This window comes from Streptomyces sp. NPDC014656 (genome assembly GCF_043084305.1).
Lineage (GTDB): Bacteria > Actinomycetota > Actinomycetes > Streptomycetales > Streptomycetaceae > Streptomyces.
On the sequence record NZ_JBIBZN010000015.1, the window covers coordinates 169,769 to 222,878 of the forward strand.

Genomic DNA, 53,110 nt, shown 5'->3' on the forward strand with positions numbered 1-53,110 from the left:
TCGGCGTGAAGGCGGCGGACACCATCGCCTTCGGCGACATGCCCAACGACATCCCGATGTTCGGCTGGGCCGCGCGCGGCGTCGCGATGGGCAACGCGCACGCGGAACTGCGGGCGGTCGCGGACGAGGTGACCGCTTCCAACGAGGAGGACGGCATCGCGGTCGTCCTGGAGCGCCTGCTGGCCTCCTGAGAGCCCGCTGACACGCACGGAAGGGCCCGCCTCCCCAGGGAGGCGGGCCCTTCCGCGTACGAGAAAGGGGCGGCCCGCGCGGACCGCGGTCCGCGCGCTCGAAGCGGCCGCCCCTCGGGAGATCCCCCGTGTCCCCCGCACAACTAGTTTGCGCCGGGGCGCCGTTCGGGGGCGAACGGTTTTCCGTGCGGCCCGCCGCCGTCCGGGTTCCGGGTGAGCGGATAGCAGGCGAGACCGATCGCCAGCGAGATCGCGTGCCCGAGGTCGGTGTACGTGCGGTCCGCGAGCAGCGGGACGAGGAAGAATGCGACGGCCCCCGCGAGGTACAGCCCGCGCCGGACTCCGTGCAGCCGGTAGGCGAGGACGCCGACGGAGGCGGCGAGCCCGTAGCTCACGCCGATGTCGACGACGTGCGCCATGCTGCGCGGGACGTCGTGGTGGGCGATCGCGTGGAGGACGACCTGCTGGCTGACGAGGGTGGCGGCGATGTGAGCCGTGGCGACGGTGAAGAGCCACTTCGCCGTGCCCAGCCAGCGCTCCACGGGCGCGTGGAACAGCTCGAAGAGGACCGCGTAGAAGAGCAGCGAGGCCGGGTCCTGGATCCAGAACGCGCTGCCGAGCAGGGCGCGGACCGGGTGGCGGGCGAGCTGGTAGAGGTTGCTGCTGTTGCGGTGCAGCAGATAGGTATCGAAGCCGTCGGGCGAGAGGGCGAGGACCAGACTGGTGATCGCGATGACCGCGAGCCAGAGATGCGTACCGGGTGACGAACGCACCCACGACCTGATCGGTCGGGAGGGTTCGCCACCCGGGAAGGTTTCGCTCGGCACTTCTCAGTGCCTATCACCTGGGACCAGGAGAAACCTATGAGGCCAGGCGGGACTCAGAAGTTGATCATGTGGCCGGCGATGCCGTGGATCGCTTCCTTGACGGCCTCGCCCAGGGTCGGGTGGGCGTGGACGTTCCGCGCGACCTCGTGGACGGTGAGGTCCCACTGCTGCGCCAGGGTCAGCTCGGGCAGCAGCTCGGTGACGTCCGGGCCGATCAGGTGGGCGCCGATGATCTCGCCGTACTTCGCGTCGGCGACGATCTTGACGAAGCCGGTGGAGTCGCCGAGGCCGTGCGCCTTGCCGTTCGCCATGAAGGGGAACTTGGCGACCTTGACGTCGTAGCCCTTCTCGCGGGCCTGCGCCTCGGTGTAGCCGAAGCTGGCGATCTGCGGCTGGCAGTAGGTCGCGCGCGGGATCATGGCGTAGTCGAGCTCCATGGTCTCGGCGTCCGCGATGGTCTCGGCGGCGATGACGCCCATGGCCTCGGCGGTGTGCGCGAGCATCAGCTTCGCGGTGACGTCACCGATGGCGAAGATGTTCGGCACCGAGGTGCGGCAGCGGCCGTCGACGTCGATCGCGCCGCGCTCGGTGAGGGCGACACCGGTGTTCTCCAGGCCGTAGCCGGAGACGTTCGGGGCGAAGCCGATGGCCTGGAGGACCTTGTCGGCCTCCAGGACCTTGCTCGCGCCGTCCTTGCCTGTGACGGTGACGCGGACCTGCGGGCCGGTCTCGTCGATGGCCTCGACGCGGGTCGAGGTGAGGACGTCGATGCCGAGCTTGCGGTACTGCTTCGCCAGCTCCTTCGACACCTCCTCGTCCTCCAGCGGGGCCATCCGGTCGAGGAACTCGACGATGGTGACCTTGGTGCCGTAGTTGTTCAGCACGTACGCGAACTCGATGCCGATGGCGCCGGCGCCGGCGATGACGATCGACTTCGGGGCGTCCTCGGCGAGGATCTGCTGCTCGTAGGAGACGACGCGGTCGCTGAGGGCGGTGCCGGGCAGCAGGCGCGGGGTGGCGCCGGTGGCGATGATGCAGTTGTCGAAGGTGATCGTCTGCGTGCTGCCGTCGGCCTTCGCCACCTGGAGGGTGTTCGCGTCGAGGAAGGTGCCCCGGCCGTCGAACTCCGTGATGCCGTTCTTCTTCATCAGGAAGTGGACGCCCTTGACGCGGCCGTCCGCGACCGTGCGGCTGCGGCGGTAGGCGTCGCCGTAGTCGAAGGTCACCGTGCCGTCGACCTTGATGCCGAAGGTCTTGGCCTCGTGGTTGAAGATGTGCGCCAGTTCGGCGTTGCGGAGCAGCGCCTTGGTGGGGATGCAGCCGACGTTCAGGCAGACACCGCCCCAGTACTTCTCCTCGACGACCGCGACCCGCTTGCCCAGCTGGGCGGCGCGGATGGCGGCGACGTAGCCGCCGGGGCCAGCTCCGAGTACGACGACGTCGAAGCGGTCTGACATGACTGACTCCCGAAGGTGATGAGGGTGTTCGGTGCACGTACGAGCCCACAGTAGTCCGGACACCGGGCACTGCCCCGGTGACTGTGAGCACTCCTGTGGATTACTTGTAGGATGACTGGGCAACCGGGCGAATCGGACGGTATGCGGAACGGCATGGAGGTACGGAACGGATGGCGGCACTGAGAGCGGCGGGGCGGACCTCGCTGGTGGACTCCGCGGTGGAGCAGCTGCGGGCGCAGCTCGCCGGGGGCGAGTGGACCGTCGGCGACCGCATCCCGACCGAGCACGAGCTCGCGCAGCAGCTCGGCGTCGGCCGCAACACCGTCCGCGAGGCGATCCGGGTCCTCGTCCACGCCGGGCTCCTGGAGTCGCGGCAGGGGAACGGCACCTTCGTCCGCTCCACCGCCGACCCGGCCGCCGTCCTGCACGGGGTCCGGCACGCGGGCGCCCGTGACGTCCTGGAGGTGCGGGCCGCCCTGGAGGCGGAGGCGGCCCGGCTCGCGGCGGAGCGCCGGGGCACCCACGACCTGCTGCGGCTGCGGGCCGCCCTGACCACCCTGCGGGAGGAGGGCGACCGGGACGCCGACGCGGACCTGGCCTTCCACCTCGCCGTGGTCGGCGCCACCCACAACGCCGCCTTCATCGAGGTCTACCGCTTCTTCTCGACGCAGGTCCACGAGGTGCTGGTCGAGGCGCTCGGCGACCGCGCGATGCCGCCGGTCGACATCGACGCCCACGAGGCCCTGGTCGCGGCCGTCGAGGCGGGCGACGCGGACGCCGCCGAACGCCAGGCCCGCGAGCTGCTGCGGATACCGGCGGAGACGGTGGCGGCGCTGCTGGACCAGCGGCCCGGCGCGGCCGGCCCGGACGGCGGGGCGCGGTCGTGAGGGGTACGGAGACGGGCCCCGCGCGCGTGCTGGTCGACGCCGAGGCCGACGTACGCCCTTCGGCGGCGGGGGCGGCCGCGCGGCGGGCGCTGCTCGCCCATCCGGTGCTGCTGCTCGTCGGCATCGTCCTCGCCTCGCTCAACATGCGGGTGGCGCTGGCGAGCGTGGCCCCGCTGGTCGGCGAGATCGCCGGGAGCTTCGGCCTCTCCTCGACGGCCGGCTCCCTCATCACCTCGATCCCGGTGCTCTTCCTGGGCCTCGGCGCGCTGGTCGCGCCCTGGCTGGGCCGCCGCTTCGGCGCCGAGCGGACGGTCCTCGCCGCGCTGCTGCTGCTCGCCGTCGGCATCCTGGTGCGCCTGCTGCCGTCGGTCCTGGCGATATACGGCGGCGGGGTCCTCGTGGGCACCGCGATCGCCCTGCTCAACGTGCTGATGCCGGGGCTGATCAAGCGGGACTTCCCGGACCGGGCCGCCACGATGACCTCCGTCTACACGGGGGCCATGGTCGCCGGCGCCACGCTCGCCGCGGCGGCCGCCGTCCCCCTGGAGGACGCGCTCGGCGGGGGCTGGCAGGGTTCGCTCGGCTTCTGGTCGCTGCTCGCCGTCGTGGCGGCGGTGGGGTGGCTGCCGCAGGTGCTGATCGCCCGGGGCCGCACCGGTCACGAGGTGCGGACCGTCCCGGCCGCCGGCGCCGCTCCCACGCGCGTGTGGCGCTCGGCGCTCGCCTGGCAGGTGACCCTCTTCATGGGCCTGCAGTCGCTGTGGTCGTACGTGCTGATCGCCTGGATGCCGACGATCTTCACCGACCACGGGATGAGCCGCTCCGAGGCCGGGGTGGTCTTCGCCTTCAACAACCTGATCCAGATCGCCGGGGCCTTCGTGGTGCCGCTGCTGGCGGGCCGCAGGCGCAGCCAGCGCCCGCTGGTGGTGCTGGTGACGGTGATGGTCGCGGCCGGTTACGCCGGACTGCTCGTCGCCCCGGCCGAGGGCGCCTGGCTCTGGTCGGCGGTCCTCGGCATCGGTCAGGGCGGGGCCCTGGGGCTCGCCCTGACCCTGATCGTGCTGCGGACCGGGGACGCCCCGACGGCCGCCCGGCTCTCCGGGATGGCGCAGACGGTCGGCTATCTGATGGCCGCCGCCGGTCCGCTCGCGGCCGGTGCCCTGCACCAGGCGACCGGGTCCTGGACGCTGCCGATCGCGCTGGTGCTCGGTGTCTGCGCGGCGGCCGCGGGTGTCGGACTGCTCGCCGCCCGCGACCGTACCGTCTGACGGTCCGGCCCGCGGTCCGACCGGCGGGCCGTCAGGCGGACCGCCCGGGTGCCTACTCCTCGCCGGCCAGCGTCAGGGTGCGCAGCTTGTGGCCGGCGAACCAGGTGGCGCCGAGGGTGACGGCGACCAGGAGCACCGTCGCCGTCGGCAGGGCCACGTCCGAACTGATCAGCCCCTCGCCGGTGACCTTCTCGGCCAGGGCGAGGGCCCACTGCTGGACGCTGAGGGTGCGGGCGCCGGCGATCAGGGAGCCGAAGAGCGCCTCCCAGACCAGGGCGTAGACGAGGCCGATCACCACGGCGTGCCGGCTGATCGTGCCCAGCAGCAGGAAGAGCGCGCTGTAGGCGATGGAGGCGACCAGCGCCGCCACCATGTAGGCGACGGCGACCTGCTGTCCGTTGCCGTTCAGGATGAAGCCGGCGATCAGCGTGGGCACGGCCGAGAAGACCATGGTCACGGCGATGGCCACGATCAGCTTGGTGACGATGATCGTCGGCCTCTTCACCGGCTTGGAGAGCAGGTAGACGATGGAGCCGTCGTCGATCTCCGGGCCGATCGCGCCCGTGCCGGCGATGACGCCGATCAGCGGGACCATGGTGGCGAGCGCGAAGCCGCCGAGGAGGTCGGCCGCGACCTGGTCGTCCGCGCCGTTGATGGCCCGGACGGCCGCGGCGATGATCAGGAGCAGACCGGGCAGGAGGAAGAGGATCGCCGCCCGGCGGCGGCCGAGGAGGGCCCGGTAGGTGAGCCGGGCGACCGTGGGGTCGTACATCGGGGTCGTGCTCCTTTCAGGCCGCGACGAGATACGAGAAGACGGATTCGAGGGACTCGTCGGAGGGCGAGACCGTCAGCAGCCGGATGCCCCGCTCCCGCGCGACCTTCGGCAGCAGCTCGGTGAACCGGCCGAAGTCGACGGCCTGGATCCGCAGTCCGCCGTCGACCGCGTCGACCTCGATGCCGGCCGTCGACGGGTCGGCGATCAGCGCGGCGGCGAGCTCCCGGTCGTCGCTGGAGCGGACCAGGTAGCGGTGCGGCCGGTCGGTCATGAGGCGGCGGATCCGGCGGAAGTCCCCGGAGGCGGCGTGCCGGCCGGCGACGATCACCTCGATGTGGGAGGCGAGCTGCTCGACCTCCTCCAGGATGTGCGAGGAGAACAGGACCGTACGGCCCTCGGCGCCCATCCGGCGCAGCAGCTCCATGAGCTGCATCCGCTGGCGCGGGTCCATGCCGTTGAACGGCTCGTCCAGCAGCAACACCGACGGCTCGTGGACGAGGGCCGAGGCCATCTTCACGCGCTGCCGCATGCCCTTGCTGTACGTGGCGATCTTCCGGTCCTGCGCGTACTCCATCTCCACGGTGGCGAGGGCCCGCTGGGCCTCCGCCGCGCCGAGGCCCTGGAGCTCCGCGTTGGCCACCACAAACTCGCGGCCGGTGAGGAAGTCGTACATCGCCTCCCGCTCGGGGACGACGCCGACGGAGCGGTAGACCGACTCGTTGCGCCAGACCGGCTCGCCGTCGAGGGTCACCTTGCCCGTGGAGGGGTCGAGGAAGCCACCCATCATGTTGATGAGGGTGGACTTCCCGGCGCCGTTGGGGCCGAGGAGACCGGTCACGCCGGGGCCGATCGACATGGTGATGTCGTTGACGGCGACGACGTTCCCGAACCAGCGCGAGACGTGGTCGATGTGCAGGGTGCTCACAGTCCGACCTTCCGGTAGCGGGCCATCAGGATGCCGTAGCAGGCGGCGATGAGGCCGAGGACCACCACGAGGTAGACCGCGCCGGTCCCGGCTCCGACCGGCACCTCGCCGGGGAAGGAGGCGGGCGCGCCGAGGAAGGCGTTCTGCAGGCCGATGACGAGGGTGATGGGGGAGAAGAGGCCGAGCCAGGCGATGGCGTCGGTGTTCTCGGTGGCGTAGGAGATGCCCTGGAGGGTGGAGACCGCGCCGTAGGTGATGGTGAGGACGGCGATCACGGCGGCGACGCCGAAGCCCCGGCGCGGGGTGAGCGCGGCCATGACCAGGCCGATGCCGCCGAAGAGCACCGAGAGGACCGCGACGGAGACGAGGCCCTGCCCGAACAGCTTGGCCTGCTCGGCGAAGTCCATCTTGGCCAGCATCGAGCCGATCCACAGGATCAGCAGGGGGGAGGCGGTGAGGACGAAGAGCGCCGAGGCCATCGCCCCGTACTTGGCCAGCACGTAGTCGACCCGCTCGATGGGGCGGGAGAAGTACAGCGGGACCGTCCGGAACCTGAGGTCGCGGGAGACCGACTGGGGCGCCTGGGAGGCCAGGTAGACGGCGATGACGAGCTGGAGGAGGACCGCGTACTGGGTGTACTCGACGAAGAGCTTGTCGGCCTTGGTGTACACCGAGATGGCGACGATGATCAGCGCCGGGGCGCACATGACGCCGAAGAGCAGCATCGGCAGCACCTTCGACTTGGCGCTGCGGCCCAGGCCGTACGCCCCGCGCAGGGACTGCGAGAAGAGCGAGCGGCGGGCGTAGGAGCGGCCGAGCCGGGGGCCGTCGTAGGACCGGTATCCGATGTTGTGGATCCGGGTGGTGTCGGGGGCGGCCTCGGGGGCGGGGTTGCTCATCGGGCCTTGACCTCCTCGTGCTGCTCGGCGGCCTCGGGACGGAAGACCTCGGCGATGTGGTGGCGTCGCTGTTCCATGCGGACCAGGCCGAGGCCGAGGTCGGCGACGGTGTCGCGCACCAGGTCGTACGTCTCCTCGCCAGGGGCCTCCAGGAGCAGGATGTGACCGGCGCCGGGCAGGCCCTCCTCCACGCCCGCGTGGAGGGTGACGCCGGCGGCGGCGAGGGCCGCGCGCAGGGAGCCGGCGCCGTCCGGGTGGACGTCGGAGTCGGTGACCTCGACCGCGAGGGTCGTGGTGGTGCGGGTGAAGTCGCTGGTGGAGCTGGACCGCAGCAGCTTCCCGCCGTCGATGACGACGACGTGGTCGCAGGTCCGCTCCAGCTCGCCGAGGAGGTGGGAGGTGACGAGCACGGAGATGCCGAAGTCGGTCCAGACCCGGCGGATCAGGCCGAGCATCTCGTCCCGGCCGACCGGGTCGAGGCCGTTGGTCGGCTCGTCGAGCAGGACCAGCTTGGGGTCGTGGACCAGGGCCTGGGCCAGCTTCACCCGCTGCTTCATGCCGGTCGAGTAGCCGCCGATGGGGCGGTAGCGCTCCTCGTACAGACCGACGTGGCGCAGGGTGTCGGCCGTCCGCTCGCGGGCGGCGGTCGGCGGCAGGCCGGACATCCGCGCCATGTGGACGACGAACTCGGTGGCCGAGACGTCCGGCGGGAGGCAGTCGTGCTCGGGCATGTACCCGACGCGCTCTCGGATCTCGGGTCCGTGCGTCGAGACGTCGAGGCCCAGGACCTCGGCACGGCCCTCCGTGGCGGGGGAGAGCCCGAGCAGGATCTTGATCATCGTGGACTTGCCGGCTCCGTTGGCACCCACCAGTCCGGTCACACCGGGCCCGATGTCCAGGGAGAGCCGGTCGAGAGCGGTCACCCGGGGGAACCGCTTGCTGAGGCTTTCGGTGGCGATCACAGTCACATTCCGAAGGTAGTGGCGCGTGCCACGGTGGTCGTCAGCCCTACGGCTCGATCCCTCTCCGACTTCGGGAGTACGGATCCCGGGGGAAGGTCGAGACGAAAGTCGTTCGGGTCCCGGCCGGGGGGAGTTTTCCACAGGCGGTCGTGCACACCCCTTGACGTAGCCGCCGAGCATTGTCACATTCATCGGTGTCAAGTTACGGACGCGTAGCGCGATCGGACGCTCACACCGGGACGGCGGGTGGCATGACCTCAGCAGTGGCAAGCGAACTGACCGCGGAACTGCGGGGGTTCAGGGAAGTGCAGCAGCTCTCCTACGCCTGCGCGGAAGCGGTCGCGGCGCAGCTCAGGCCCGGCGTGACCGAGCGCGAGGCGGCGCGGATGCAGCGCGAGTGGCTGTACGAGCGGGGGGTGAAGGACTGGTTCCACCGTCCGTTCGCCTGGTTCGGCGACCGCACCGCCTTCGTCGACTTCAAGATCCCGCTGCAGTTCTTCCCCACCGACAAGCGCCTGGAGGCGGGGATGCCCTTCATCCTCGACATGGCGCCCGTGTACAAGGGGTACACGGCCGACATCGGCTACAGCGGCTGCCTCGGGCTCAACCCGCTGCACGACAAGCTCCTCGCCGATCTGCGCGAGCACCGCGAGCTGATCCTCCGCGAGGTGCGCGAGCGCCGCAGCCTGCGCGAGATATACGAGGACGTGGACCGGCTCATGGTCCGCCAGGGGTACGCCAACCGGCACCGGGCCTATCCGTTCGGCGTGATCGCCCACAAGATCGACCGGGTGAAGGAGCGGCGGTTCGCCCCCACCCTGTTCGGCTTCGGCGCCCAGTCCCTCAAGGGGCTGCTGAGCGATGCCGTGCACGGGCACCGGGACGGCTGGTCGCCGCTCTGGTCTCCGTACAAGTTCTCCGACCACCCGCCCACTCCGGGCCTCTGGGCGGTCGAGCCGCACCTCGGTTTCCGGGGGACGGGCGCGAAGTTCGAGGAGATCCTGGTCGTCACCGACTCCCGGGACCCCGAGCAGAGCGCGTTCTGGCTGGACGACGACCTGCCGCACGTGCGGCGGTGGAACGAAGGAGCGGTGTGATGGCGGGCGCGGGACTCGAGGGGGCGCGGGAGCGCCGGGTCCGGACGGGCGGGATCGAGCTGTGTGTCGCCGAGCTCGGCGACGCCGACCGGCCGACGGTACTGCTCGTGCACGGTTACCCGGACTCGAAGGAGGTGTGGTCCGAGGTCGCGGTGCGGCTCGCCGGGGAGTTCCACGTCGTGCTGTACGACGTGCGGGGCCACGGGCGTTCGACGGCGCCGGCGCCGCTGCGCGGCGGCTTCACCCTGGAGAAGCTGACCGACGACTTCCTGGCCGTCGCCGACGCGGTCAGCCCGGACCGGCCGGTCCACCTCGTCGGGCACGACTGGGGTTCGGTGCAGTCGTGGGAGTTCGTCACGGTGCCGCGCACCGAGGGACGGATCGCCTCCTTCACCTCCATGTCGGGCCCCTCGCTCGACCACTTCGGGCACTGGATCAAGAGCCGGATGGCCCGGCCCACCCCGCGCCGGGTCGGGCAGCTCCTCGGCCAGGGCGCCAAGTCCTGGTACGTGTACATGCTGCACACCCCGGTGCTGCCCGAGCTGGCCTGGCGCGGCCCGCTCGGCAAGCGCTGGCCGAAGCTCCTGGAGCGGATGGAGAAGGTCCCGGCCGGCGACTACCCGACGCCCTCGCTGCCCGGCGACGCGGCCCACGGCGCCTGGCTCTACCGGGACAACGTCCGGGCGCGCCTCTCCCGGCCCCGGCCCGACGCCTTCGCGCACGTGCCCGTGCAGCTGATCACCCCGACCGGGGACGCCTTCCTCTCCGAGCGGCTCTACGACGACCTGGCGTCCTGGGTGCCGGACCTGACCCGGCGCAGTCTGCCGGCGAAGCACTGGGTGCCCCGCACCCGCCCCGACCAGCTGGCCTCGTGGATCACGGACTTCGTCCGCACCCACGAGGAGCCGGAGACGCGGGCTCCCCGGCCGGTGGCGGAGTCGGCGGCGAAGAGCGGGGTGCGGCCCGAGTACGCGGAGCGGTTCGGCGGCCAGCTGGTGCTGGTCACCGGCGCCGCCAGTGGCATCGGGCGGGCCACCGCCTTCGCCTTCGCGGAGTCCGGGGCCCGGGTCGTCGCGGTGGACCGGGACGCCGAGGGCGCGGCCCGGACGGCGGAGATGGCCCGGCTGATCGGCGCCCCGGAGGCCTGGGGCGAGGCGGTGGACGTCTCCGACGAGCAGGCGATGGAGAAGCTGGCCGCCAAGGTGGCCGAGGAGTACGGAATCGTCGACGTCCTCGTCAACAACGCGGGCATCGGCCTCACCGGCTCCTTCTTCGAGACCACCAGCGAGGAGTGGAAGCGGGTCCTGGACGTCAACCTGTGGGGCGTGATCCACGGATGCCGGATATTCGGGGCGCAGATGGTGGCGCGCGGCCAGGGCGGCCACATCGTCAACACCGCCTCGGCCGCCGCCTTCCAGCCCTCCCGGGCGCTTCCGGCGTACAGCACCTCGAAGGCGGCGGTGCTGATGCTCAGCGAGTGCCTGCGGGCCGAACTGGCGGGCCGGTCGATCGGGGTGAGCGCGATCTGCCCCGGCATCGTCAACACCAACATCACCGCGACCGCCCGCTTCGCCGGGGTCACGGACGCGGCGGAGGAGAAGCGGCGGCAGCGGAAGGCCTCGCGGATGTACGGGCTGCGCAACTACCCGCCGGAGAAGGTCGCGGACGCGATCCTGGGCGCCGTGCTGCACGACCGGGCGGTCGTGCCGGTCACCCCGGAGGCGCGGGGCGCCCACGCTCTCTCCCGGCTGGCCCCGGGCGCGCTGCGCGCCCTGGCCCGCTGGCAGCCGCCGGCGTAGCGGCCCGGCCGTCCGCCCGGGGCCGGGGGCCGGGCGGACGGCCGTACGATCCCTCGCAGGAGGGGCCCCGCGCGGGGTGGAGCGATCGTCCGGTGGGAGCGGTTTTGTCCGAGCAGTCAGCAGTGCGACCGGAGTACCGGATCGAGGATCTGGCCCATCACAGCGGGGCCACGGTCCGGACGATCCGTGCCTACCAGGACCGCGGCCTGCTGCCCCGTCCGGAGCGGCGGGGCAGGTCGAACGTGTACGGCGACAGCCATCTGGCCAGGTTGCGGCAGATCGCCGATCTGCTGGACCGCGGCTACACGCTGGCTTCGATCAAGGAGCTCCTCGACGCGTGGGACACCGGCCGGGGGCTCGGCGGGGTGCTCGGGCTCGTCGCGGAGGTCCAGGGTCCGTGGACGGACGAGGAGGCGGCCCGGATCAGCCGCGCGGAGCTCGACGCCCGCTTCGGCGGCGCCCCGGACGAGGACGCCGTCCGGGAGGCGGTCGAGCTGGGCGTCCTGGAGAGGATCCCGGGCGGGGGCACCGAGGAGTACCTGGTGCCCAGCCCCCAGGAGCTGGCGGTGGCCGTCGAGTTGCACGCGGCGGGGGTCCCCCTGTCGGCGATCACCGGTCATCTGCGGGAACTTCGGGAACAGGTCGAGCACATAGCGGTGCGTTTCCTGGAGTTCACCACCGAGCACGTCTTCTCCCGCTATCTGGAGAACCGGCCTCCGACGGACTCCGACGCGGCCGAGGCGGCGACGATGGTGCGGCGGCTCCGTCCGCTCGCCCAGCAGACCGTCGACGCCGAACTCGCCAGGGCCATGCAGGTTCTGGCGACCCGTCACCTCCAGATCCACCTCTCCCCCGACGCCCCGCCGACGCAGGGCGACGAGCCGCGCCCGGTGCAGATCCCGGCGGACACGATCAGGGCCGTACAGGCGCTCGTCGGCCCGGAGGCCGTCGCGGCCTTCATGACGGCGGCGGCCGAACGCGAGATCAACAAAAGGACATTGGACGCATTGACGGCAAATGCCCTCAATTCCCATAGAGTTCAATAAACCATTTGATTTCCCTGGGTCGTTGTCCACAGAATCACCAACTGGCCTGTGGATAACCCATGTTGGCTGTGGATCAAACCTGGAGGGGGAAGAACGATGGACGAACGCCGAACGGTACGGGTGTCGAAGTACCTGTCGAAGCATCTGCGGCACCAGCCCGAGCGGATCGGCCTGGTCCTGGACGCGCACGGCTGGACCGGGATCGACGCCCTGCTCGCCGCCGCGGCCTCCCACGGCTTCCCGATCAGCCGCGCGGAGCTGGACCACGTGGTCGCCTCCAACGACAAGAAGCGGTTCGCCGTCGAAGGCGGCCGGATCCGCGCCAGTCAGGGCCACACCATCGACGTCGACCTGGACCTGCCGGCCGCCGAACCGCCCGCGTACCTCTTCCACGGTACGGTCGCGGACCGGCTGCCCGCGATCCGGGCGGAGGGGCTGCGGCCCATGGCCCGCCACGACGTGCACCTCTCTCCCGACCGCGAGACGGCGACCCGGGTCGGGGCCCGGCGCGGCCGGCCGGTGGTGCTGAGCGTGGACGCGGGCGCGATGCACCGGGCGGGTCATGAATTCCGGGTCAGCGCCAACGGGGTCTGGCTGACCGGAGCCGTACCACCGGAGTTCATCCGCTTTCCGGGCTGAGCGGAGGAAGCGCGCCGGGGCCTCTCTCCGGGAGCCTCTCCTCCAGGGGCTTCTCTCCAGAGGCTCCTCGCGGGGCGTTCCCGCAGAGCGTTCCCCCAGGGCGTTCCCGCAGGGCCTTCTCATGGCTGGGGCATGATCGGGACATGGTTCTTCCGCACCTGCCCAGTACCCAGGCCGCCGTCAGCGCCGTCCGCGCGCTCGCCGAGGAGTTCCGCCTGGAGATCACGGTCACCGACGACATCGGCGCGGACCAGACCTCCCGCCGCACGTCCGCCGGCTCCTTCGGTGTGCTCGACGAGGACGGCTCGCTGCCGCACGAGGCCTTCATCGAACTCGGCGGCTCCCCGTACCTCTCCGTACAGCTCTATCCCGAGGACGACGCCCGGATCACGGTGGACGGCGTCGAGTTCGCCGATGTGCCGAGGGACGCCGTCCCCGGCTTCGTCCGGGCGGTCCACACCGGACTGGCGCACGTGAAGGGACGGTTCTTCCCGCCCGGCCAGTGGCTGATCGTCCCCGTGCCGGGCGGCGAGACCTACAAGGAGCTGATCCCGACGATGACGCTCACCCCGTGGCTGAGCAGCCGCTTCCGCTGAACCGCCCCCTCTTCGGCCGACCTGATCAGCCGAGGCGTCCGAGGGCCTCCGTGGCGATGGTCTCGAAGACGGCCAGGTCGGCGGCGAAGACCGAGTCCTGGATCGGCCAGTGGATCACGATCTCGGTGAAGCCGAGGTCGCGGTGGGTGCCGGCGAAGTCCACGAAACCCTCCAGGGAGGAGAGCACCGCGTTCTTCTCCGGGGTGAAGCTGGTGAGCAGGATCTTGTCGAGCTCGGCCACGTCCCGGCCGGTCTCCGCACACGCCTTGCCGAGCCGCTCGATCTGCCCGCGCAGGGCGTCCACCGACTGGGCCGCCGTGCCCGACTCGTACAGCTTGGGGTCACCGGTCGTCACCCACGCCTGCCCGTGGCGGGCGGCGAGCCGCATGCCGCGCGGGCCGGTAGCCGCCACCGCGAAGGGCAGCCGGGGGCGCTGCACGCAGCCGGGGATGTTCCGGGCCCCGTCGGCCGAATAGAAAGTGCCGCTCTCCGTCACGGCGTCCTCGGTGAGCAGCCGGTCGAGCAGCGGCACGAACTCGGCGAACCGGTCGGCCCGTTCCTTCGGCGTCCACGCCTCCTGGCCGAGCGCGGTGGCGTCGAAACCGTTGCCGCCGGCGCCGATGCCGAGGGTGATCCGGCCGCCGGAGATGTCGTCGAGCGAGATCAGCTCCTTGGCCAGCGTCACCGGGTGCCGGAAGTTGGGCGAGGTGACGAGGGTGCCCAGGCGCAGCCGGTCCGTGGCGGTCGCGGCGGCGGTGAGGGTGGGCAGAGCACCGAACCACGGGCCGTCCCGGAAGGTGCGCCAGGACAGGTGGTCGTAGGTGTACGCGGTGTGGAAGCCGAGCTCCTCGGCGCGCTGCCACGTGGCGCGTCCGCCCTCGTGCCAACGGTCGACAGGCAGGATCACGGTGCTCAGACGCAGACTCATGCCCCGAGCGTACGTCGGCGCGCGGGAGTCCTCCCTCCGGCAGCGGCAGAGCCCCGCCCTGCCGCAAGCCGGCTCACCCACCGACAGCCCGGCCTCGTCCACAGCCCGGCCGTGCCGACAGCCCCGCCTCGTCCCCGGCCCCGCCTCGCCCACAGCCCGTCCCCACCGGTAGCTCCGCCCGTAACCCCGCCCCCGACCTCCACACCGACGGCGGCGTCCGCCTCCCCGCCGGCCGGCGAGCCCTCGCCGAGGCCCCGTACGAGCCCTCACGACGTGACCGGCCCTCACGACGCGAAGCCCTCGTACGGCCCCTCATGACGTGACCCACTCAAATGTGCGGGGACCCGCACGCCCGTGCGTCGGGTGCGGCACCATAAGAAGGTGACCTCTCCCCGCCCGTCCTCCCGGCCCGCCGCCCGTCTCGTCGCCACCGACCTCGACGGCACCCTCCTGCGTGACGACAAGTCCGTCTCCGAGCGGACCGTCGCCGCCCTCGCCGCTGCCGAGCGGGCGGGGATCGAGGTCTTCTTCGTCACCGGCCGCCCGGCCCGCTGGATGGACGTCGTCAGCGCCCACGTCCACGGCCACGGCCTCGCCATCTGCGCCAACGGCGCGGCCGTCGTGGACCTGCACGCGGGCGGCACCTTCGTGGAGGTCCGCCCGCTGGCCCGGCCCGTCGCCCTCGACGTCGTACGGGCCCTGCGGACCGCCGCCCCCGGCACCAGCTTCGCCGTCGAGCTGACCACCGGCATCCACTACGAGCCGCAGTACCCGCCCTTCTACCTCGACCCCGGCGCCACCGTCGCCACCGCCGAGAAGCTGCTGTACGAGGAGGCACCCGGCACCGCCGCCCCCGTCCTCAAGCTGCTCGCCCAGCACCCCGGACTCGACCCGGACGCCTTCCTGGCGACGGCCCGCGAGGCCGCCGGCGACCTCGCCTCCTTCACCCGCTCCAGCCCCACCGCGCTCATCGAGATCAGCGCCCTCGGCGTCTCCAAGGCCTCCACGCTCGCCCTCTGCTGCGCCGAGCGCGGCATCACGCCCGACGAGGTGGTGGCCTTCGGCGACATGCCGAACGACATCGAGATGCTGAGCTGGGCAGGCCGTTCGTACGCGATGGGCAACGCCCACCCCGAGGTGGTCGCCGCCGCCTCGGGCCGCACCGTCGGCAACAACGACGACGGCGTCGCCGTCGTCATCGAACAGCTCGTCGCCGAAGCGGCGGCCGAAGCGGCCGCGGAGAAGAGCCCCCGCTAGAGAAGAGCCCCCGCCGGCCGGACCGGCCTAGAGCGGCGCCTCCCACACCACCGACGTGCCGCCGCCGTCTTCGGCGAGGCCCGGGCCGCACCAGCTCGCGCCGCCGAGGGACTCGGCGCGGCGGGCGAGGTTGCGCAGTCCGCTGCGGCGGCCGCCCTCGGGCAGGCCCACGCCGTCGTCCGCGACCGTGAGCCGTACGCCGGGCGAACCGTCCGGCAGGGTCACGGTCGCGTCGACGACGACCTCGATGCGGCCCGCCGACGCGTGCCGGAAGGCGTTGGAGAGCGCCTCGCGGAGCGCGGCGATCAGGTTCTTGCCGGTCAGCTCGCCCACGGTGGCGTCGATCGCGCCGAGGAAGCGGTGCGCGGGCTTGAAGCCGAGCGGCACCGCCGCCATGTTGATCTCCCTCAGCACGCGCGTGCGCAGCCCCGACGGCGCCTCCGCCGGACCCTGCTGGAGCGCGAAGATCGCCGTGCGGATCTCCTGGATGGTGACGTCCAGCTCCTCCACGGCCTTGCCGACGCCCTCCTGGACGGCCGGCACGACCGCCTTCCGCTGGGCGCTCTCCAGCATCATCCCGGTGGCGAACAGCCGCTGGATGACGAGGTCGTGCAGGTCGCGGGCGATCCGGTCGCGGTCCTCGAAGACCGCGAGCCGTTCCCGGTCGCGCTGCGCCTCGGCCATCATCAGCGCGAGCGCGGCCTGCGAGGCGAACTGGGTGGCGAGGGTCCGCTCGGCCTCCGAGAAGGGACGGGCGCCCCGGGCCCGGGGCATCGCGAGCGCGCCCAGGACGCGACCGCCGCTCTGCAGCGGCAGCAGCATGCTCGGCCCGTAGACGGAGGTCAGCCGGCTGATCATGCGCGGGTCGGAGGAGGCGTCCTGGACGAAGACCGCCTCGCCCTCCAGGAGCAGCTCCACGACCCGGCTCTCGGGCGGGATCACCATGCCGAGGGACCGGGTGGACCGGGCCGAGGACACGGCGACGATCTCCAGGCCGCCGTCTTCGGCCGGCAGCAGCACGATCCCGGCGTCCGCGTCGGCGAGCCGCCGGGCCTGTTCGGCCACGACGGCGAGGGCGTCGTCGGCGTCGCCGCCCGAGAGCAGGGCGGTGGTGACGGCGACCGAGCCGTCGATCCAGCGCTCGCGCTGGCGCGCGGCCTCGTAGAGGCGGGCGTTGCCGATCGCGATGCCCGCCTCGGTGGCGAGGACCCGGACCATGTGCTCGTCGTAGTCGTTGAACTCCTCGCCGCTCCGCTTCTCCGCGAGGTAGAGATTGCCGAAGATCTCGCCCTGGACCCGGATGGGGACGCCGAGGAAGGACCGCATGACCGGGTGGCCGGGCGGGAAGCCGGCCGAGCGCGGGTCGGCGGAGAGGTCGGCGAGCCGGATCGTCCGGGGCTCTCGGATGAGCGCGCCGAGCAGCCCGGCGTGCCCGTCGGGCAGGCGCCCGATGCGGCGGGCCACGTCCTCGCCGACGCCGTGGGTGACGAAGTCGGAGAGCCCCTTCCCCTCGTCGTCGACGACCCCGATGGCCGCGTAGCGGGCGCCCGCCAGCTCGGCGGCCGTCTCGCAGATCCGGTCGAGGGTGGTGTGGAGTTCCAGCCCGGTGCCCACCGACCGCATCGCCTCCAGCAGCTGCGGCACGCGGGCGGTCAGCTCCGTGGACAGCCCCTGGAGACTGCGGGTGGCCTCGGTGGCGGCGACCAGGGGGTCCGGGGAATCGGGCGTGGCGGCGGCGGTCATGGACCTGAGCCTAGTTAGTCCTATTTAGAGAGAAAAGTCGGACGGTCGACGGTGGCGTTCGCCGCGACTCCGCCGAGGAGGAGATCGGTGGCCCGCTCCTGCTCCAGCATCCGCCGCAGCGGCCCGTCCTCGGCGGCGAGCTCGGCGTACGGTCCGCGCTGCACGGTCCGGCCGCCGTCCAGGACCACCACCTCGTCGACCGCGTCGAGCCCGTGCAGCCGGTGGGTGATGAGGACGGTGGTACGCCCCTCGGTGGCGCGCAACAGGTCGTCGGTGAGCGCGTCGGCGGTGGCCAGGTCCAGGTGCTCGGCCGGCTCGTCGAGGACGAGGACCGGGAAGTCGGCGAGGAGCGCGCGGGCCAGCGCGAGCCGCTGCCGCTGGCCGCCGGAGAGCTTCGAGCCGTGCTCGCCCACCAGGGTGTCGAGCCCGTCGGGCAGGCCGTCCACCCAGTCGAGGAGCCGCGCCCGGCGCAGCGCCTCGCGCAGCCGCTCGTCGCTCGCGTCGGTGCGGGCCAGCCGCAGGTTCTCCCGGAGGGAGCTGTCGAAGAGGTGCGCGTCCTGCGCGCAGAGCCCGACGAAACGGCGTACGTCGTCGCCGTCGAGCTCCCGGGCGGGCACCCCGCCGAGCCGGTACGTACCGGTCTCCGCGTCCAGGAACCGCAGCAGCACCTGGGCGAGCGTGGTCTTGCCGGAGCCGGAGGCGCCGACCACAGCGACCCGCCGCCCGGCGTCCAGGGTAAGCGAGAAACCGTCGAGCGCAGGGCGCTCCTGCCCGGCGTACCGGGCCCCGATCCCCGCCAGTTCCAGCGGGAACGGCCCGGCCGGGGGAGCGGCGGGCACGGCCGGCTCGTGGACGGGCACGGGCGCGTCCAGCACCTCGAAGACCCGCTCCGCGCTGTGCTTGACCCGCTGCCGGTACTGGACGGCCAGCGGCAGCCCGGTCACGGCCTCGAAGGCCGCGAGCGGGGTGAGGACGACGACCGCGAGGGCGACCCCGTCGAGCCGGCCGTCCCGGACGGCCTGCACGCCGACCCAGGCCGCGGCCACCACGGTCAGGCCGCACACCACCGCCGACAGCCCGGCGCCCAGCGCGGCCGCCGCGGACTGCCGGGAGGCGATGCCGGTGAGGGTGCGGTCGGCGGCCCGCGCCCGGTCGAGCCGGTCCCGCAGCGCTCCTGCCACGGTCAGCTCGGCGCAGCCGCGCAGCGGATCGGCCACGGCGGTCGCGAGCGTCCCGCGCGCCGGGGCGAGCCGGCGCTCTGCCCGCCGGGCCAGCGCGGCGCCCAGCGGCGGTACGAGCACGCCCGCCACGAGGAGGCCCACCGCGAGCACGGCGCCCGCCTCGGGCAGCAGCCAGGCGGTGAAGCCGACCGATCCGAGCCCGACGAGGAGCGCGGCGCCGGCCGGGAGGAGCCAGCGCAGCCAGTAGTCCTGGAGGGCGTCGACGTCGTGGACGAGCCGGGCGAGCAGGTCGCCGCGCCGGGTGCGGCGCAGTCCGGCGGGGGCGATCCGCTCCAGCCGGGCGTAGACGGAGACCCGCAGTTCGGCGAGCATCCGCAGCACGGCGTCGTGCGAGACCAGCCGCTCGGCGTACCGGAAGACGGCCCGCCCGATGCCGAAGGCCCGGGTGGCGGTCACGGCGACCATCAGGTGCAGCACGGGAGGGTGCTCCGAGGCCCGCGAGATGAGCCAACCGGACACGGCCATGAGCCCCACGGCCGAGCCGAGCGCCAGGCTCCCGAGCAGCAGCGCGAGCGCCATCCGCCCCTTGAGCTCCCCGGCCATCCCCCGGACCCGGGCGAGTACGCCGTGCCCCTCCGCCGCACCGGATCCGGGCCCCTCCTCCGCGCGGCCCGGAGCGGCGGGGCGCGCCCCGCCGGCGGACCCGCCACCGGCCTCCGCGGTCCCGGCGGCCCCGCCCTCGGGCACGTCCTCCGCCGTCGCCTCCGTGCTCGCGTCCTCCGTCGTCACGCCCTCCGCCGATACGTCCTCCGGCACGGCAGCCGGCGCAGCCGCCGTCCCGATCGTCACCACCCGGTCCGCGACGGCCAGCAACGCCGGCCGGTGCACCACCAGCAGCACCGTCCGGCCGCGGGCGAGCCGCCGCACCGCTTCGACGATCCCCGCCTCCGTCTCCCCGTCCAGCGCCGCCGTCGGCTCGTCGAGCAGCAGCAGCGGCCGGTCCGCGAGGAAGGCCCGGGCGAGCGCGAGCCGCTGCCGCTGACCGGCCGACAGCCCCGCCCCGTCCTCGCCGAGCACGGTCGCGGCGCCCTCGGGCAGCCGGTCCACGAAGGAGTCCGCACCGGCCTCCCGCAGCGCCGCCCGCACCTCCTCGTCACCGGCCGTCGGCCGGGCGAGCCGCACGTTCTCGGCGATCGTCCCGGCGAAGAGGTACGGCCGCTGCGGCACCCACGCGATCCGCTCCCGCCAGGCGGCCAGGTCCAGCTCCGCCAGGTCCGCGCCCCCGACCCGTACGGCTCCGCCCGCCTCCGGCTCCGTGAAGCCGAGGACGACGTCGAGCAGGGTCGACTTCCCCACGCCGCTCGGCCCGACCAGGGCCACGGTCTCCCCCGGCTCCACGGTGAGGCTCGCCGAGTCCAGCGAGGGCGCGGCGCGCCCCGGGTGGCGGACCGTCACCCGGTCCAGCTCCAGTCGCACGTCGGCCGGCACCGCCCGCGTACCGCCGCCGCGCACCGGGGTCTCCAGGACCCCGAAGATCTCCTCGGCCGCTGCCAGTCCCTCCGCCGCCGCGTGGAACTGCGCGCCGACCTGGCGCAGCGGCAGGTAGGCCTCGGGGGCGAGGACCAGGATGACGAGTCCGGTGTAGAGGTCGAGGGTGCCGTGCACGAGCCGCATGCCGATGGTGACCGCGACGAGCGCCACCGACAGCGTGGAGAGCAGTTCGAGGGCGAAGGACGACAGGAAGGCGATCCGCAGCGTGCGCATGGTCGCCCGCCGGTAGTCGGCGGTGATGGCGCGGATCGAGGCGGCCTGGGCCTTGGCCCGGCCGAAGACCTTGAGGGTGGGCAGTCCGGCGACGACGTCGAGGAAGTGGCCGGAGAGCCGGGAGAGCAGTTTCCACTGCCGGTCCATCCGGGCCTGGGTGTACCAGCCGATCAGGATCATGAAGAGCGGGATGAGCGGGAGGGTGACGACGATGATCGCGGCCGAGACCCAGTCCTCGGTGACGATCCGCGCGAGGACCGCCAGCGGGACGACGACGGCGAGGCCCAGCTGGGGCAGGTAGCGGGCGAAGTAGTCGTCGAGCGCGTCCACGCCCCGGGTGGCGAGCGCGATGAGCGAGCCGGTGCGCTGCCCGCCGAGCCAGCCGGGCCCGAGGGCGGTGGCGCGGTCGAGGAGCCGGCCGCGGAGTTCGGACTTGACCGCCGCGCTCGCCCGGTGGGCGGCGAGTTCGGTCAGCCAGGAGACCAGGCCCCGTGCCACCGCGACCCCGGCGAGCAGCAGCAGGGGAGTGGCCAGGTCGGAAACCGGGAGGCCCTTCTGGAAGGCCCCCACCACGATCTCGGCGATGAGCATCGCCTGGGCGATCACCAGCACCGCCCCGGCCAGGCCGAGTACGACGACCGCGACGAGGAAGAAGCGGGTCGCCCGGGCGTACCGGAGCAGACGCGGGTCGATCGGTTTCACGTGAAACATGCCCCTCTGGATGAGCGCCCGGGCTGGTGAGGGCCCGGGCGACGACGGCCCTGGCAGGTGCCGGCGCGTGCCCTAGTGGGCGTCGGCGATGTGCTGGGTGCCGATCCGCTTGCGGAACACCCAGTAGGTCCAGCCCTGGTAGAGCAGGACCAGCGGCGTGGCGACGGCCGCGCACCACGTCATGATCTTGAGCGTGTACGGGCTCGACGACGCGTTGGTCACCGTCAGGCTCCACGCGGGGTCGAGCGAGGACGGCATGACGTTCGGGAAGAGCGCCAGGAACAGCATGGCGACCGCGGCGGCGATCGTCACCCCCGAGAGCGCGAACGACCAGCCCTCGCGTCCCGCCTTGATCGCGCCGATCGCGCCGACCAGCGAGACCGCCGCGATCAGCATCGCCGCGAGGCTCCAGCCGTCACCCGAGTCGACCTGGGTCCAGAGCAGGAAGCCGACCGCGAGGACCGCCGTGACCAGGCCCAGCCGCACCGCGAGCGCGCGGGCCCGGGCCCGGATGTCGCCGACCGTCTTGAGGGAGACGAAGACCGCCCCGTGGAAGGTGAAGAGGGCGAGGGTGACCAGTCCGCCGAGGATCGCGTACGGGTTGAGCAGGTCCCAGAAGGTGCCGACGTACTCCATGTCGCCGTCGATCTTCACGCCCCCGACGATGTTGCCGAAGGCCACGCCCCACAGGAACGCGGGGATCAGCGAGGTCCAGAAGATGGCCTGTTCCCAGTTGCGCTGCCAGTTCTCCTCGGGCCGCTTGGCGCGGTACTCGAAGGCGACACCGCGGACGATGAGGCAGACCAGGATGACCAGCAGCGGCAGGTAGAAGCCGGAGAAGAGGGTGGCGTACCACTCGGGGAAGGCGGCGAAGGTCGCGCCGCCGGCGGTCAGCAGCCACACCTCGTTGCCGTCCCAGACGGGCCCGATGGTGTTGATCAGGACCCGCTTCTCGGGCCGGTTCCGGGCCAGCAGCTTGGTGAGGACGCCGACCCCGAAGTCGAACCCCTCCAGGAAGAAGTAGCCGGTCCAGAGGACGGCGATGAGTACGAACCAGACGTCGTGGAGTTCCATGCCTCGATCTCCTGAGCCTCAGTACGAGAAGGCCATGGGCCGGTCGGGGTCGCGGGTGTCCCCGCCGATCCTGGTGGGCGGGTTGAGGTCGTCGTCGGTGAGCTCGGGCGGGCCGGCCTTCACGTACTTCACGAGGAGCTTGACCTCGATGACGGCGAGGATCGCGTAGAGCGTGGTGAAGACGATCATCGAGGTGAGCACCTCGCCCTGGGAGGTGCCGGGGGAGACGGCGGCGCTGGTCTTCATCACGCCGTAGACCACCCAGGGCTGGCGGCCCATCTCGGTGAAGATCCAGCCCCAGGAGTTGGCGATCAGCGGGAAGAGCATGGTCCAGAGGGCCACGATCCAGTACCACTTGCCGATCTTCGGGCTGAGCGCCTTGTTCTTGAAGAGGACGAGGTTCGGCACTTCGTCCTCACCGGTCCTCAGTCCGGGGGCGAGCATGAACTTCTTGCGGGTCAGCCAGAGCCCGATCATCCCGAGGGTGAGCGAGGCCATGCCGAAGCCGATCATCCAGCGGAAGCCCCAGTAGGCGACCGGGATGTTGGGTCGGTAGTCGCCGGGCCCGTACTTCTCCTGCTCGGCCTTGTTGATGTCGTTGATGCCGGGGACGTACGAGTCGAAGTCGCCGTTGGCGAGGTAGGACAGTATCCCGGGGATCTCGACGGCGACCTTGTTGTGGCCCTTCTCGACGTCGCCGTAGGCGAAGATCGAGAAGGGGGCGGGTGCCTCGCCGTCCCACAGCGCCTCGGCGGCGGCCATCTTCATCGGCTGCTGCTTGAACATGACCTTGCCGAGCATGTCGCCGCTGATGGCGGTGCCGAGGCCGGCGATGATCAGGGTGATCAGGCCGAGTCGCAGCGAGGTACGCATCACCGGGACGTGCCGCTTGCGGGCCAGGTGGAAGGCGGAGATGCCGACCATGAAGGCGCCGCCGACGAGGAAGGCGGCCGTCATGGTGTGGAAGAACTGGGTGAGCGCGGTGTTCTGGGTGAGCACCGCCCAGAAGTCGGTGAGCTCGGCCCGGGCGCCCTGGCCTCGGTCCTCGTTGATGCGGTAGCCCACCGGGTGCTGCATCCAGGAGTTGGCGGCCAGGATGAAGTACGCCGAGAGGATGGTGCCGATCGACACCATCCAGATGCAGGCGAGGTGGATCCTCTTCGGCAGCTTGTCCCAGCCGAAGATCCACAGCCCGATGAAGGTGGACTCGAAGAAGAAGGCGATGAGCGCCTCGAAGGCGAGCGGGGCGCCGAAGACGTCGCCGACGAAGCGGGAGTAGTCCGACCAGTTCATGCCGAATTGGAACTCCTGCACGATGCCGGTGACGACGCCCATCGCGATGTTGATGAGGAAGAGCTTCCCCCAGAACTTCGTCGCCCTGAGGTACTTCTCCTTCTCGGTCCGGACCCAGGCGGTCTGGAGACCGGCGGTGAGTGCGGCGAGGGAGATCGTCAGCGGGACGAAGAGAAAGTGGTAGACGGTGGTGATGCCGAACTGCCAGCGCGCCAAGGTCTCCGGCGCCAGAGCTAGGTCCACGTCGTCTTCTCCTTACATCGCCGTGGTCACATCGGCAGTTTGCCCCTTTGATCCCTGTCATTACGGGACGAACAGGGGCACGCTTGTGAACGCGTTCACATTCACAAGCATTATGACTCATACGAAATCCGTACTGGAGAGCGGGGGGCTGTACCGAAGGTCACACCTTCCCAGGGCCTTCAACATATTGTTGAATCCCGGGCATGAGCCTTCGGATACGCATGATCTGGCCGGCCGGACACACCACGGCCACCCTCGACGAGACCCCCACGAGCAGCGCGCTCCTGCGGGCCCTGCCGATCGTCTCCACCGCCCGCACCTGGGGCGAGGAGGTCTACTTCGACACTCCGGTCTCCGTCCCGCGCGAGGACGGGGCGCGCCAGGTCGTCGACCCCGGCACCGTGGCCTTCTGGACCGACGGCGACGCCCTCGCCCTCCCCTACGGGCCCACCCCAATCTCACGGGACGGGGAATGCCGACTGGCGAGCCCGTGCAATCTGCTGGGCTCGCTCGACGACGACCCGCGGATCCTGGCCACCGTCCGCGACGGCGACCCGATCCGCGTGGAACTGGTCTGAGAAGTACGTCCCCGAACCGTCAGGCTCCCTGACGGAAGCCCTCCGCCACCTTCAGGAACAGGTCGTTCGCCTCGGTCTCGCCGATCGTGACGCGCACGCCCTCCCCCGCGAACGGACGCACCACCACGCCGTGCCGCTCGCACTCCGCCGCGAACTCCACGGTCCGCTCACCGAGCCGCAGCCAGACGAAGTTCGCCTGCGCGTCCGGGACCGTCCAGCCCTGGGCCACGAGCCCCGCGCGGACCCGCTCGCGCTCCGCCACCAGCGCGCCGACCCGGCCGAGCAGCTCGTCCTCGGCGCGCAGCGAGGCCACCGCCGCGTCCTGCGCCACCTGGCTCACGCCGAACGGCACCGCCGTCTTGCGCAGCGCGGCGGCCACCGGCTCGTGGGCGATCGCGAAGCCGACCCGCAGCCCCGCCAGGCCGTACGCCTTGGAGAAGGTGCGCAGCACCGCCACGTTCGGCCGGTCGCGGTAGAGCTCGACGCCGTCCGGGATGTCGGTGTCGCGCACGAACTCCTTGTACGCCTCGTCGATCACCACCAGGACGTCGGAGGGCACCCGGTCCAGGAAGCGCTCCAGCTCGGCCCGGCGCACCGCGGTGCCCGTCGGGTTGTTGGGGTTGCAGACGAAGATCAGGCGGGTCCGGTCGGTGATCGCGGCCGCCATCGCGTCGAGGTCGTGCACCTCGTCGGCGGTCAGCGGCACCTGCACCGAGGTCGCCCCGCTGATCTGGGTGATGATCGGGTACGCCTCGAAGGAGCGCCAGGCGTAGATCACCTCGTCGCCCGGGCCCGAGGTCGCCTGGAGCAGTGACTGGGCGACGCCGACCGAGCCGGTGCCGGTGGCGATGTGGGAGACGGGGACGCCGAAGCGGTCGGCCAGTTCCTCCGCCAGCGCGGTGCAGGCCATGTCCGGGTACCGGTTGAAGTTCGCGGCGGCGGCCAGCGCGCTCTCCATCACGCCCGGCAGCGGCGGGTAGGGGTTCTCGTTGGAGGACAGCTTGAAGGCGACCGGGCCCCCCGCCGCGGCCGGCTTGCCCGGCTTGTAGGTGGGGACGCCGTCCAGCTCGGCGCGCAGCTTCGGGGTGGACGCGCTCGTCCCGCTCGTCTCGCTCACAGTGTGGCCTCCTCGACCGTCCGTACCGCCAATGCTTCTCACTTTATGAGGATTCCCCTCCGCTGCGAATGGGCTGTGGACAACAGCCCTGCAACGCTGTGGAAAACCTCCCCGCCGACACTTCTCGACGGACCTCCCCGAGGGTCTCCCGTCGGCCTCCCCGAGGGACCCGGCCGACCTCTCCGCCGGCCTCTCCGATGACCTTCCCGATGAGCTCTCCGGCGGTCTCTCCCGCGGTCTCTCCCGCGGTCTCTCCGGCGGTCTCTCCGAGGGGGGCGAACCCCGCTCCGCCCGGCCTCTCCCAAGAGGGGGGCGCGCGAGTGGGTGGCGTGCGCCGGTGGCGAGCGCCGTGGCGCGCATCCCCCGTAGAGGTGAGTTGAGACCTCTTCGAGACCTCGCCCCCACGCCAGGCCCATCCCCCCCGACGACATCGACTCGCATGGGAAATGCCTCAACTACCTTGGATTATCTCCCCATTGAGCCCTCTAGGCCATGCAGAAACGTGCCTGTCAACGCCTGCATATGCGGCCGTCTCACCCACCCCTCATCGCCCTACTATCGGCTCGCCATGACAGCAGCAGGGAAGCACCAGGTGAGCCGGGCACAGACCCGGGGAAGCCGGCAGGGCCGGGCAGGCATCCGGGACGTGGCCGCCGCCGCCGGGGTCTCCATCACGACTGTCTCCGACGCGCTCAACGGCAAGGGCCGACTCCCGGACGCCACCCGCCGACACGTCCGCGAGGTCGCCGACCGGCTGGGCTACCGCCCCTCCGCGGCGGCCCGCACGCTCCGCACCGGCAAGTCGGGGTTGATCGGCCTGACCGTGACCACGTACGGGGATGAACCTTTCACCTTCACGGAGTTCGCCTACTTCGCGGAGATGGCCAGGGCAGCCACCTCGGCCGCGCTAGCCCGCGGCTACGCCCTCGTCATCCTCCCCGCGACATCACGCCATGACGTCTGGTCGAACGTCGCCCTCGACGGCACCGTCGTCATCGACCCCTCCGACCACGACCCGGTCGTCACCGAACTCGTCCGGCAGGGCCTCCCCGTCGTCTCCGACGGACGCCCCGCCGGCACGCTCCCGGTGACCGCCTGGGTGGACAACGACCACGAGGCCGCCGTCCTCGACCTCCTCGACCACCTCGCCGACGCCGGCGCACGCCGCATCGGCCTCCTCACCGGCACCACCACCGACACCTACACCCGCCTCTCCACCACCGCGTACCTCAACTGGTGCGAGCGGGTCGGACAGGACCCCGTCTACGAGGCCTACCCGGCGCACGATCCGTGCGCGGGCGCCGTCGCGGCCGACCGGCTGCTCGCCCGCCCCGACCGTCCCGACGCCGTCTACGGTCTCTTCGACCCCAACGGCACCGACCTCCTCGCCGCCGCCCGGCGCTACGGCCTGCGCGTCCCCGACGACCTGCTGATCGTGTGCTGCAGCGAGTCCACCGTGTACGCCACGACCGAACCGCCCATCACGACGCTCTCGCTCAAACCGCGCCGCATCGGCACGGCCGTCGTCCAGCTCCTCATCGACGCCATCGAGGGAGTCGAAGGAGACGGGCCGGTCGAGCAGGTGATACCGACCGAACTCATCATCCGCACCTCTTCGCAGCGCCGGTCGCCGCGGACGACGGTCAGCCCGCCGCGCACGCCCGCGAACGACTGACGACACCCTCCGGACCCCGGCCGCGCCGAAAGAGCGGCCGGGACGACGACCCGCCGAAACCCTTCGTACGACCCCGCGCACGCCCCCTCGCACCACCGGTGCACGACCAGTGCACGACCGGAAGAACGAGCGCCGTCCGACCCCTGCCCGTGGGCGGAGACGGCGAAACCGGCCACTCCGCCGGACCCAACCCTGGACTGGACCTTCTCAATTCGGGCGAAACAACCGGTGAACCCGGAGCGAACCCGGATTCACCACCCCTGGTGCGTCACACAGGCGGACCCTCATTCCTATGATGGGCGCACGACACCGCGGACCCCCCGACCAGGCCGGTCCGCGATGTGCAGGGCATCGCGACGGTGGTGGAGGGGTCGATGACTCAGGGGGCCGGGCAGGATCCCGTGGAGCGCACGGCGACATTGCGTGACTTCCGCGTACCCCCGTACGCCCGGGTGCCCGTGCAGGGCCACCCGGCCGAGCCGCCCGCCGCGCCGGCCGATCCCACGCTCCACCTGGGCACCCGCCCGGCCGCGTACCCCGAACCGGTCACGTTCCCGGAACCGCCGGTACGCCCCGAGCCCGCCGCGTACCCGGAGTCCGCCGCACGCCCGGAGCCGGCCGCGCACCCCGAGCCGGCCGCGTACGCCGAGCCGCGGGTACGCCCCGAGCCCGCCGCGTACCGCGAAACGGCCGCCCCCGGCGCTCCCCTCGCCACCGGGCACACCACCGGCCACGCCACCACGCACACCACCGTGCAGGCCACCGGCCACACCACCGGACACGCCACCGCGCCCCACCCCGGCGGCGGCTACCCCGGCGACTTCCCGGACGGCTACACCCCGACCGAGCGCGACCTGCCGGTCATCCAGCGCGGCGACACCCTCCAGGTCCCCGTCGCCCCGGCAGCCGCCCCCGCGCCCGCCCCCACGGGCGACGGCCCCGGCCCGCTCTACGTCGTCGGCGACGTCCACGGCTACCTCGACGAACTCGTCGCCGCACTGCGCGCCCAGGGCCTCGTCGACGAGAACGGCGGCTGGGCCGCGGGCAACGCCCGCCTGTGGTTCCTCGGCGACTTCACCGACCGCGGCCCCGACGGCATCGGCGTCATCGACCTCGTCATGCGGCTCTCCGCCGAGGCCGCCGCCGCCGGCGGCTACTGCAAGGCCCTCATGGGCAACCACGAACTGCTCCTCATCGGCGCCAAGCGCTTCGGCGACACCCCGGTCAACTCCGGGGCCGGCACCGCCACCTTCCAGGCCGCCTGGCTGCTCAACGGCGGACAGAAGCACGACATGGACCGCCTCCAGGACGTCCACCTCCAGTGGATGTCCCGGCTCGACGCCGTCGTCCACGAGGACGGCCACCTGCTGCTGCACTCGGACACCACCGCGTACCTCGACTACGGCCAGACCATCGAGGACGTCAACGAGACGGTCCACGAGATCATCCGGCGCAACGACGCCGACGAGGTCTGGGACCTCTTCCGGAAGTTCACCAAGCGATTCGCCTTCCGCGACGAGGGCGGACCGCAGGCCGTCCAGGAGCTGCTCGGCACCTACGGCGGTTCCCGGATCGTCCACGGCCACAGCCCGATCCCGTACCTCCTCGGACAGGTGGGCACGGAGGACGGCGAGGAGGACTCCCGCCCGGCCGTCGACGGCCCGCACGTCTACGCCGACGGGCTCGCCATCGCGATGGACGGCGGAGTCACCATGGCCGGAAAGCTGCTGGTGGTCCAACTCCCGCTGGCGGACTGACTCTCACCCTGCGCAGCCGGGGAAGGCGAATTCCGGAAACCCCCTGTCAGCGCGCACGGTCACGGCCCTACCATCGTTCTCCCCAGCTAGGCAGGCTCTCCTCCGCTTCCGCCCGGACCGCCGTTCTCCACGGCCGGTCCCGGCCCACCGAGCATCGGGGGATGCACATGAACGTGGCTCCGCACCTGCTGACCGAGGACCGCGCCGAGTACGAGCGGCTCCTCGACGAGGCACTGCGCACCGCGCCGGAACGGCCGGAACTCGACGGTGCCGGCACGCGGCTGACGGCCGCCCAGCTCCGCGCGATGGCGCTGAACGCGACGGCGCTGATCACCGCGGCGGCGGCGAGCGAGTACGAGCACTTCACCAAGGTGCGCGAAGAGCACCGCGCCGCCTCCAACCGCCCCCGGACCCCCGGCCCGGAGGAGTCGCCGGGCGCCGTCGCGGTCCTCACCGTCCTCGTCCCGGTGCTCGCCGGCACGGCGGCCGCGATCTTCCTCCTGGTCGGCGCCGTGGTCCATCTGCTCGCCCCGGCCGCCGCCCTGGGCACCACCCTGCTCACCGCCGGCCTGGTCTTCGGCGCCCTCGCCGCCGCCGGACTGCTCTGCGCCGGCGCCGGCCTCCTCCTGACGGCCCTCCGCAACAGCCCGGCCGAGTCCGGCGCCCCCGACGACGAGCTCTCCCGGGCCCGCGCCGACTGGCGCGAAGCCCTCCTGGAGCGCGGTGTCATCCCCTTCCTCCAGGCCGCCCTCACCGCCACCGACCCGGCCCCGCCGCCTCCGGCACCCTGACGCGTCCCGGGCATCGCCCTGACGCGCCCCGGACGCACCCCCGGCACACTCCGCCGTAGGAAACGCGCCCCGGCCCGCGATCCCCCCGTGAACCGCGGGCCGGGGCGCGTCCCGTACGAGCGGCGGCTACTCCGCCATCGGCAGGTAGACGCGGTTGCCGGAGGCGGCGAACTCCGCCGACTTCTCGGCCATGCCGGCCACGATCTCCTCCTTCTTCAGGTCCCCGCCGTGTTCGCGGCGGATGTCCTGGGAGATCTTCATCGAGCAGAACTTCGGGCCGCACATCGAGCAGAAGTGGGCCGTCTTCGCGGGCTCCGCCGGCAGCGTCTCGTCGTGGAACTCACGGGCGGTGTCCGGGTCGAGGGCCAGGTTGAACTGGTCCTCCCAGCGGAACTCGAAGCGCGCGTCCGAGAGGGCGTCGTCCCACTCCTGGGCGCCCGGGTGCCCCTTGGCGAGGTCCGCCGCGTGCGCCGCGATCTTGTACGTGATGACACCGGTCTTCACGTCGTCGCGGTTCGGCAGGCCCAGGTGCTCCTTGGGCGTGACGTAGCAGAGCATCGCCGTGCCCCACCAGGCGATCATCGCCGCGCCGATGCCGGAGGTGATGTGGTCGTAGGCGGGCGCGACGTCCGTGGTCAGCGGGCCGAGGGTGTAGAACGGCGCCTCCTCGCAGATCTCCTGCTGGAGGTCGATGTTCTCCTTGATCTTGTGCATCGGGACGTGGCCCGGACCCTCGATCATCGTCTGCACGTTGTGCCGCTTGGCGATGGTGTTGAGCTCGCCGAGGGTGCGCAGCTCCGCGAACTGGGCGTCGTCGTTGGCGTCGGCGATCGATCCGGGCCGCAGACCGTCGCCGAGCGAGTAGGTGACGTCGTACGCCGCGAGGATCTCGCAGAGCTCCTCGAAGTTCGTGTAGAGGAAGTTCTCCTTGTGGTGCGCGAGGCACCAGGCCGCCATGATCGAGCCGCCGCGGGAGACGATGCCGGTCTTGCGGCGCGCGGTGAGCGGCACGTACGGCAGGAGCACGCCGGCGTGCACGGTCATGTAGTCCACGCCCTGCTCGGCCTGCTCGATGACCGTGTCCTTGTAGATCTCCCAGGTCAGCTCCTCGGCCTTGCCGTCGACCTTCTCCAGGGCCTGGTAGAGCGGCACGGTGCCGATCGGCACGGGGGAGTTGCGCAGCACCCACTCGCGGGTGGTGTGGATGTTGCGGCCGGTGGACAGGTCCATGACCGTGTCGGCGCCCCAGCGGGTCGCCCAGGTCATCTTCTCCACCTCCTCCTCGATCGAGGAGGTGACGGCGGAGTTGCCGATGTTGGCGTTGACCTTCACCAGGAACCGCTTGCCGATGATCATCGGCTCGATCTCGGGGTGGTTGACGTTGGCCGGCAGCACCGCGCGGCCCGCCGCGATCTCCTCGCGGACGACCTCGGGAGAAACGTTCTCCCGGATCGCCACGTACTCCATCTCCGGGGTGATCTCCCCGCGGCGGGCGTACGCGAGCTGGGTCACGGCCTGCCCCGTGCGGCCGCGGCGGGGCAGCCGCGGGCGGCCCGGGAAGACCGCGTCGAGGTTCTTCAGCCCGCCGCCGCGCGGCGAGGTGTGCTTGATGCCGTCGTCCTCGGGGCGGACCGGACGGCCCGCGTACTCCTCGGTGTCGCCGCGCGCGATGATCCAGTTCTCGCGGAGCGGGGCCAGGCCCCGGCGGACGTCGGTGTCGACGGCGGGGTCGGTGTACGGACCGGACGTGTCGTACAGCGTCACGTCCTTGCCGTTGGTGAGGTGCACCTGTCGGACCGGCACCCGGAGGTCGGGGCGGGAGCCCTCGACGTACCCCTTGTGCCAGCCCGGCGTGCGCGCGCCGTTCGGGTCCTTCTGGTCGGAGGCAGGCGTGCGTGCGTCCTGAATGGTCATGAGACCGAATCTCCCTACGCCGGCATTACCCGGTAACAGGTTCGGCGGTCGGCGCAGCCTCCTCCCGTACGTACGTCAGTCAGTACGCGCGTACGGTGATCAGCGCCCTCTCAGCCCGGTGCTCCGAGCTCCCGCGTGTGCAAAGGTGTCACGAGGCTAGCGCCCTCCCTGGCGTGCTGAACAGTGGGCCCCGGCCGTTCTTGCGATGATCGGGCGGTGACTTCCTCGCAGCAGAACCCCGATCCGCACGGCCATGAGCACGGGCACGGCGCCGGCCCAGGCGCCGGTCAGCACGGTCCGGGCCACGGCTCCGGCGCCGGCTCCGGTCACGGTCCCGGCCAGGGTTCCGGCCACGGCCACGGTTCCGGTTCCGGCCATGGCACCGGTTCCGGACATGGGCACAGCCACAGCCACGGGCCCGCCGCACCCGTGTCCCGCCATCTGCGAAGGGTCATCGCGGCCGTCCTCATCCCCTTCGCCACCGCCGTGGTCGTCGGTCTCGTGGTGCTCTGGCCCGGCGGCACGCCGGCGCACGAGCGGACCGGCGTGGGCTTCGACCGGCAGACCGAACAGGGCAAGGTCGTGGCGGTCGAGCGGGTGGACTGCAAGGACGTGAACGCCGCGCAGGTGCCGCCCACCGGCGACACCTCCACCCCCCAGGGCCGCGAAGCGGTCAACGGGCAGCAGGGGCAGTGCGAGAAGGCGACGATCGAGGTCACCAGCGGGCCCGACGCGGGCCGTCGCTTCACCGAGATCGTGCAGCCGGACGCCCCTCGTCAACTGGACCAGGGCCAGGGCGTGGTGGTCGCCTACGCCCCCGACGCCCCGAAGGACCTGCAGTACTCGGTGACGGACGTGAACCGCAAGGTGCCGATGGCGGTCCTCGCCGGCATCTTCGCGCTCGCGGTCGTGCTCGTGGGACGGCTGCGGGGCGTGATGGCGCTGATCGCGCTGGCGGTGAGCTTCCTGGTGCTCACGCTCTTCATCCTGCCCGCGATCCTGGAGGGTTCGAACCCGCTGGTCGTGGCCGTGGTCGGGTCGAGCGCGATCATGTTGCTCGCGCTCTACATGTGCCACGGCCTCTCCGCGCGCACCTCGGTCGCCGTCCTCGGCACACTGATCTCGCTGCTGCTGATCGGCCTGCTCGGTTCCTTCTTCATCGGCTGGGCCTCGCTCAGCGGCAACACCGACGACTACACCGGACTGATCCACGGCCTCTACCCGGAGATCGACATGTCCGGCCTACTGTTGGCCGGTGTGATCATCGGTTCGCTCGGTGTCCTCGACGACGTCACCGTGACCCAGACCTCGGCGGTCTGGGAGCTCCACCAGGCCGACCCGGGCATGGGGCCGCGCGCGCTCTACCGGGCCGGGATCCGGATCGGCCGCGACCACATCGCCTCGGTGGTCAACACGCTGGTCCTGGCCTATGCCGGTGCCGCGCTCCCCCTGCTCCTGCTCTTCACCATCGCGCAGAGCAGCATGGGGACGGTGGCCAACAGCGAGCTGGTGGCGGAGGAGATCGTCCGGACCCTGGTGGGCTCGATCGGTCTGGTCGCCTCGGTGCCGGTCACGACGGCGCTCGCGGCGCTGGTGGTGTCGGCCGACCGCCCGTCCGAGGAGGCCGGCGTCCGGACGGCGGGCCGCGGCGGACGGCGGCGCCGCGCGAAGTGACGGACGCGCGGCGGCCGTACGGGAAGCGGGCCAGGTCGGCGGCCGTACGCGGGCGGGGCGGATCGGCAGCCGTACGGAGCGGGCGCCGGTCGGCAGCCGTACGGAGCGGGGCGCCTCGGGTCGGGCGTACGGAGCGGGCGCCGGTGTCAGCCGTACGGAGCGGGCGCCGGTCAGGCGGGGCCGGCGCTCTCCTCGGCGAGGATCCGGCCGAGCGCGGCCTCCAGGCTGTCCTCGAAGTCGCCCAGTGTCTGTTCCTGACCGAGTGGGACGAGCTTGTCCGTGCGGTCGAGGAAGGCGACGAGCGGCGGGGCGCTGGCGCGGAAGAGGGCGCGGTCGCCGCCCACCTGGAGCCGGATGGAGACGTCCGACAGGCCCTCGGGGTCGATCGGGGCGATGTGGACGTCGCCGTCACCGCTCGGGCGGTTGATCCCGTCGAGCAGCAGCTCTCGGCCGAACGCCCAGGTCACAGGCGCGTCTCCGGGGAGGTGGAAGGTCATCCGCACCGCGTAGGGATCCCGGGTCTCGTATCGCAGTTCGACTGGGATCTTGAAGGAGAGCTCCTCGGAGACGAGGAAGCTCATCAGGACCTCGGCCTGAACCGACTCTCGCATCATGTACCCCGCAGTAGATGGAGCAGTTGTGTAAACACAGCTGCTGAAAGCTGTGACCGAAACGGCCAGGAATGATCCCCCGTGGCCCTCTTGACGCAATCGTGCTGTACGCGCTAGCGGATCACAAGGAGTGATTTTTCAGATACTGATAGAGAAGGCGAGCGAACTGAAGAGGCTTCCGATCTCCGTACGTAGTCGCTCGACTGCTGGGAGCAACCGTTCTTCCTGGTGAAGAGGGAGGGAAATGGCCAGAGTGGCCGCTGTGGAACCCGCTGTGATGGGGATGGCCGCACAAACCGTGCCGAGCGCATATTCCTGACGCTCCACCAGGGGCTCCATTCGCCCCAAACCACCCAAACGCTCCAAAAGCATCCGCCGGTTACGCACCGTGTACGGAGTGATGGCTTCCACCGGGTGCCGGTCAAGGTGGTCTTGACGAGACTTCAGATCCAGTTGGCTGAGCAGACACTGCCCGATCGCATGGGCGTGACCGGTCTCCCGGAAGTCGGCCCACTCCTCCACCGCGGGGGAGTTGGGAGTGTCCGCCACCGAGACCAGTTCGATCTCGCCGTCGCGGTAGAGCGCGAAGTAGACCGGCACACCGATCTCGTCCCGCCAGTGGGCGAGGAAGTCCTCGATCTTGATGCGACGATTCTGCACAGCCCCGCCGCCGGCCAACCTGGCGGCTGCCTCCCCCAGATAGAAGGCACCCTTCTCGCGGAGCAGATAGCCCTCGTGCGTCAGGGTGCGGAGGAGGTGGTACGTCGTGGGCAGCGGAAGGCCCGTCTCCCGGGCGAGCTGCTTGGCGGGGGCGCCGTCCTCGTGGGAGGCCACGGCCTCCAGAAGTCTCAACGCCCGCTGCACCGAGCCGATCAGGGTAGGTGCAGCTGTCTGCGTAGCCATGGCCAAAGGTCACCCCCAGGCGTGACGACGGATGCGTGACCGCACCCGCCCGCGGGGGCCGCCCCCGCGCACCCGCCGGGCCTGGGGCCTGGTACACCGATGGGGTCCGTCGGACGGACCCCTCAAGGGACGAGCGGGAAACCGCCGGTCTGCCGGAGATCTACACCCGTAGCCCCCGACTCGGCGGAGATCTGCCACTCTAGTGGCTTGTCCTCACCCCACCCCGTTTCCACCAGCGCGTTCCCTCTGCCGGGCTAATGCCCGGCAGACACCGAATACCGATGAGTAGCTTGTGCTACCAATCGCGGTCGGACTTCGACGGGGTGCCGAACTTCCGTACGGCGTAGATGAGTCCGGCGACCAGCGCGACGAACAGCAGCACCTTGAACAGCAGCCCGACGACGAAGGCGAGGACGCTGGTGATGACTCCGCCGAAGACGAGCAGCACCAGGGCGGGTATCGCGATCCACTTCACCCACCACGGCAGTCCCGCGAGAATCTCCTGTACGGCCATGGCTCTCTCCTTCGCTCACGAAGCCCCGTCCGGAACCCTCCGTCCCCGACACCTCAAGGCTAGGCGGGAACCCCGCCCCGACGGGGCCTCGGGGGCCCGGGCTCTCCCCTGATCCGACCCCTAGGGGAATCGGGGGGTCCGGCCCCGAGACCCCGGGGGCGGGAAGACCCAGGACGGGAAACTCGGGGCGGAAAACCCGAGCGGAAAACCCGAGGTGGGAAACCCTGGGTGAAAACCCGTCACGCCTCCGGCGGGGAGAAGACCACCAGGACCCGCAGATCCTCGCTGATGTGGTGGAAGCGGTGCGGCACGCCGGCCGGCACGTAGACCACGCTGCCCCGCGCCACCTGCGTCGTCTCCTCCCCGACGGTGATCGCCGCCCGCCCGGAGACCACGAAGTACACCTCGTCCTGGGCGTGCGGCGACTGCGGGTCCAGCGCGCCCGCGTCGAGCGCGTACAGCCCCACCGACATGTTCCGTTCGCGCAGGAACTGGAGGTACGCCCCCTCGTTGGCGAGGCGCTCCGCCTCGAGTTCGTCCAGCCGGAATGCCTTCACTGCCGTTCGCCCCTGCCCTTTGCCCGATCGTCTCTGCCACGATCAGACACATGAAGAATTTCGTAGTCAAGACGCTCGCCAACGCGGGCGCCCTGGGAGTCGCCATCTGGCTGCTCGAAGGCATCACGCTGACCGGTGACGACGCGAGCACCGGCAAGGCGATCGGCACCCTGCTGCTCGTCGCGCTGGTCTTCGGCCTCGTCAACTTCCTGGTCAAGCCCATCGTCAAGCTGCTGACGCTCCCCCTCTTCATCCTGACCCTCGGCCTGATCACCCTGGTGGTCAACGCCCTGATGCTGCTGCTCACCTCGTGGCTGGCCGACCAGGTCGACCTCAGCTTCCACGTGGACGGCTTCTGGACCGCCGTCCTCGGCGGCCTGATCATCTCCGTCGTCTCGTGGGCGCTCAACGTCCTGCTCCCCGACGGCGACTGAGCGGACCCATGACCTACCGCGTCTGCTTCGTCTGCACCGGCAACATCTGCCGCTCCCCGATGGCCGAGCACGTCTTCCGCGCGCGCGTGGAGGAGGCCGGCCTCGGCGGAGCGGTCGAAGTGGACAGCGCGGGAACCGGCGGATGGCACGAGGGCGACGGGGCGGATCCCCGCACCGTCGCCGTCCTGGAGGAGCACGGCTACGCCTCCGCCCACACCGCCCGGCAGTTCCGCGCCTCCTGGTTTCCCGCCCTCGATCTGGTGATCGCGCTCGACGAGGGCCACGTCCGGGAGCTCCGCCGCCTCGCCCGTACCCCCGACGAGGCGGCGAAGATCCGGCTGCTCCGCTCGTACGACCCCGCCGCCGGGGACGCGCTCGACGTCCCCGACCCCTACTACGGCGGACGCGAGGGCTTCGAGAAATGCCTGAAGATGGCCGAGGCCGCGAGCGAGGGACTCCTCGACGCGGTCAGAGCCGGACTCCGGGCCGGCACATCGGGGGACGAGATCAAGGAAAGGACCCCGTAAGACCGTGAGCCCTCAGGAACAGAGCCACCCCGAGGGGGGTCCCGGCGACGGGACCCTCGCCGTGCGGGCCGGACTGCCCGAGCCCGTGAAGCACGAACCGACCCTGCCGGGGCCGGTCTTCGCCGCCCACTTCCACCTGCCGGGCGAGCCCAGCGGGCCGTACACCTACGGCCGTGACGAGAACCCGACCTGGACCCATCTGGAACGGGCCGTCAGCACCCTGGAGGCGCCCGGCGACACCGGGGTCGAGACCGTGGTCTTCGCCTCCGGGATGGCCGCGATCTCCGCCGTGCTCCTCTCGCAGCTCTCCGCCGGCGACGCCGTCGTCATGCCGACCGACGGCTACCAGGCCCTGCCGCTCCTCCACGAACAGCTGCGCGCCTACGGGATCGAGGTGCGCACCGCCCCGACCGGCGGGGACGCCCAGCTCGACGTGCTCGACGGCGCCAAGCTGCTGTGGATCGAGACCCCGTCCAACCCCGGCCTCGACGTCTGCGACATCCGCCGGCTGGTCCGCGAGGCGCACGCCGGCGGGGCGCTCGTCGCCGTCGACAACACCCTCGCCACCCCGCTCGGCCAGCGGCCGCTGGAGCTCGGCGCGGACTTCTCGGTGGCCAGCGACACCAAGGGCATGACCGGCCACGGCGACGTGCTGCTCGGCCACGTCAGCTGCCGCGACCCGCGACGGGCCGCGGAGGTCCGGCGCTGGCGCAAGATCGTCGGCGCGATCCCCGGCCCCATGGAGGCATGGCTCGCCCACCGCTCGCTGGCCACCCTCCAGCTGCGGATCGACCGCCAGTGCGCCACCGCCCTGGAGCTCGCCCGGGTCCTCGCCGACCACCCCGACGTGACCGGGCTGCGCCACCCCGGGCTTCCGGACGACCCCTCGCACACGATCGCCTCGCGGCAGATGCGCCGCTTCGGCTCGGTGATCTCCTTCGAGCTCGCCGACCGCGGCCGGGCCGAACGCTTCCTCGACGAACTGCGCCTGGTCGACGACGCCACCAGCTTCGGCGGGGTGCGCTCCTCCGCGGAACGGCGCGGGCGCTGGGGCGGGGACGCCGTCCCGGAGGGCTTCGTCCGCTTCTCGGTCGGCGCGGAGGATCCGGAGGACCTGATCGCCGACGTGCTGCGGGCCCTCGACGCGTCGCGGAAGGCGGCCGTCTAGCGGACCCGGGCCGGGGGACCCGGCCCCGGCCCGCCGCACCTGTGCGTCACGTGCGACGGGCCGGTTCCGGACCGGGGGAGATCGATGAGTTTCAGCCCGGCGGGAACGGGCCATTTTCTTCCCATGACCGAACGGCCCGTGGTCAAGCGCACCGCACGCGCCATCCTGCTCGACGGAAACGACCTCATCCTCATCAAGCGCACCAAACCGGGGATGGATCCCTACTGGGTGACGCCCGGTGGCGGCGTCGAGCCCTCCGACTCCACCGTCGTCGAGGCCCTGCACCGCGAGGTGCACGAGGAACTCGGCGCCAAGATCGTCGATGTGGTCCCCTGTTTCGTCGACACCGTCGAGCACATCGTCGACGGCGGGGTCTCCGGCGTGAAGGTCCAGCACTTCTTCGTCTGCCGGCTGGAGTCGATGGACCCGGGGCTGCGCCACGGCCCGGAGATGGACGAACCGATCGGCGAGTACGAGATCGTGAGGGTGCCCTTCAACCGCGTCGGGATCGCCGCCGTCCATCTGGTGCCGCTCTCACTGCGCCACTACCTCGACGGCAACATCGAGGGCGTCCGCGCCATGCACGCTCCCGACCTCGGCTGACCCGGCCCCCACCACGGCGAGTTCCGCCAGGAAGTCGTGGCGGATCCGCTCGTGGGGGACACCCGAGCCGCGGAGCACGTCGACGCCCTGCCGGACCATGCCGAGCGGTCCCGAGAGGTAGGCGTCGCGCTCCGTCCAGGGGCCTGCCTCGCGGACCGCCTCCGGCAGCGGGCCCTGCGCCTCGGTGACGGCGTGGACGGCCAGCCACGGAAAGGTCTTCTGGAGCCGCAGCAGGGTGTCCATGTCGTAGAGGTCGTGGCCGCTGCGGGCGCCGTAGAAGACGTCGACCTGCCGACGGTCGCCGTGTTCGGCGACGTCCTCCACCAGCGCCTTGATCGGGGCGATGCCCGTACCGCCGCCCAGGCAGAGCAGCCCGGTGTCGGCGGCGTGGTCGACCGTCATGGAACCGGCCGGCGGTCCGAGCCGGAGGACGTCCCCGGGCCGGGCCCGGTGGACCAGCGCCTGGGAGACCCAGCCGGCCGGGACGGCCTTCACGTGGAGGGTGAGCAGTCCGTCGGGACGGGGCGCCGAGGCGAAGGAGTAGTGCCGCCAGACGCGCGGCCACCAAGGAGTCTCCAGAGTCGTGAACTGCCCGGCGAGGAAGGGATAGGGAGCGTCGGGCCGGAGCGTGAGGACGGCGATGTCGGAGGTCCGCAGATCGTGCGAGACCACCTCCGCCTGCCACCAGGCGGGGGCCTTCGCCTCGTCCTGGGCGGCCGCGTCGATCATGATCTGCGAGATCGTCGTGTACGCCCGCACCCAGGCCCCCTCGGTCTCCGCGTCCCAGCTCCGCTCCGCGTACCGGGTGAGCGCGCCGATCAGGGCCTCGCCGACCGCCGGGTAGTGGGCCGGCTGGACGCCGTACTTCCGGTGGCCCCGGCCGAGATGGCCCAGGTACTCGCCGAGGAAGGCACTGTCGTCCATCCGCTCTGCGACCGTGAGCAGCGCCTTGAGCAGGCGGTCCCGCTGGGTGTCCATCGCGGCGGGGAACAGCTCCCGCAGGTCCGGGGTCCGGACGAAGAGCAGCGCGTAGAAGTACGACGTCACCTTGTCGGCGACCGGGGCGATCTCCTCCAGGGTGCGGCGGACGAGCACCGCATCGGGGGAGGGCTCTGATATTCGGGCCCCCGTCCCGCCCGTCGTGCTGGTCGGACCATCCATCATGTGCCTCGCCTCACGCAGCCGGCTTCCGTGCTCGCAGCATGGAGGCTGCCCGCCGGGCTCCGGGCGGAAAGCGGCGTTCTCGGGCCAAAGGACCGGGTTGCGGACTAGGCTCCACTCTTTCGGCGCGGGCCTGCGTTTCACGTGAAACATCAGCCGGAAAATCCCTGGACGAATGATCACCGCGTCGGAGAACCTGGCCCTCATGCCGATCTCCCCCGCCGCCCTCGCTCAGCTCCCCGTCCGGCGCCTCGACTCCACCGACCTCCTGGCCTGCGCCGACCTCTCCGAGAACCGCGGCTGGCTTCGCGAGGAACACAAGTGGGGCCTGCTGCTCACCGCGGGCACCGGGTACGGCATCGACGACCCGGACGGCGACGGGCTGCTCGCCTGCTGCGTGGTCACCTCCTACGGCCCCGGACTCGCGGCCATCGGCATGGTCCTCGTCGCCGAGCGCTACGCCCGGCAGGGCGTGGGACGCCGGCTGATGCGATACGTCCTGGAAGAGGCCGGCGAGACCCCGCTGACCCTCTACGCCACGGCGAACGGGCAGCCGCTCTACGAAGGGCTCGGCTTCACCGAGATCGGCCGCGCCGAGATGGTGAAGGGCCGCTTCACCGCCACCGTGCCCGCACCGCCGGTCACGGTCCGCGCGGCCACCGCCGAGGACCTCCAGGAGGTCCTCCGCCTCGACCAGGAGATCTTCGGGCTCGACCGCACCCCGCTCATCACCCGGCTCCCGGCCTTCGCCGACCACCTGCGCGTCGCCGTCGACGGCGACGCGATCACCGGCTTCGCCGCCGCCTGGCCCAACATGGACACCCATGTCATCGGACCGCTGATCGCCCGCGACACCGCCACCGCCCAGGCGCTGGTGGCCTCGCTGGCGGCCGCCACGGACCGTCCGCTCCGCACCGACGTCGACGTCCGCCACACCGGACTGCTGAGCTGGCTCAAGGAGAACGGCCTGGACCTGATCATCACCAACGCGATGATGATCCGCTCCCTCCCGGACCTGCCCGGCGACGCCGACCGGCGCTTCGCCCCGCTGACCGTCGCGGCGGGCTGACACCCCGGAACGGAGCCTCGGGGAATCCCCGGAGACGAGAGCCCGCGATACTTGCACACGCGCACTATTGCGTTCCATCGTCTACCCTGGATCCCGAGCAGCTCACCGCCGAGGAGAGGGACGAGGAGAGACCATGACCGCGACGGATCCCGCCCTCACCGGACTCGCACAGCGCTGGTGCGCCCTCTCCCTGCTGCACGGCCGGATCGAGTCCCACATCGAGCGCGCCCTGGAGACCGGCCACGGCCTGAGCGCCCGCGAGTACTCGCTCCTCGACGTCCTCAGCCGTCAGCACGACGGCCCGGGCGGACACCTCCAGATGAAGCAGGTCGCCGACGCCGTGGTGCTCAGCCAGAGCGCCACCACCCGTCTGGTCACGCGCCTGGAGGACCGGGGCCTGCTCACCCGCTACCTCTGCGCGACCGACCGGCGCGGCATCTACACCGATGTCACCGAAGCCGGCCAGAAGCTCCTGGCGGAGGCCCGCCCCACCAACGACCGCGCCCTGCGCGAGGCCCTGGACGAGGCCGGGAAGAACCCCGAGCTGGCCCCCCTGGTGCAGGTGCTCGAAGGCGAGACCGTCACCGTCTGACGGCCGGTCCGCGCCGTACGCTGCGGGCATGAGCGATCTTGAGATCCGTCCCGCCGCCGTCGAGGACGTGCCCGCGATCGTCGCGATGCTCGCCGACGACCCCCTCGGTGCCCAACGGGAGTCCCCGGACGACCCTAGGCCGTACCTCGCCGCCTTCGCCCGGCTCGCGGACGACCCGAACCAGCACCTCGTCGTCGCCACGCGCGCAGGACAGGTGGTCGGCACCCTCCAGCTGACGATCGTCCCCGGACTCTCCCGGCGCGGCGCCACCCGCTCGATCATCGAGGGGGTGCGGATCCATTCCGGCGAACGCGGCAGCGGTCTGGGAACCCGGCTCATCGAATGGGCCGTGGAAGAGTCCCGGCGCCTGGAGTGCGCCCTGGTCCAGCTCACCTCCGACGCCACCCGCACCGACGCCCACCGCTTCTACGAGCGGCTCGGCTTCGAGGCCAGTCACGTGGGGTTCAAGCGGGCCCTCTGACGCTTCCGCCGTGTGAGGGGCTCTGTTTCACGTGAAACAGAGCCCCTCACACTTCCGGACTCAGCAGGTCACAGCCCGCGCCAGCCCTTCTCGTCCACACCGCCCGGAACCGCGTCCCCGGGCTCGTACGGCTCCCGGGTGAAGACGAAGGAGCCGAGGTCGAGGTGGCTCACACTGCCGTCGGGACGGCGCACCACACGCAGCGTCTCCCCCGCGTAGTAACCGTCCAGACCGATCCAGCCGCCCTCCGGCAGCGCCCGGAAGCGGGCACGGCGGCCTGCTCCCCGCAGCGGCTCCAGGACCACCCCGCGCTCCGCACCGAGCCGCAGCCCGAAGGCGTACGTCCCCCAGTACCAGGGGCCGGTCAGCGCCAGGAGCTCCTGGTCCACTTCGGACGCGGGCAGCGGCCGCCACGGCTCGGGGAACCGCGGCTCGGCCTCGGCCACGATCCGTACGAGGTCGGTGGCCACGACCCCGGTCAGCGGGCCGCTCGTCGCGTTGGCGAGGGCCACACCGACCAGGCCCTCCTCGACGTCCACCCAGAGTCCGGCGACGAAGCCGGGCAGCGAGCCGCCGTGACCGATGAGCGTGCCGCCCTCCTTGTGCGCCACCTGAAGGCCGAAGCCGTACCCCATCAGCGGGTCACCGACGGCGGGCGGGCCGACCGGCACCCGCATCTCGGCGACGGAGGAGGCGCTCAGCACACGGTCGTCCCCCTCCACGAGAAAGGCACCGAAGCGGCAGAGGTCGGCGGCGGTCGACCACAGCCGGCCGGCCGCGCCCATCACGCCCAGGTCCTCCGCGGGCTCGGGGAGCATCACGTCGGCCCAGGGGTGCACCGCCCAGCCTCCGGCGTGCGGGGCGACCGGCTCCCCCGTCGTCCGGTCCAAGCCCAGCGGCTCCAGCACCTCGGTGCGCAGCGCCTCCTCCCAGGAGACCCCGCGCACCGCCTCGACCAGCGAGCCGAGGAGGGTGTAACCCGGGTTGGAGTAGTGGAAGCTGCGGCCCGCCGGATGGAGGGCGGGCGTCTCCCCCAGGACGTCGGCGAGTTCGGGCCGCGTCGCTCCGGGCGTCCGCTCCCACCAGGGCGAGGGGGTCTCCGCCGCGAGCCCTGCGGTGTGGCCGAGCAGCTGGGCGACGGTGACCTCGCCGACCCCCGTACCGGGCAGGTGCTTCTCCAGCGGGTCGTCGAGGCCGAGCAGCCCCTCGTCCCGGAGCCGCAGGACGAGGACGGCGGTGAACACCTTGGTGATCGAACCGATCCGGTACTGCGTGTCGGCGTCCGGGGCGTGCCCGTCGACACAGCTGCGGGAACCGCTCCAGACCATCGCTCCTCCGCGGGCCACGGCACCCACGAACGAGGGCGCGCGGCCCTCGCTCTGGGCGCGGGCCACGCGGTGCAGCAGGGAACGCTCGGTGGTGGGCAACAGGGGCTCGAAGGCTGAGGTCATGCGACTGATCATGCCTCGGCTCCTCACCCCGGCACGATCAGGTTTGTGCCATGTCCACGAAGCGCGAGTAGTGGCCCTGGAAGGCGACGGTGATGGTGGCCGTCGGGCCGTTACGGTGCTTGCCGACGATGATGTCGGCCTCCCCGGCCCGCGGGGACTCCTTCTCGTAGGCGTCCTCGCGGTGGAGCAGGATGACCATGTCGGCGTCCTGCTCGATGGAGCCGGACTCACGGAGGTCGGAGACCATCGGCTTCTTGTCGGTGCGCTGCTCGGGGCCACGGTTCAGCTGGGAGAGCGCGATCACGGGGAGTTCCAGCTCCTTGGCGAGGAGCTTGAGGTTTCGCGACATGTCGGAGACCTCCTGCTGGCGGCTCTCCTGCCGCTTGGACCCGCCGGACTGCATCAGCTGGAGGTAGTCGATGATGACGAGCTTCAGGCCGTTGCGCTGCTTGAGCCGGCGGCACTTGGCGCGGATCTCCATCATCGACAGGTTCGGGGAGTCGTCGATGTAGAGCGGGGCCTGGGAGACGTCCGGCATGCGGCGGGCGAGCCGGGTCCAGTCCTCGTCGGTCATCGTGCCGGAACGCATGTGGTGCAGGGCGACCCGGGCCTCCGCCGACAGCAGGCGCATCGCGATCTCGTTGCGGCCCATCTCGAGGGAGAAGATGACGCTGGGCAGGTTGTTCTTGATCGACGCGGCCCGGGCGAAGTCCAGGGCGAGGGTGGACTTACCCATGGCGGGACGGGCCGCGATGATGATCATCTGGCCGGGGTGGAGTCCGTTGGTGAGCGAGTCGAGGTCGCTGAAGCCGGTGGGCACACCGGTCATCTCGCCGCTGCGGGAGCCGATCGCCTCGATCTCGTCGAGCGCGCCCTCCATGATGTCGCCGAGCGGCAGGTAGTCCTCGGTGGTCCGCTGCTCGGTGACCTTGTAGATCTCCGCCTGGGCCGAGTTCACGATCTCGTCGACGTCGCCGTCCGCCGCGTAGCCCATCTGCGTGATCTTGGTTCCGGCCTCCACGAGCCGCCGCAGCACCGCCCGCTCGTGGACGATCTCCGCGTAGTACGAGGCGTTCGCCGCGGTCGGCACCGACTGGACGAGGGTGTGCAGGTAGGAGGCTCCGCCGACGCGGTTGATCTCGCCGCGCTTGGTGAGCTCGGCGCCGACGGTGATGGGGTCGGCGGGCTCGCCCTTGGCGTAGAGGTCGAGGATCGCGCCGAAGACGGTCTCGTGCGCGGGCTTGTAGAAGTCGTGGCCCTTGATGATCTCCACGACGTCGGCGATGGCGTCCTTGGAGAGGAGCATGCCGCCGAGCACGGACTGCTCGGCGTCGAGGTCCTGCGGAGGAACCCGCTCGAAGCCGGAGAGGCCGCCGTCCCATGGACCTTCGCTGCCGCGCTCGTGCTGCTCGTCGCGACCCCGCCCGCGCCCGCGGCCCTCGCCACGACCTTCGCCGCGGCCCTCGCCCCGGGTGCGGACGGGCAGCCGGTCGCTCGGTCCGCCGTCGGCCCAGGGGTCGTCCATGGGCTCGGGAACGCTCACCCGCCACCTCTTCCCGTCCGCTCCGCGGACCTCGCCGCGCCACTCCTTCTTACGCCACGGCCTTGATCAAAGAGTGGCTTTGCGTCCGCTTCTGGCGCGTCGGGCGCCGGACCACGGTAGGCCCGCGAGGGGCATGAGCCAATCTGGTTATCCACAGGCTCTGTGGGTGAAGGCCCAGATGCTGTGGATAAGCCGCCAGATCCTGTGCACGGACCGGGGGACAGCCATGTGGACAAACTCATAACCCCCTCCAGCCCAGGGCTCTGACCTGCGCTTTTTCCATCCACGGGCTGTGGGGGAGAAAAACTTTTCCCCCGGGACCACGATCAGAACAAACAGCCCACACCCGAAGCCTCGATCCCCTCGCAAGTAAGGATCACTTGTGCATTGCATCACTTACCTGTGGACGATTAGATTGGCCACATGACCCAGGTCCCCACGAGCTCCAAGGCCGCACTGCGCCGGCACGACCGCGAGATCCTCTCCCTCGCCCTGCCGGCCTTCGGCGCCCTCGTCGCCGAACCGCTCTTCCTCATGGTGGACAGTGCCATCGTGGGGCACCTCGGCACCCCCCAGCTCGCGGGGCTCGCCATCGCCGGAGCCCTGCTCTCCACCGCGGTCAGCGTCTTCGTCTTCCTCGCCTACGCCACCACGGCCGCCGTCGCCCGGCGGGTCGGCTCGGGCGATCTGCCCGCCGCCCTCCGGCAGGGCATCGACGGCATATGGCTGGCCCTCCTCCTGGGCATCGCCGTCGTCGCGGTCACCCTGCCCACGGCCCCCTGGCTGGTCGAGGCCTTCGGCGCCTCCGACACCGCAGCCCCTTACGCCACCACGTATCTGCGGGTCTCCCTCCTGGGCATCCCCGCGATGCTGATCGTCCTGGCCGCCACCGGCGTCCTGCGCGGCCTCCAGGACACCCGTACCCCGCTCTACGTGGCCGTCGGCGGCTTCGCGGTCAACGGTGCCCTCAACGTCGGCCTGGTCTACGGCGCCGGGCTCGGCATCGCGGGCTCCGCCTGGGGCACCGTGATCGCCCAGTGCGGCATGGCCGCCGCGTACCTCGTCGTGGTCGTCCGGGGCGCCCGACGCCACGGAGCCTCGCTCCGGCCCGACGCGGCCGGCATCCGGGCGAGCGCCCAGGCAGGCGTCCCGCTCCTGGTCCGCACGCTCTCGCTGCGCGCCGTCCTGATGATCGCCACCGCCGTCGCCGCCCGACTGGGCGACACCGAGGTCGCGGCCCACCAGATCATCCTCTCCCTGTGGAGTCTGATGGCCTTCGCGCTGGATGCCATCGCCATCGCCGGCCAGGCCATCATCGGCCGCTACCTGGGCGCGGGCGACGCCGAGGGCGCCCGCCAGGTCTGCCGCCGCATGGTCCAGTGGGGCGTGGTCTCCGGGGTGGCCCTCGGGCTGCTGCTCGTCCTGGCCCGTCCCCTCTTCATCCCGCTCTTCACCGGCGATCCCGCCGTCCAGTCCACCCTGCTGCCGGCCCTGCTCGTCGTGGCGGTCTCCCAGCCGGTCTCCGGGGTCGTCTTCGTCCTCGACGGCGTCCTGATGGGCGCGGGCGACGGCCCCTACCTCGCCTGGGCGATGCTCCTCACCCTGGCGGTCTTCGCGCCCGTCGCGCTGCTCGTGCCGGTGCTCGGCGGCGGGCTGACCGCCCTGTGGTGGGCGATGACGCTGATGATGGCGGTCCGGATGGGCACGCTCTGGTTCCGGATGCGCTCCGGCCGCTGGATCGTCACGGGCGCCGCCCGCTGAGCGTGTGCGGTGTTCCACGTGAAACACCGCATACGGACCCAAGCGAACGTTCCACGTGAAACGGCGGAAGGGCCGCCCCCGTGAGGGGAGCGGCCCTTCCTTCTGCGTGGGCGCAGAACTGCTGAGAGCAGCGTTACGCGGCAACGACCTCGATGCCGAGCTTCGCGGCGACCTCGGGGTGCAGACGCACGAGCACCTGGTGCGAGCCCAGGGTCTTGATCGGCGAACCGAGCTCGACGCGACGCTTGTCGACCTCGGGACCACCGGCGGACTTGATCGCCGTGGCGACGTCGGCCGGGGTCACGGAGCCGAAGAGACGGCCGGCGTCGCCGGAGCGAACGGCCAGGCGCACCTTCGTGCCCTCGAGCTTGGCCTTGACCTCGTTGGCCTGCTCGATGGTCGCGATCTCGTGGATCTTGCGGGCGCGGCGGATCTGCGCCACGTCCTTCTCGCCACCCTTGGTCCAGCGGATCGCGAAACCACGCGGGACCAGGTAGTTGCGAGCGTAGCCGTCCTTGACCTCGACGACGTCGCCGGCCGCACCGAGGCCGGAGACTTCCTGGGTGAGGATGATCTTCATTTTTCGGTCACCCTTCCCTTATCGCGCGGTGGACGTGTAGGGCAGCAGCGCCATCTCACGGCTGTTCTTGACGGCCGTGGCGACGTCACGCTGGTGCTGCGTGCAGTTGCCGGTCACGCGGCGGGCACGGATCTTGCCGCGGTCGGAAATGAACTTCCGCAGCATGTTCGTGTCCTTGTAGTCCACGTACGCGGTCTTGTCCTTGCAGAACGCGCAGACCTTCTTCTTAGGCTTGCGCACAGGCGGCTTCGCCATGGTGTTTCTCCTGTGTGATCAAGAAGTGTGGGGTACGAGCCACTTCCGGGGCCTCTTCCGGAAAGCCGGAAGGGGATCCCTAGAAGGGGGGCTCGTCCGAGTAGCCGCCGCCGGAGTTGCCACCCCAGCCGCCACCGCCGCCGCCACCGGCCTGCTGGCCGCCGCCGGAGGAGGAGCCGCCAGAGGCCCAGGGGTCGTCGGAGGAAGCTCCGCCGCCGCCCTGCTGGCCGCCGCCGGAGTTGCCACCCCAGCCGCCGCCGCCCTGCTGGCCGCCACCGCCGCCGCCGAAACCGCCGCCGCCACCCTGACCACCGCGGCCGGTGGTCTTGGTGACCTTGGCCGTGGCGTTGCGCAGGCTGGGACCGACTTCTTCGACGTCCAGCTCGAAGACCGTGCGCTTGACGCCCTGGTTGTCCTCGTAGGACCGCTGCTTGAGCCGGCCCTGCACGACGACGCGCATGCCGCGCTGAAGGGACTCGGCGACGTTCTCCGCCGCCTGACGCCAGACCGAGCAGGTCAGGAAGAGGCTCTCGCCGTCCTTCCACTCGTTGGTCTGACGGTCGAAGGTGCGGGGAGTGGACGCGACGCGGAACTTCGCGACCGCCGCACCGGACGGGGTGAAGCGCAGCTCGGGGTCGTCGACGAGATTGCCGACGACCGTGATGACGGTCTCGCCTGCCATGGGTGAACCTCTCGGCGGGATTGCTTCTGGCTGCTTGCTGCTACTCGGACCCGATTACCTCTGAGCGGAAGCTCAGTGGGTCTCGGGGCGGAGGACCTTGGTCCGGAGGACCGACTCGTTCAGGTTCATCTGGCGGTCGAGCTCCTTGACGACCGCAGGCTCGGCCTGCAGGTCGATGACCGAGTAGATGCCCTCGGGCTTCTTCTTGATCTCGTAGGCGAGACGACGACGGCCCCAGGTGTCGACCTTCTCGACCTTTCCGTTGCCCTCACGGACGACGGAGAGGAAGTTCTCGATCAGCGGGGAGACAGCGCGCTCCTCGAGATCGGGGTCGAGGATGACCATCACCTCGTAGTGACGCATGTGGAACCCACCTCCTTTGGACTCAGCGGCCACGGTCGTTCCGTGGCAGGAGGGTCGTGATGCGTGAGCGACGGTATCGGCCACCACTGACAACGAGCCCCGACGGGCGGGGTGTGTCGACGGCCCCCAGGAATCAGGTCCTGGCATAACCAGGGCAGACACCGGCGCAGACCGTACAGAGTACCCGCACAACGCCTTGCGGTTGAAATCCGGTGGGGAGGGGACGCAATCTGTACACATCGGACGTCGGCGGCGCTAGGATGCGCCGCCCTCCGCACGGCACGCCAGGAGGTGCCCCATGGCACAGGCAATGCGACCCGACCCCGGCCACTCCCTCTTCGCGACGGACGGCAAGCCGCACCCCCTCCAGGACACCCTGCTCGCGGTGACCCTGGTGCTCGGCATCCTGTCCTTCGTCACGGCGCAGTTCCACAGCCTGCACCTGCTCAGCTCCTGGTCGGGCCTGATCGGCATCCTGACCGGGGCCTACGGACAGTTCATCTCCGTCACCACCCGCGAACGCTTCTTCCTGATCATCGGCCTCGGCGCCTCGGCCGTCGGCTTCTACCTCGGCATGGCCCACGGAGGGCTCTTCACCGGCGTGATCAACTGACACCGGGCACGTCAGGGCCCACGCGGCCCTCCGGGGCGCTCCTCGGTCGCAGTAGGCTTCGGCGCGAGAGCCGGAGCCCCTGACCGATGGGGACACACCTGCCGAGGAGCGCCCCGCATGAGCCTGACCCTGAGGACCATCAGCCGAGAGCAGCATCTGGCGTACATCCAGACCCTGCCCGGCGCGAGCCACTGCCAGGTCCCGGCGTGGGCGGACGTGAAGACCGAGTGGCGCTCGGAGAACCTCGGCTGGTTCGACAAGAGCGGCGAGCTCGTCGGCGTCGGTCTGGTGCTCTACCGCCAGCTCCCCAAGCTCAAGCGCTACCTGGCCTACCTCCCCGAGGGCCCGGTCATCAACTGGCACGCCCCCAACCTCGACGAGTGGCTCCAGCCGATGCTGGCCCACCTCAAGCAGCAGGGCGCCTTCTCCGTGAAGATGGGCCCGCCGGTCGTCATCCGCCGCTGGGACGCGGCCGCGATCAAGTCCGGCATCCAGGACCCGGACGTGAAGCGCCTCAAGGACGTCCAGGCCACCGAGGTCGTGCCGCAGGCCTTCGAGGTCGCCGACCGGCTGCGGCGGATGGGCTGGCAGCAGGCCGAGGACGGCGGCGCCGGCTTCGGCGACGTCCAGCCCCGCTACGTCTTCCAGGTCCCGCTGGCCAACCGCTCCCTCGACGACGTCCTCAAGGGCTTCAACCAGCTGTGGCGCCGCAACATCAAGAAGGCCGAGAAGGCCGGCGTCGAGGTCGTCCAGGGCGGCTACGAGGACCTCGCCGAGTGGCAGCGCCTGTACGAGATCACCGCCGTCCGCGACAAGTTCCGGCCGCGCCCGCTCTCGTACTTCCAGCGCATGTGGACCGTCCTCAACAACGAGGACCCCAACCGGATGCGGCTCTACTTCGCCCGCCACAACGGCGTGAACCTCTCCGCGGCGACCATGCTCGTCGTCGGCGGGCACGTCTGGTACTCGTACGGCGCCTCCGACAACATCGGCCGCGAGGTCCGGCCCTCCAACGCCATGCAGTGGCGGATGCTGCGCGACGCGTACGCGATGGGCGCGACCGTCTACGACCTGCGCGGCATCTCCGACTCGCTCGACGAGACGGATCACCTCTTCGGCCTCATCCAGTTCAAGGTCGGCACCGGCGGCGAGGCCGTCGAGTACGTCGGCGAGTGGGACTTCCCGCTGAACAAGCTCCTGCACAAGGCGCTCGACATCTACATGTCGCGTCGCTGACGCTCCGCGCGGGGCTTGCGTAACCTCGTAGTTCCACGAGTCTCGTACACACCTGCGAAACCCCCCACCGCAGCCATCAGAAAGGTTCCGGGCCGGCCATGGCGCTCTCCCTCTACGTCGACACCGCTCGCTGGCGGGCGCACCAGAAGACCGTGATCGACCAGTTCCCCGGTCTGATCCCGGTCTGCAAGGGCAACGGCTACGGCTTCGGCCACGAACGGCTCGCCGAGGAGGCGGCCCGCTTCGGCGCCGACATGCTCGCGGTGGGGACCACGTACGAGGCCGCGAGGATCAAGGACTGGTTCGGCGGCGACCTGCTGGTCCTCACCCCGTTCCGGCGGGGCGAGGAGCCGGTGCCGCTGCCCGACCGGGTCGTCCGCTCCGTCTCCTCCGTGGACGGCGTGCACGCCCTGGTCGGCGCCCGCGTCGTCATCGAGGTGATGAGCTCGATGAAGCGGCACGGCGTCCGCGAGGAGGAGCTCGGGCTGCTGGCGTCCGCGATCGAGGACGTGCGCCTGGAGGGCTTCGCCCTGCACCTGCCGCTGGACCGCCCGGACGGCACGGACGCCGTCGAGGAGGTCATCGCCTGGATGGACCGGCTCCGCGCCGCCCGGCTGCCGCTGCACACCATGTTCGTGAGCCACCTGCGGGCCGAGGAACAGGCCCGGCTCCAGCAGCAGTTCCCGCAGACCCGCTTCCGCGCCCGGATCGGCACCCGGCTCTGGCTGGGCGACCACGAGGCCACCGAGTACCGCGGTTCGGTCCTGGACGTCACCCGGGTCGCCAAGGGCGACCGCTTCGGCTACCGCCAGCAGAAGGCCGCCTCGGACGGCTGGCTGGTCGTCGTCGCCGGCGGCACCTCGCACGGCGTGGGCCTGGAGGCGCCGAAGGCGATGCACGGCGTGATGCCGCGCGCCAAGGGCGTGGCCCGGGCCGGTCTGGCCACGGTCAACAGGAACCTGTCGCCGTTCGTCTGGGCGGGCAAGCAGCGCTGGTTCGCCGAGCCGCCGCACATGCAGGTGTCGATCCTCTTCGTGCCGGCCGACGCCCAGGAGCCGCAGGTCGGCGACGAGCTGGTGGCGCACCTGCGGCACACCACGACGCAGTTCGACCGGCTCGTCGAGCGCTGAGCCGGCCGCAGCGCCGTCGGGACGTCACCCCCGGGAGCCCTCGGCCCCGGGGGTTCCCCATGTCACGAGGAGTTCCTGCTCGCCGTTCTCGGGCGCGGGGGCCGCGTGCCGGGCCGGCCGGGCCGCCCTGCCCACCACGAAGACGTCCCGCGCGCCGTCCAGGACGCCGCCCGAGGGGTCGTCGGAGCCGTCCTTGCGGACCGGGTCCTTCTCGGGCGCCAGGATGTCCCGTACGACCACGGCGCACAGGTACAGCGTGCCCAGCAGGTGCAGCACGATCGCGAAGTGGTAGCCGTCCAGCGGCAGTCCCTGCTTGCTGCCGCTGCCGGTGAACGCGAGGTACATCCAGATCCCGAGGTAGTACAGGACCTCGCAGGACTGCCAGATCAGGAAGTCGCGCCAGCGCGGCCGGGCGAGCGCGGCGAGCGGCACCAGCCACAGCACGTACTGCGGCGAGTAGACCTTGTTGGTGAGCACGAACGCGGCGACCATCAGGAACGCCAGCTGGGCCAGCCGGGGGCGGCGGGGCGCGGTGAAGGCCAGCCAGGCGAGCCCGCCCGCGGCCAGGAGCAGGAGCAGCAGCGCGTACAGGTTGGCCCGCTCGGGCGGGATGGTCTGTCCGCCCCGCTGGCTGACGAGCAGCCAGACCGAGCCGAAGTCCACGTTCCGGTGGCGGCTGAAGAGGTAGAACTGCTTCCAGCCCTCGGGCGCGAGGAGCATCACCGGCAGGTTCACCACGAGCCAGGAGCCCGCCGCGCCGAGCAGCGCGCTGCCGAAGGCGCGCATCCTCCCGGCCCGCAGGCAGAGCAGCAGCAGCGGCCACAGGATCAGTACCGGGTAGAACTTGGCGGCGACGGCGAGGCCGAGCAGGATGCCGGCGGCGAGCGGCCGGGAGCGGGACCACATCAGGATCGCGGCGGCGGTCAGGGACACGGCCAGCAGGTCCCAGTTGATGGTGGCGGTGAGGGCCACGGAGGGCGCCAGGGCGACCAGCAGGCCGTCCCAGGGCCGCCGGCGGTGCGTGCGGGCCACGCAGACGGCCAGGACGGCCGCGCAGGCCATCAGCAGCCCCGCGTTGACCAGCCAGTACGCCTGGCCCTGCTCCTGGAGCGAGCCGCCGGGCGTCAGCCAGGCCGCGACCTCCATGAAGAGCCCCGTCAGGACGGGGTACTCCAGGAACGGTATGTCGCCGGCGAGCCGGTCGAAGTAGGGCACCAGCCCCTCGGAGAAACCGCGTCCGGCGAAGAGGTGCGGGATGTCCGAGTAGCAGGCGTGGGTGTACTGGGAGGTGGTGCCGCGGAACCAGGCCCAGTTGTAGCAGGGCAGCTTCTGCACCATGCCGAGGGCGAACATGCCGATGGCCACGAGGGCGATCACCCGCACCGGGGTGAACTGCCCGCCCGCGGGCCCGCTGCCGGGCAGCGCACGGCGGCCGTAGCGCCCGCCGATGAGCTCGCTGCCGGCGGCGGCCACCTCGTCCCGCCGGGTGGGGGCGACGACGGGGGCGGCGGCCGGGAGCGTTCCCCCGCGCGCCCCGTCCGGCGCCGCGGCCCCGTCGTCCGCGGGCCCGTCGAGGGGGCCGCTCGTCTTCTTCAGGCTCGGCATGGGGGACATCCTGCCGTACGCCCCTGGGAATCCGGCCGCGACCGGGGCGGAAACCGGCGCCACGGCGCTCCGTGTTTCACGTGAAACACGAAGGGCCGCCGCGGCCCGCTCCGTACGTGCTGGCCGGGGCGGGGGCGGCGGGGGCACCCGCGGGCCGGAACCCCCCAACGGGGGGCGGGGCCGCGGGCGCCGGGGGGAAAAGT

General features: G+C 71.4%; 50 protein-coding genes and 1 riboswitch (1 of these 51 only partly in view). Of the genes, 25 read left to right on the forward strand and 25 right to left on the reverse strand.

Going from position 1 to position 53,110, the window contains the following annotated elements:
- A protein-coding gene (locus ACF1ED_RS29425; RefSeq protein WP_391765523.1) for an HAD family hydrolase crosses the window boundary here: on the forward strand, window positions 1-191 show its end. It extends 616 nt beyond the left edge of the window; 191 of the gene's 807 nt are visible here — the last part of the coding sequence; its start codon lies beyond the left edge, outside the window; its stop codon occupies window positions 189-191.
- A gap of 143 nt (window positions 192-334) precedes the next feature.
- Here the strand turns inward: ACF1ED_RS29425 and ACF1ED_RS29430 are convergent, their stop codons facing one another.
- Together ACF1ED_RS29430 and lpdA are read right to left on the reverse strand one after the other, a co-directional pair.
- Window positions 335-964: a rhomboid-like protein gene (locus tag ACF1ED_RS29430; RefSeq protein ID WP_391765525.1), complete on the reverse strand. Its 630-nt coding sequence runs from the start codon at window positions 962-964 to the stop codon at window positions 335-337.
- A 107-nt stretch (window positions 965-1,071) separates the two neighbouring features.
- The gene (lpdA, locus tag ACF1ED_RS29435) at window positions 1,072-2,475 is read right to left on the reverse strand and encodes a dihydrolipoyl dehydrogenase (protein ID WP_391765527.1); all 1,404 of its coding nucleotides are present in this window, start codon (window positions 2,473-2,475) and stop codon (window positions 1,072-1,074) included.
- Window positions 2,476-2,645: 170 nt separating this feature from the next.
- Here lpdA and ACF1ED_RS29440 point away from each other — a divergent pair, with 170 nt between their 5' ends.
- Window positions 2,646-3,362, forward strand: a complete 717-nt coding sequence (locus ACF1ED_RS29440) for a FadR/GntR family transcriptional regulator (RefSeq protein ID WP_391765529.1) — start codon at window positions 2,646-2,648, stop codon at window positions 3,360-3,362.
- Window positions 3,359-4,630, forward strand: a complete 1,272-nt coding sequence (locus ACF1ED_RS29445; RefSeq protein WP_391765531.1) for a CynX/NimT family MFS transporter — start codon at window positions 3,359-3,361, stop codon at window positions 4,628-4,630. The genes ACF1ED_RS29440 and ACF1ED_RS29445 overlap by 4 nt, the downstream gene beginning before the upstream one ends.
- A 52-nt stretch (window positions 4,631-4,682) precedes the next feature.
- Here the strand turns inward: ACF1ED_RS29445 and ACF1ED_RS29450 are convergent, their stop codons facing one another.
- The 4 genes from ACF1ED_RS29450 to ACF1ED_RS29465 are packed head-to-tail and all read right to left on the reverse strand — an operon-like array spanning window position 4,683 to window position 8,191.
- The gene (locus tag ACF1ED_RS29450) at window positions 4,683-5,402 is read right to left on the reverse strand and encodes an ABC transporter permease (RefSeq protein WP_391765533.1); all 720 of its coding nucleotides are present in this window, start codon (window positions 5,400-5,402) and stop codon (window positions 4,683-4,685) included.
- A gap of 16 nt (window positions 5,403-5,418) precedes the next feature.
- Window positions 5,419-6,330, reverse strand: coding sequence for an ABC transporter ATP-binding protein (locus ACF1ED_RS29455; RefSeq protein WP_391765535.1), 912 nt, complete (start codon window positions 6,328-6,330; stop codon window positions 5,419-5,421).
- Window positions 6,327-7,229 carry an ABC transporter permease gene (locus ACF1ED_RS29460; RefSeq protein ID WP_391765537.1) on the reverse strand — a complete coding sequence of 301 codons (903 nt, stop codon included), beginning with the start codon at window positions 7,227-7,229 and terminating at the stop codon, window positions 6,327-6,329. The genes ACF1ED_RS29455 and ACF1ED_RS29460 overlap by 4 nt, the downstream gene beginning before the upstream one ends.
- Window positions 7,226-8,191, reverse strand: coding sequence for an ABC transporter ATP-binding protein (locus ACF1ED_RS29465; protein WP_391765616.1), 966 nt, complete (start codon window positions 8,189-8,191; stop codon window positions 7,226-7,228). Before ACF1ED_RS29465 ends, ACF1ED_RS29460 begins: the two co-directional genes overlap by 4 nt.
- A gap of 251 nt (window positions 8,192-8,442) precedes the next feature.
- Between ACF1ED_RS29465 and ACF1ED_RS29470 the strand changes: the two genes are divergently transcribed.
- The 5 genes from ACF1ED_RS29470 to ACF1ED_RS29490 all read left to right on the forward strand — a co-directional run bounded on the left by ACF1ED_RS29470 (window position 8,443) and on the right by ACF1ED_RS29490 (window position 13,368).
- The gene (locus ACF1ED_RS29470) at window positions 8,443-9,288 is read left to right on the forward strand and encodes a M24 family metallopeptidase (protein ID WP_391765539.1); all 846 of its coding nucleotides are present in this window, start codon (window positions 8,443-8,445) and stop codon (window positions 9,286-9,288) included.
- Complete coding sequence (locus ACF1ED_RS29475) at window positions 9,288-11,087, forward strand: SDR family oxidoreductase (protein ID WP_391765541.1); 1,800 nt, start codon at window positions 9,288-9,290, stop codon at window positions 11,085-11,087. Before ACF1ED_RS29470 ends, ACF1ED_RS29475 begins: the two co-directional genes overlap by 1 nt.
- Window positions 11,088-11,209: 122 nt before the next feature.
- The gene (locus ACF1ED_RS29480) at window positions 11,210-12,133 is read left to right on the forward strand and encodes a MerR family transcriptional regulator (RefSeq protein WP_391765543.1); all 924 of its coding nucleotides are present in this window, start codon (window positions 11,210-11,212) and stop codon (window positions 12,131-12,133) included.
- 96 nt (window positions 12,134-12,229) lie between these two features.
- Window positions 12,230-12,772, forward strand: coding sequence for an RNA 2'-phosphotransferase (locus tag ACF1ED_RS29485; RefSeq protein WP_391765545.1), 543 nt, complete (start codon window positions 12,230-12,232; stop codon window positions 12,770-12,772).
- Between the two features lie 143 nt (window positions 12,773-12,915).
- Window positions 12,916-13,368: a hypothetical protein gene (locus ACF1ED_RS29490; protein WP_391765547.1), complete on the forward strand. Its 453-nt coding sequence runs from the start codon at window positions 12,916-12,918 to the stop codon at window positions 13,366-13,368.
- Between the two features lie 25 nt (window positions 13,369-13,393).
- Here ACF1ED_RS29490 and ACF1ED_RS29495 read toward each other — a convergent pair whose 3' ends face one another.
- Window positions 13,394-14,296, reverse strand: a complete 903-nt coding sequence (locus tag ACF1ED_RS29495) for an LLM class flavin-dependent oxidoreductase (RefSeq protein WP_391765549.1) — start codon at window positions 14,294-14,296, stop codon at window positions 13,394-13,396.
- 381 nt (window positions 14,297-14,677) lie between these two features.
- Here ACF1ED_RS29495 and ACF1ED_RS29500 point away from each other — a divergent pair, with 381 nt between their 5' ends.
- Window positions 14,678-15,553, forward strand: coding sequence for a Cof-type HAD-IIB family hydrolase (locus ACF1ED_RS29500; protein WP_391765551.1), 876 nt, complete (start codon window positions 14,678-14,680; stop codon window positions 15,551-15,553).
- A 27-nt stretch (window positions 15,554-15,580) separates the two neighbouring features.
- Here ACF1ED_RS29500 and ACF1ED_RS29505 read toward each other — a convergent pair whose 3' ends face one another.
- From ACF1ED_RS29505 to ACF1ED_RS29520, 4 genes are all read right to left on the reverse strand, one after another.
- Complete coding sequence (locus ACF1ED_RS29505) at window positions 15,581-17,296, reverse strand: GAF domain-containing sensor histidine kinase (RefSeq protein ID WP_391765553.1); 1,716 nt, start codon at window positions 17,294-17,296, stop codon at window positions 15,581-15,583.
- A 20-nt stretch (window positions 17,297-17,316) separates the two neighbouring features.
- Window positions 17,317-20,943, reverse strand: a complete 3,627-nt coding sequence (gene cydD, locus ACF1ED_RS29510; RefSeq protein ID WP_391765555.1) for a thiol reductant ABC exporter subunit CydD — start codon at window positions 20,941-20,943, stop codon at window positions 17,317-17,319.
- An 81-nt stretch (window positions 20,944-21,024) separates the two neighbouring features.
- Window positions 21,025-22,026 carry a cytochrome d ubiquinol oxidase subunit II gene (gene cydB, locus ACF1ED_RS29515; protein WP_391765557.1) on the reverse strand — a complete coding sequence of 334 codons (1,002 nt, stop codon included), beginning with the start codon at window positions 22,024-22,026 and terminating at the stop codon, window positions 21,025-21,027.
- 18 nt (window positions 22,027-22,044) lie between these two features.
- Window positions 22,045-23,562, reverse strand: a complete 1,518-nt coding sequence (locus ACF1ED_RS29520; protein WP_391765559.1) for a cytochrome ubiquinol oxidase subunit I — start codon at window positions 23,560-23,562, stop codon at window positions 22,045-22,047.
- A gap of 203 nt (window positions 23,563-23,765) precedes the next feature.
- Between ACF1ED_RS29520 and ACF1ED_RS29525 the strand changes: the two genes are divergently transcribed.
- Window positions 23,766-24,140, forward strand: a complete 375-nt coding sequence (locus tag ACF1ED_RS29525; RefSeq protein ID WP_391765561.1) for a cyclophilin-like fold protein — start codon at window positions 23,766-23,768, stop codon at window positions 24,138-24,140.
- A 19-nt stretch (window positions 24,141-24,159) separates the two neighbouring features.
- Here ACF1ED_RS29525 and hisC read toward each other — a convergent pair whose 3' ends face one another.
- On the reverse strand, window positions 24,160-25,257 hold the full coding sequence (gene hisC, locus ACF1ED_RS29530; RefSeq protein WP_391765563.1) for a histidinol-phosphate transaminase: 1,098 nt from the start codon (window positions 25,255-25,257) through the stop codon (window positions 24,160-24,162).
- Window positions 25,258-25,825: 568 nt separating this feature from the next.
- On the opposite strand from hisC, the gene ACF1ED_RS29535 reads away from it, so the two are divergent.
- The 3 genes from ACF1ED_RS29535 (at window position 25,826) to ACF1ED_RS29545 (ending at window position 29,480) form a co-directional block, all read left to right on the forward strand.
- Complete coding sequence (locus ACF1ED_RS29535; RefSeq protein WP_391765565.1) at window positions 25,826-26,932, forward strand: LacI family DNA-binding transcriptional regulator; 1,107 nt, start codon at window positions 25,826-25,828, stop codon at window positions 26,930-26,932.
- A 374-nt stretch (window positions 26,933-27,306) separates the two neighbouring features.
- Window positions 27,307-28,689, forward strand: coding sequence for a metallophosphoesterase (locus tag ACF1ED_RS29540; RefSeq protein WP_391765567.1), 1,383 nt, complete (start codon window positions 27,307-27,309; stop codon window positions 28,687-28,689).
- 161 nt (window positions 28,690-28,850) lie between these two features.
- Window positions 28,851-29,480, forward strand: a complete 630-nt coding sequence (locus ACF1ED_RS29545) for a hypothetical protein (protein WP_391765569.1) — start codon at window positions 28,851-28,853, stop codon at window positions 29,478-29,480.
- 126 nt (window positions 29,481-29,606) lie between these two features.
- Here the strand turns inward: ACF1ED_RS29545 and thiC are convergent, their stop codons facing one another.
- A complete protein-coding gene (gene thiC, locus ACF1ED_RS29550; RefSeq protein ID WP_391765571.1) occupies window positions 29,607-31,394 on the reverse strand; it encodes a phosphomethylpyrimidine synthase ThiC in 1,788 nt (595 codons plus the stop codon).
- Window positions 31,389-31,539: riboswitch (TPP riboswitch) on the reverse strand. It overlaps the preceding gene by 6 nt.
- 38 nt (window positions 31,540-31,577) lie before the next feature.
- Between thiC and ACF1ED_RS29555 the strand changes: the two genes are divergently transcribed.
- A complete protein-coding gene (locus ACF1ED_RS29555) occupies window positions 31,578-33,068 on the forward strand; it encodes a YibE/F family protein (protein WP_391765573.1) in 1,491 nt (496 codons plus the stop codon).
- A 170-nt stretch (window positions 33,069-33,238) separates the two neighbouring features.
- On the opposite strand, the gene ACF1ED_RS29560 is transcribed toward ACF1ED_RS29555, so the two are convergent.
- From ACF1ED_RS29560 to ACF1ED_RS29575, 4 genes are all read right to left on the reverse strand, one after another.
- On the reverse strand, window positions 33,239-33,679 hold the full coding sequence (locus ACF1ED_RS29560) for an SsgA family sporulation/cell division regulator (protein ID WP_391765618.1): 441 nt from the start codon (window positions 33,677-33,679) through the stop codon (window positions 33,239-33,241).
- Between the two features lie 138 nt (window positions 33,680-33,817).
- A complete protein-coding gene (locus tag ACF1ED_RS29565; RefSeq protein ID WP_391765575.1) occupies window positions 33,818-34,582 on the reverse strand; it encodes an IclR family transcriptional regulator in 765 nt (254 codons plus the stop codon).
- 295 nt (window positions 34,583-34,877) lie between these two features.
- A complete protein-coding gene (locus ACF1ED_RS29570) occupies window positions 34,878-35,096 on the reverse strand; it encodes a DUF5326 family protein (RefSeq protein ID WP_351842824.1) in 219 nt (72 codons plus the stop codon).
- 239 nt (window positions 35,097-35,335) lie between these two features.
- Window positions 35,336-35,653 (reverse strand): cupin domain-containing protein, encoded by a 318-nt coding sequence (locus ACF1ED_RS29575; RefSeq protein WP_391765577.1) that lies wholly within the window; start codon window positions 35,651-35,653, stop codon window positions 35,336-35,338.
- A 50-nt stretch (window positions 35,654-35,703) separates the two neighbouring features.
- On the opposite strand from ACF1ED_RS29575, the gene ACF1ED_RS29580 reads away from it, so the two are divergent.
- The 4 genes from ACF1ED_RS29580 to ACF1ED_RS29595 all read left to right on the forward strand — a co-directional run bounded on the left by ACF1ED_RS29580 (window position 35,704) and on the right by ACF1ED_RS29595 (window position 38,385).
- Window positions 35,704-36,087 (forward strand): phage holin family protein, encoded by a 384-nt coding sequence (locus ACF1ED_RS29580; protein WP_391765579.1) that lies wholly within the window; start codon window positions 35,704-35,706, stop codon window positions 36,085-36,087.
- A gap of 8 nt (window positions 36,088-36,095) precedes the next feature.
- Complete coding sequence (locus tag ACF1ED_RS29585; protein ID WP_391765581.1) at window positions 36,096-36,614, forward strand: low molecular weight protein-tyrosine-phosphatase; 519 nt, start codon at window positions 36,096-36,098, stop codon at window positions 36,612-36,614.
- Window positions 36,615-36,618: 4 nt separating this feature from the next.
- On the forward strand, window positions 36,619-37,782 hold the full coding sequence (locus ACF1ED_RS29590; RefSeq protein ID WP_391765583.1) for a cystathionine gamma-lyase: 1,164 nt from the start codon (window positions 36,619-36,621) through the stop codon (window positions 37,780-37,782).
- 123 nt (window positions 37,783-37,905) lie between these two features.
- A complete protein-coding gene (locus tag ACF1ED_RS29595) occupies window positions 37,906-38,385 on the forward strand; it encodes an NUDIX domain-containing protein (RefSeq protein WP_391765585.1) in 480 nt (159 codons plus the stop codon).
- Here the strand turns inward: ACF1ED_RS29595 and ACF1ED_RS29600 are convergent.
- A complete protein-coding gene (locus ACF1ED_RS29600) occupies window positions 38,317-39,549 on the reverse strand; it encodes a globin domain-containing protein (protein WP_391765587.1) in 1,233 nt (410 codons plus the stop codon). The two genes, ACF1ED_RS29595 and ACF1ED_RS29600, sit on opposite strands and share 69 nt — an antisense overlap.
- 202 nt (window positions 39,550-39,751) lie before the next feature.
- On the opposite strand from ACF1ED_RS29600, the gene ACF1ED_RS29605 reads away from it, so the two are divergent.
- The 3 genes from ACF1ED_RS29605 to ACF1ED_RS29615 all read left to right on the forward strand — a co-directional run bounded on the left by ACF1ED_RS29605 (window position 39,752) and on the right by ACF1ED_RS29615 (window position 41,688).
- Window positions 39,752-40,615 carry a GNAT family N-acetyltransferase gene (locus ACF1ED_RS29605; RefSeq protein ID WP_391765620.1) on the forward strand — a complete coding sequence of 288 codons (864 nt, stop codon included), beginning with the start codon at window positions 39,752-39,754 and terminating at the stop codon, window positions 40,613-40,615.
- 133 nt (window positions 40,616-40,748) lie between these two features.
- Window positions 40,749-41,207, forward strand: coding sequence for a MarR family winged helix-turn-helix transcriptional regulator (locus ACF1ED_RS29610; RefSeq protein ID WP_391765589.1), 459 nt, complete (start codon window positions 40,749-40,751; stop codon window positions 41,205-41,207).
- A gap of 28 nt (window positions 41,208-41,235) precedes the next feature.
- Window positions 41,236-41,688: a GNAT family N-acetyltransferase gene (locus tag ACF1ED_RS29615; protein WP_391765591.1), complete on the forward strand. Its 453-nt coding sequence runs from the start codon at window positions 41,236-41,238 to the stop codon at window positions 41,686-41,688.
- A 68-nt stretch (window positions 41,689-41,756) separates the two neighbouring features.
- Here ACF1ED_RS29615 and ACF1ED_RS29620 read toward each other — a convergent pair whose 3' ends face one another.
- The gene (locus ACF1ED_RS29620; protein WP_391765593.1) at window positions 41,757-43,139 is read right to left on the reverse strand and encodes a serine hydrolase domain-containing protein; all 1,383 of its coding nucleotides are present in this window, start codon (window positions 43,137-43,139) and stop codon (window positions 41,757-41,759) included.
- 37 nt (window positions 43,140-43,176) lie between these two features.
- Window positions 43,177-44,682 (reverse strand): replicative DNA helicase, encoded by a 1,506-nt coding sequence (gene dnaB, locus ACF1ED_RS29625; protein WP_391765595.1) that lies wholly within the window; start codon window positions 44,680-44,682, stop codon window positions 43,177-43,179.
- A 423-nt stretch (window positions 44,683-45,105) separates the two neighbouring features.
- On the opposite strand from dnaB, the gene ACF1ED_RS29630 reads away from it, so the two are divergent.
- Window positions 45,106-46,443: an MATE family efflux transporter gene (locus ACF1ED_RS29630; RefSeq protein WP_391765597.1), complete on the forward strand. Its 1,338-nt coding sequence runs from the start codon at window positions 45,106-45,108 to the stop codon at window positions 46,441-46,443.
- A 133-nt stretch (window positions 46,444-46,576) separates the two neighbouring features.
- On the opposite strand, the gene rplI is transcribed toward ACF1ED_RS29630, so the two are convergent.
- The 4 genes from rplI to rpsF all read right to left on the reverse strand — a co-directional run bounded on the left by rplI (window position 46,577) and on the right by rpsF (window position 48,323).
- Entirely contained in the window at window positions 46,577-47,023 is a 447-nt protein-coding gene (rplI, locus tag ACF1ED_RS29635) for a 50S ribosomal protein L9 (protein WP_030493790.1), read from the reverse strand.
- A gap of 18 nt (window positions 47,024-47,041) precedes the next feature.
- Window positions 47,042-47,278, reverse strand: coding sequence for a 30S ribosomal protein S18 (gene rpsR, locus ACF1ED_RS29640; RefSeq protein ID WP_005315025.1), 237 nt, complete (start codon window positions 47,276-47,278; stop codon window positions 47,042-47,044).
- Window positions 47,279-47,357: 79 nt separating this feature from the next.
- Entirely contained in the window at window positions 47,358-47,960 is a 603-nt protein-coding gene (locus tag ACF1ED_RS29645; RefSeq protein WP_391765599.1) for a single-stranded DNA-binding protein, read from the reverse strand.
- Between the two features lie 72 nt (window positions 47,961-48,032).
- A complete protein-coding gene (gene rpsF, locus ACF1ED_RS29650; protein WP_004950685.1) occupies window positions 48,033-48,323 on the reverse strand; it encodes a 30S ribosomal protein S6 in 291 nt (96 codons plus the stop codon).
- 298 nt (window positions 48,324-48,621) lie between these two features.
- Here rpsF and ACF1ED_RS29655 point away from each other — a divergent pair, with 298 nt between their 5' ends.
- The 3 genes from ACF1ED_RS29655 to ACF1ED_RS29665 all read left to right on the forward strand — a co-directional run bounded on the left by ACF1ED_RS29655 (window position 48,622) and on the right by ACF1ED_RS29665 (window position 51,302).
- Window positions 48,622-48,936, forward strand: coding sequence for a hypothetical protein (locus tag ACF1ED_RS29655; protein ID WP_391765601.1), 315 nt, complete (start codon window positions 48,622-48,624; stop codon window positions 48,934-48,936).
- A 117-nt stretch (window positions 48,937-49,053) separates the two neighbouring features.
- Entirely contained in the window at window positions 49,054-50,172 is a 1,119-nt protein-coding gene (locus ACF1ED_RS29660; RefSeq protein WP_351853456.1) for a peptidoglycan bridge formation glycyltransferase FemA/FemB family protein, read from the forward strand.
- A 98-nt stretch (window positions 50,173-50,270) separates the two neighbouring features.
- Window positions 50,271-51,302 carry an alanine racemase gene (locus ACF1ED_RS29665; RefSeq protein WP_351853459.1) on the forward strand — a complete coding sequence of 344 codons (1,032 nt, stop codon included), beginning with the start codon at window positions 50,271-50,273 and terminating at the stop codon, window positions 51,300-51,302.
- Window positions 51,303-51,326: 24 nt separating this feature from the next.
- Here the strand turns inward: ACF1ED_RS29665 and ACF1ED_RS29670 are convergent, their stop codons facing one another.
- Window positions 51,327-52,907 carry a glycosyltransferase family 87 protein gene (locus tag ACF1ED_RS29670; protein ID WP_391765604.1) on the reverse strand — a complete coding sequence of 527 codons (1,581 nt, stop codon included), beginning with the start codon at window positions 52,905-52,907 and terminating at the stop codon, window positions 51,327-51,329.
- Window positions 52,908-53,110: the final 203 nt, after the last annotated feature.

What these genes read in the sequence shown, in the direction of transcription:
- ACF1ED_RS29475 (WP_391765541.1), top strand. Translation starts at nt 9,288, where the DNA reads ATGGCGGGCGCGGGACTCGAGGGGGCGCGGGAGCGCCGGGTCCGGACG.
- ACF1ED_RS29585 (WP_391765581.1), top strand. Translation starts at nt 36,096, where the DNA reads ATGACCTACCGCGTCTGCTTCGTCTGCACCGGCAACATCTGCCGCTCC.
- ACF1ED_RS29570 (WP_351842824.1), bottom strand. Translation starts at nt 35,096, where the DNA reads ATGGCCGTACAGGAGATTCTCGCGGGACTGCCGTGGTGGGTGAAGTGG.
- ACF1ED_RS29605 (WP_391765620.1), top strand. Translation starts at nt 39,752, where the DNA reads ATGCCGATCTCCCCCGCCGCCCTCGCTCAGCTCCCCGTCCGGCGCCTC.
- ACF1ED_RS29470 (WP_391765539.1), top strand. Translation starts at nt 8,443, where the DNA reads ATGACCTCAGCAGTGGCAAGCGAACTGACCGCGGAACTGCGGGGGTTC.
- ACF1ED_RS29560 (WP_391765618.1), bottom strand. Translation starts at nt 33,679, where the DNA reads ATGCGAGAGTCGGTTCAGGCCGAGGTCCTGATGAGCTTCCTCGTCTCC.
- ACF1ED_RS29655 (WP_391765601.1), top strand. Translation starts at nt 48,622, where the DNA reads ATGGCACAGGCAATGCGACCCGACCCCGGCCACTCCCTCTTCGCGACG.
- ACF1ED_RS29495 (WP_391765549.1), bottom strand. Translation starts at nt 14,296, where the DNA reads ATGAGTCTGCGTCTGAGCACCGTGATCCTGCCTGTCGACCGTTGGCAC.
- ACF1ED_RS29595 (WP_391765585.1), top strand. Translation starts at nt 37,906, where the DNA reads ATGACCGAACGGCCCGTGGTCAAGCGCACCGCACGCGCCATCCTGCTC.
- rplI (WP_030493790.1), bottom strand. Translation starts at nt 47,023, where the DNA reads ATGAAGATCATCCTCACCCAGGAAGTCTCCGGCCTCGGTGCGGCCGGC.
- ACF1ED_RS29565 (WP_391765575.1), bottom strand. Translation starts at nt 34,582, where the DNA reads ATGGCTACGCAGACAGCTGCACCTACCCTGATCGGCTCGGTGCAGCGG.
- lpdA (WP_391765527.1), bottom strand. Translation starts at nt 2,475, where the DNA reads ATGTCAGACCGCTTCGACGTCGTCGTACTCGGAGCTGGCCCCGGCGGC.
- ACF1ED_RS29645 (WP_391765599.1), bottom strand. Translation starts at nt 47,960, where the DNA reads ATGGCAGGCGAGACCGTCATCACGGTCGTCGGCAATCTCGTCGACGAC.
- ACF1ED_RS29505 (WP_391765553.1), bottom strand. Translation starts at nt 17,296, where the DNA reads ATGACCGCCGCCGCCACGCCCGATTCCCCGGACCCCCTGGTCGCCGCC.
- ACF1ED_RS29610 (WP_391765589.1), top strand. Translation starts at nt 40,749, where the DNA reads ATGACCGCGACGGATCCCGCCCTCACCGGACTCGCACAGCGCTGGTGC.
- ACF1ED_RS29440 (WP_391765529.1), top strand. Translation starts at nt 2,646, where the DNA reads ATGGCGGCACTGAGAGCGGCGGGGCGGACCTCGCTGGTGGACTCCGCG.
- ACF1ED_RS29525 (WP_391765561.1), top strand. Translation starts at nt 23,766, where the DNA reads ATGAGCCTTCGGATACGCATGATCTGGCCGGCCGGACACACCACGGCC.
- ACF1ED_RS29620 (WP_391765593.1), bottom strand. Translation starts at nt 43,139, where the DNA reads ATGACCTCAGCCTTCGAGCCCCTGTTGCCCACCACCGAGCGTTCCCTG.
- ACF1ED_RS29580 (WP_391765579.1), top strand. Translation starts at nt 35,704, where the DNA reads ATGAAGAATTTCGTAGTCAAGACGCTCGCCAACGCGGGCGCCCTGGGA.
- ACF1ED_RS29600 (WP_391765587.1), bottom strand. Translation starts at nt 39,549, where the DNA reads ATGATGGATGGTCCGACCAGCACGACGGGCGGGACGGGGGCCCGAATA.
- ACF1ED_RS29630 (WP_391765597.1), top strand. Translation starts at nt 45,106, where the DNA reads ATGACCCAGGTCCCCACGAGCTCCAAGGCCGCACTGCGCCGGCACGAC.
- ACF1ED_RS29665 (WP_351853459.1), top strand. Translation starts at nt 50,271, where the DNA reads ATGGCGCTCTCCCTCTACGTCGACACCGCTCGCTGGCGGGCGCACCAG.
- ACF1ED_RS29460 (WP_391765537.1), bottom strand. Translation starts at nt 7,229, where the DNA reads ATGAGCAACCCCGCCCCCGAGGCCGCCCCCGACACCACCCGGATCCAC.
- ACF1ED_RS29615 (WP_391765591.1), top strand. Translation starts at nt 41,236, where the DNA reads ATGAGCGATCTTGAGATCCGTCCCGCCGCCGTCGAGGACGTGCCCGCG.
- ACF1ED_RS29485 (WP_391765545.1), top strand. Translation starts at nt 12,230, where the DNA reads ATGGACGAACGCCGAACGGTACGGGTGTCGAAGTACCTGTCGAAGCAT.
- ACF1ED_RS29660 (WP_351853456.1), top strand. Translation starts at nt 49,054, where the DNA reads ATGAGCCTGACCCTGAGGACCATCAGCCGAGAGCAGCATCTGGCGTAC.
- rpsR (WP_005315025.1), bottom strand. Translation starts at nt 47,278, where the DNA reads ATGGCGAAGCCGCCTGTGCGCAAGCCTAAGAAGAAGGTCTGCGCGTTC.
- ACF1ED_RS29540 (WP_391765567.1), top strand. Translation starts at nt 27,307, where the DNA reads ATGACTCAGGGGGCCGGGCAGGATCCCGTGGAGCGCACGGCGACATTG.
- ACF1ED_RS29535 (WP_391765565.1), top strand. Translation starts at nt 25,826, where the DNA reads ATGACAGCAGCAGGGAAGCACCAGGTGAGCCGGGCACAGACCCGGGGA.
- ACF1ED_RS29490 (WP_391765547.1), top strand. Translation starts at nt 12,916, where the DNA reads ATGGTTCTTCCGCACCTGCCCAGTACCCAGGCCGCCGTCAGCGCCGTC.
- ACF1ED_RS29545 (WP_391765569.1), top strand. Translation starts at nt 28,851, where the DNA reads ATGCACATGAACGTGGCTCCGCACCTGCTGACCGAGGACCGCGCCGAG.
- cydB (WP_391765557.1), bottom strand. Translation starts at nt 22,026, where the DNA reads ATGGAACTCCACGACGTCTGGTTCGTACTCATCGCCGTCCTCTGGACC.
- thiC (WP_391765571.1), bottom strand. Translation starts at nt 31,394, where the DNA reads ATGACCATTCAGGACGCACGCACGCCTGCCTCCGACCAGAAGGACCCG.
- rpsF (WP_004950685.1), bottom strand. Translation starts at nt 48,323, where the DNA reads ATGCGTCACTACGAGGTGATGGTCATCCTCGACCCCGATCTCGAGGAG.
- ACF1ED_RS29670 (WP_391765604.1), bottom strand. Translation starts at nt 52,907, where the DNA reads ATGCCGAGCCTGAAGAAGACGAGCGGCCCCCTCGACGGGCCCGCGGAC.
- ACF1ED_RS29450 (WP_391765533.1), bottom strand. Translation starts at nt 5,402, where the DNA reads ATGTACGACCCCACGGTCGCCCGGCTCACCTACCGGGCCCTCCTCGGC.